Annotated in this window: 55 protein-coding genes and 1 rRNA gene (1 of these 56 only partly in view); 42 read left to right on the plus strand and 14 right to left on the minus strand. The window is 39.1% G+C overall.

Annotation, left to right across the window (positions count from 1 at the left end; genetic code table 11):
• The first annotated feature begins 34 nt into the window (after positions 1-34).
• Positions 35-150: ribosomal RNA gene (rrf, locus tag IGJ53_RS02225) — 5S ribosomal RNA — on the plus strand.
• 52 nt (positions 151-202) lie between these two features.
• Here rrf and IGJ53_RS02230 read toward each other — a convergent pair.
• The 4 genes from IGJ53_RS02230 to IGJ53_RS02245 form a co-directional block, all read right to left on the minus strand.
• Positions 203-673, minus strand: coding sequence for a glutathione peroxidase (locus IGJ53_RS02230; RefSeq protein ID WP_002308095.1), 471 nt, complete (start codon positions 671-673; stop codon positions 203-205).
• Between the two features lie 160 nt (positions 674-833).
• Entirely contained in the window at positions 834-1,292 is a 459-nt protein-coding gene (locus tag IGJ53_RS02235) for an S-ribosylhomocysteine lyase (RefSeq protein WP_259742269.1), read from the minus strand.
• 171 nt (positions 1,293-1,463) lie between these two features.
• On the minus strand, positions 1,464-2,609 hold the full coding sequence (locus IGJ53_RS02240) for a cystathionine gamma-synthase (protein WP_010731933.1): 1,146 nt from the start codon (positions 2,607-2,609) through the stop codon (positions 1,464-1,466).
• Positions 2,610-2,621: 12 nt separating this feature from the next.
• A complete protein-coding gene (locus IGJ53_RS02245; RefSeq protein WP_259742270.1) occupies positions 2,622-3,539 on the minus strand; it encodes a PLP-dependent cysteine synthase family protein in 918 nt (305 codons plus the stop codon).
• A 427-nt stretch (positions 3,540-3,966) separates the two neighbouring features.
• On the opposite strand from IGJ53_RS02245, the gene efp reads away from it, so the two are divergent.
• The 14 genes from efp (at position 3,967) to IGJ53_RS02315 (ending at position 19,523) form a co-directional block, all read left to right on the plus strand.
• Positions 3,967-4,530 carry an elongation factor P gene (gene efp / locus IGJ53_RS02250; RefSeq protein ID WP_002289434.1) on the plus strand — a complete coding sequence of 188 codons (564 nt, stop codon included), beginning with the start codon at positions 3,967-3,969 and terminating at the stop codon, positions 4,528-4,530.
• A gap of 197 nt (positions 4,531-4,727) precedes the next feature.
• Positions 4,728-5,495 carry a J domain-containing protein gene (locus IGJ53_RS02255; RefSeq protein ID WP_010731935.1) on the plus strand — a complete coding sequence of 256 codons (768 nt, stop codon included), beginning with the start codon at positions 4,728-4,730 and terminating at the stop codon, positions 5,493-5,495.
• A 127-nt stretch (positions 5,496-5,622) separates the two neighbouring features.
• The gene (locus IGJ53_RS02260; protein WP_438749441.1) at positions 5,623-7,518 is read left to right on the plus strand and encodes an alkyl/aryl-sulfatase; all 1,896 of its coding nucleotides are present in this window, start codon (positions 5,623-5,625) and stop codon (positions 7,516-7,518) included.
• Between the two features lie 287 nt (positions 7,519-7,805).
• Positions 7,806-9,065 (plus strand): diaminopimelate decarboxylase, encoded by a 1,260-nt coding sequence (gene lysA / locus IGJ53_RS02265; RefSeq protein WP_010731937.1) that lies wholly within the window; start codon positions 7,806-7,808, stop codon positions 9,063-9,065.
• On the plus strand, positions 9,052-9,852 hold the full coding sequence (dapF, locus tag IGJ53_RS02270) for a diaminopimelate epimerase (protein WP_002400458.1): 801 nt from the start codon (positions 9,052-9,054) through the stop codon (positions 9,850-9,852). The genes lysA and dapF overlap by 14 nt, the downstream gene beginning before the upstream one ends.
• Positions 9,853-9,854: 2 nt before the next feature.
• Positions 9,855-10,736 carry a 4-hydroxy-tetrahydrodipicolinate synthase gene (gene dapA, locus IGJ53_RS02275; protein ID WP_010731938.1) on the plus strand — a complete coding sequence of 294 codons (882 nt, stop codon included), beginning with the start codon at positions 9,855-9,857 and terminating at the stop codon, positions 10,734-10,736.
• Complete coding sequence (gene dapB / locus IGJ53_RS02280) at positions 10,733-11,449, plus strand: 4-hydroxy-tetrahydrodipicolinate reductase (RefSeq protein ID WP_010731939.1); 717 nt, start codon at positions 10,733-10,735, stop codon at positions 11,447-11,449. The genes dapA and dapB overlap by 4 nt, the downstream gene beginning before the upstream one ends.
• 5 nt (positions 11,450-11,454) lie before the next feature.
• Positions 11,455-12,150, plus strand: a complete 696-nt coding sequence (gene dapD / locus IGJ53_RS02285) for a 2,3,4,5-tetrahydropyridine-2,6-dicarboxylate N-acetyltransferase (RefSeq protein ID WP_010731940.1) — start codon at positions 11,455-11,457, stop codon at positions 12,148-12,150.
• A gap of 15 nt (positions 12,151-12,165) precedes the next feature.
• On the plus strand, positions 12,166-13,167 hold the full coding sequence (locus tag IGJ53_RS02290) for an aspartate-semialdehyde dehydrogenase (RefSeq protein WP_010731941.1): 1,002 nt from the start codon (positions 12,166-12,168) through the stop codon (positions 13,165-13,167).
• Positions 13,168-13,175: 8 nt separating this feature from the next.
• Complete coding sequence (locus IGJ53_RS02295; protein ID WP_438750512.1) at positions 13,176-14,525, plus strand: aspartate kinase; 1,350 nt, start codon at positions 13,176-13,178, stop codon at positions 14,523-14,525.
• Positions 14,485-15,636 (plus strand): M20 family metallopeptidase, encoded by a 1,152-nt coding sequence (locus tag IGJ53_RS02300; protein ID WP_438749446.1) that lies wholly within the window; start codon positions 14,485-14,487, stop codon positions 15,634-15,636. The genes IGJ53_RS02295 and IGJ53_RS02300 overlap by 41 nt, the downstream gene beginning before the upstream one ends.
• Positions 15,611-16,780, plus strand: a complete 1,170-nt coding sequence (locus IGJ53_RS02305) for a pyridoxal phosphate-dependent aminotransferase (protein ID WP_010731944.1) — start codon at positions 15,611-15,613, stop codon at positions 16,778-16,780. Before IGJ53_RS02300 ends, IGJ53_RS02305 begins: the two co-directional genes overlap by 26 nt.
• Before the next feature lie 173 nt (positions 16,781-16,953).
• A complete protein-coding gene (locus IGJ53_RS02310; protein WP_002291406.1) occupies positions 16,954-18,333 on the plus strand; it encodes an FAD-dependent oxidoreductase in 1,380 nt (459 codons plus the stop codon).
• 521 nt (positions 18,334-18,854) lie between these two features.
• Positions 18,855-19,523, plus strand: coding sequence for a DUF421 domain-containing protein (locus tag IGJ53_RS02315; protein ID WP_010731945.1), 669 nt, complete (start codon positions 18,855-18,857; stop codon positions 19,521-19,523).
• Positions 19,524-19,644: 121 nt separating this feature from the next.
• Here IGJ53_RS02315 and IGJ53_RS02320 read toward each other — a convergent pair whose 3' ends face one another.
• The 5 genes from IGJ53_RS02320 to IGJ53_RS02340 all read right to left on the minus strand — a co-directional run bounded on the left by IGJ53_RS02320 (position 19,645) and on the right by IGJ53_RS02340 (position 25,234).
• On the minus strand, positions 19,645-20,031 hold the full coding sequence (locus tag IGJ53_RS02320) for a hypothetical protein (RefSeq protein WP_010731946.1): 387 nt from the start codon (positions 20,029-20,031) through the stop codon (positions 19,645-19,647).
• Positions 20,003-21,385 (minus strand): Y-family DNA polymerase, encoded by a 1,383-nt coding sequence (locus IGJ53_RS02325; RefSeq protein WP_010731947.1) that lies wholly within the window; start codon positions 21,383-21,385, stop codon positions 20,003-20,005. The genes IGJ53_RS02320 and IGJ53_RS02325 overlap by 29 nt, the downstream gene beginning before the upstream one ends.
• A 153-nt stretch (positions 21,386-21,538) precedes the next feature.
• On the minus strand, positions 21,539-22,726 hold the full coding sequence (locus IGJ53_RS02330) for a galactokinase (protein WP_002314506.1): 1,188 nt from the start codon (positions 22,724-22,726) through the stop codon (positions 21,539-21,541).
• A gap of 6 nt (positions 22,727-22,732) precedes the next feature.
• Entirely contained in the window at positions 22,733-23,764 is a 1,032-nt protein-coding gene (locus tag IGJ53_RS02335) for an aldose epimerase family protein (RefSeq protein WP_259741754.1), read from the minus strand.
• A gap of 15 nt (positions 23,765-23,779) precedes the next feature.
• Positions 23,780-25,234, minus strand: a complete 1,455-nt coding sequence (locus IGJ53_RS02340; RefSeq protein ID WP_002374893.1) for a glycoside-pentoside-hexuronide (GPH):cation symporter — start codon at positions 25,232-25,234, stop codon at positions 23,780-23,782.
• Positions 25,235-25,408: 174 nt separating this feature from the next.
• On the opposite strand from IGJ53_RS02340, the gene IGJ53_RS02345 reads away from it, so the two are divergent.
• The 4 genes from IGJ53_RS02345 to IGJ53_RS02360 all read left to right on the plus strand — a co-directional run bounded on the left by IGJ53_RS02345 (position 25,409) and on the right by IGJ53_RS02360 (position 28,260).
• On the plus strand, positions 25,409-26,314 hold the full coding sequence (locus IGJ53_RS02345) for an AraC family transcriptional regulator (RefSeq protein ID WP_010731949.1): 906 nt from the start codon (positions 25,409-25,411) through the stop codon (positions 26,312-26,314).
• A 91-nt stretch (positions 26,315-26,405) separates the two neighbouring features.
• Positions 26,406-27,083, plus strand: coding sequence for an NAD(P)H-dependent oxidoreductase (locus tag IGJ53_RS02350; RefSeq protein ID WP_259741755.1), 678 nt, complete (start codon positions 26,406-26,408; stop codon positions 27,081-27,083).
• Positions 27,080-27,250 carry a hypothetical protein gene (locus IGJ53_RS02355; RefSeq protein ID WP_002314510.1) on the plus strand — a complete coding sequence of 57 codons (171 nt, stop codon included), beginning with the start codon at positions 27,080-27,082 and terminating at the stop codon, positions 27,248-27,250. The genes IGJ53_RS02350 and IGJ53_RS02355 overlap by 4 nt, the downstream gene beginning before the upstream one ends.
• Before the next feature lie 113 nt (positions 27,251-27,363).
• A complete protein-coding gene (locus IGJ53_RS02360; protein WP_086327905.1) occupies positions 27,364-28,260 on the plus strand; it encodes a LysM peptidoglycan-binding domain-containing protein in 897 nt (298 codons plus the stop codon).
• A gap of 50 nt (positions 28,261-28,310) precedes the next feature.
• Here the strand turns inward: IGJ53_RS02360 and IGJ53_RS02365 are convergent, their stop codons facing one another.
• Positions 28,311-29,681 (minus strand): amino acid permease, encoded by a 1,371-nt coding sequence (locus IGJ53_RS02365; protein WP_002314512.1) that lies wholly within the window; start codon positions 29,679-29,681, stop codon positions 28,311-28,313.
• A gap of 238 nt (positions 29,682-29,919) precedes the next feature.
• Here IGJ53_RS02365 and IGJ53_RS02370 point away from each other — a divergent pair, with 238 nt between their 5' ends.
• The 7 genes from IGJ53_RS02370 (at position 29,920) to IGJ53_RS02400 (ending at position 37,315) form a co-directional block, all read left to right on the plus strand.
• Positions 29,920-30,666, plus strand: coding sequence for a metal ABC transporter ATP-binding protein (locus tag IGJ53_RS02370; RefSeq protein WP_025478537.1), 747 nt, complete (start codon positions 29,920-29,922; stop codon positions 30,664-30,666).
• Positions 30,663-31,502, plus strand: a complete 840-nt coding sequence (locus IGJ53_RS02375) for a metal ABC transporter permease (RefSeq protein ID WP_002308137.1) — start codon at positions 30,663-30,665, stop codon at positions 31,500-31,502. The genes IGJ53_RS02370 and IGJ53_RS02375 overlap by 4 nt, the downstream gene beginning before the upstream one ends.
• On the plus strand, positions 31,503-32,453 hold the full coding sequence (locus IGJ53_RS02380; protein ID WP_259741756.1) for a metal ABC transporter substrate-binding protein: 951 nt from the start codon (positions 31,503-31,505) through the stop codon (positions 32,451-32,453). It begins immediately after the preceding gene.
• A gap of 139 nt (positions 32,454-32,592) precedes the next feature.
• Entirely contained in the window at positions 32,593-33,348 is a 756-nt protein-coding gene (locus IGJ53_RS02385) for a hypothetical protein (protein WP_259741757.1), read from the plus strand.
• 18 nt (positions 33,349-33,366) lie between these two features.
• On the plus strand, positions 33,367-34,518 hold the full coding sequence (queG, locus tag IGJ53_RS02390; protein ID WP_002374907.1) for a tRNA epoxyqueuosine(34) reductase QueG: 1,152 nt from the start codon (positions 33,367-33,369) through the stop codon (positions 34,516-34,518).
• A gap of 384 nt (positions 34,519-34,902) precedes the next feature.
• Entirely contained in the window at positions 34,903-35,511 is a 609-nt protein-coding gene (locus IGJ53_RS02395) for a LysM peptidoglycan-binding domain-containing protein (RefSeq protein ID WP_002314516.1), read from the plus strand.
• Positions 35,512-35,677: 166 nt separating this feature from the next.
• Positions 35,678-37,315, plus strand: coding sequence for a phosphoenolpyruvate carboxykinase (ATP) (locus tag IGJ53_RS02400; protein ID WP_259741758.1), 1,638 nt, complete (start codon positions 35,678-35,680; stop codon positions 37,313-37,315).
• A 71-nt stretch (positions 37,316-37,386) separates the two neighbouring features.
• On the opposite strand, the gene IGJ53_RS02405 is transcribed toward IGJ53_RS02400, so the two are convergent.
• Together IGJ53_RS02405 and IGJ53_RS02410 are read right to left on the minus strand one after the other, a co-directional pair.
• Positions 37,387-38,499: an NAD(P)/FAD-dependent oxidoreductase gene (locus tag IGJ53_RS02405; RefSeq protein ID WP_010731956.1), complete on the minus strand. Its 1,113-nt coding sequence runs from the start codon at positions 38,497-38,499 to the stop codon at positions 37,387-37,389.
• A gap of 74 nt (positions 38,500-38,573) precedes the next feature.
• A complete protein-coding gene (locus tag IGJ53_RS02410) occupies positions 38,574-39,947 on the minus strand; it encodes an MFS transporter (RefSeq protein ID WP_010731957.1) in 1,374 nt (457 codons plus the stop codon).
• A 220-nt stretch (positions 39,948-40,167) separates the two neighbouring features.
• Between IGJ53_RS02410 and IGJ53_RS02415 the strand changes: the two genes are divergently transcribed.
• From IGJ53_RS02415 to IGJ53_RS02455, 9 genes are all read left to right on the plus strand, one after another.
• Positions 40,168-40,788 (plus strand): GyrI-like domain-containing protein, encoded by a 621-nt coding sequence (locus IGJ53_RS02415; protein WP_010731958.1) that lies wholly within the window; start codon positions 40,168-40,170, stop codon positions 40,786-40,788.
• 97 nt (positions 40,789-40,885) lie between these two features.
• Entirely contained in the window at positions 40,886-41,341 is a 456-nt protein-coding gene (locus tag IGJ53_RS02420; protein WP_002374917.1) for an arginine repressor, read from the plus strand.
• A 17-nt stretch (positions 41,342-41,358) separates the two neighbouring features.
• Positions 41,359-42,861, plus strand: a complete 1,503-nt coding sequence (locus tag IGJ53_RS02425) for a phosphoglucomutase/phosphomannomutase (protein WP_010731959.1) — start codon at positions 41,359-41,361, stop codon at positions 42,859-42,861.
• Positions 42,862-42,955: 94 nt separating this feature from the next.
• A complete protein-coding gene (locus tag IGJ53_RS02430; protein WP_002308156.1) occupies positions 42,956-43,162 on the plus strand; it encodes a hypothetical protein in 207 nt (68 codons plus the stop codon).
• Positions 43,163-43,246: 84 nt separating this feature from the next.
• Complete coding sequence (locus tag IGJ53_RS02435; protein ID WP_002286825.1) at positions 43,247-43,648, plus strand: organic hydroperoxide resistance protein; 402 nt, start codon at positions 43,247-43,249, stop codon at positions 43,646-43,648.
• Positions 43,649-43,804: 156 nt separating this feature from the next.
• Positions 43,805-45,133 (plus strand): FAD-containing oxidoreductase, encoded by a 1,329-nt coding sequence (locus IGJ53_RS02440; RefSeq protein WP_010731960.1) that lies wholly within the window; start codon positions 43,805-43,807, stop codon positions 45,131-45,133.
• A 21-nt stretch (positions 45,134-45,154) separates the two neighbouring features.
• A complete protein-coding gene (locus IGJ53_RS02445) occupies positions 45,155-45,781 on the plus strand; it encodes a cysteine hydrolase (RefSeq protein WP_010731961.1) in 627 nt (208 codons plus the stop codon).
• Between the two features lie 182 nt (positions 45,782-45,963).
• Positions 45,964-46,545 (plus strand): TetR/AcrR family transcriptional regulator, encoded by a 582-nt coding sequence (locus tag IGJ53_RS02450; RefSeq protein WP_010731962.1) that lies wholly within the window; start codon positions 45,964-45,966, stop codon positions 46,543-46,545.
• A 482-nt stretch (positions 46,546-47,027) separates the two neighbouring features.
• On the plus strand, positions 47,028-47,603 hold the full coding sequence (locus tag IGJ53_RS02455) for an SOS response-associated peptidase (RefSeq protein WP_010731963.1): 576 nt from the start codon (positions 47,028-47,030) through the stop codon (positions 47,601-47,603).
• A gap of 207 nt (positions 47,604-47,810) precedes the next feature.
• Here the strand turns inward: IGJ53_RS02455 and IGJ53_RS02460 are convergent, their stop codons facing one another.
• Entirely contained in the window at positions 47,811-48,413 is a 603-nt protein-coding gene (locus IGJ53_RS02460) for a flavin reductase family protein (protein ID WP_002374939.1), read from the minus strand.
• A 73-nt stretch (positions 48,414-48,486) separates the two neighbouring features.
• Between IGJ53_RS02460 and IGJ53_RS02465 the strand changes: the two genes are divergently transcribed.
• A complete protein-coding gene (locus IGJ53_RS02465) occupies positions 48,487-49,170 on the plus strand; it encodes an ArsR/SmtB family transcription factor (protein ID WP_010731964.1) in 684 nt (227 codons plus the stop codon).
• Between the two features lie 61 nt (positions 49,171-49,231).
• Here IGJ53_RS02465 and IGJ53_RS02470 read toward each other — a convergent pair whose 3' ends face one another.
• Positions 49,232-50,062, minus strand: coding sequence for a manganese catalase family protein (locus IGJ53_RS02470; protein WP_010731965.1), 831 nt, complete (start codon positions 50,060-50,062; stop codon positions 49,232-49,234).
• A gap of 207 nt (positions 50,063-50,269) precedes the next feature.
• Here IGJ53_RS02470 and IGJ53_RS02475 point away from each other — a divergent pair, with 207 nt between their 5' ends.
• From IGJ53_RS02475 to IGJ53_RS02500, 6 genes are all read left to right on the plus strand, one after another.
• A complete protein-coding gene (locus tag IGJ53_RS02475) occupies positions 50,270-51,604 on the plus strand; it encodes an ABC transporter substrate-binding protein (RefSeq protein ID WP_259741760.1) in 1,335 nt (444 codons plus the stop codon).
• Positions 51,605-51,644: 40 nt separating this feature from the next.
• Complete coding sequence (locus IGJ53_RS02480; protein ID WP_002291248.1) at positions 51,645-52,556, plus strand: carbohydrate ABC transporter permease; 912 nt, start codon at positions 51,645-51,647, stop codon at positions 52,554-52,556.
• Positions 52,553-53,407 (plus strand): carbohydrate ABC transporter permease, encoded by an 855-nt coding sequence (locus IGJ53_RS02485; RefSeq protein ID WP_010731967.1) that lies wholly within the window; start codon positions 52,553-52,555, stop codon positions 53,405-53,407. The genes IGJ53_RS02480 and IGJ53_RS02485 overlap by 4 nt, the downstream gene beginning before the upstream one ends.
• Positions 53,404-54,024: a YesL family protein gene (locus IGJ53_RS02490; protein ID WP_002374945.1), complete on the plus strand. Its 621-nt coding sequence runs from the start codon at positions 53,404-53,406 to the stop codon at positions 54,022-54,024. Before IGJ53_RS02485 ends, IGJ53_RS02490 begins: the two co-directional genes overlap by 4 nt.
• 1 nt (position 54,025) lies before the next feature.
• Positions 54,026-54,544, plus strand: a complete 519-nt coding sequence (locus tag IGJ53_RS02495) for a phosphatase PAP2 family protein (protein ID WP_002374947.1) — start codon at positions 54,026-54,028, stop codon at positions 54,542-54,544.
• Between the two features lie 300 nt (positions 54,545-54,844).
• Positions 54,845-57,671 carry the 5' portion of a VWA domain-containing protein gene (locus IGJ53_RS02500; RefSeq protein WP_259741761.1) on the plus strand. 1,682 nt of this gene lie beyond the right edge of the window, so the window shows 2,827 of its 4,509 coding nt (coding positions 1-2,827); its start codon is at positions 54,845-54,847; the stop codon falls past the right edge of the window.

Here is a 57,671-nt window from a genome sequence, read left to right on the forward strand (position 1 = left end):
AACAAAATTTACTCAATAAAAGATAACACCACAGTGTGGTGGCGATAGCGAGAAGGATACACCTGTAACCATGCCGAACACAGAAGTTAAGCTTCTTAGCGCCGATTGTAGTGAGGGGTTGCCCCTTGTGAGAGTAGGACGTCGCCACGCAAAGGTAAAAAGATGAACTAGAAATAGTTCATCTTTTTTTATTTTTATTAAGTTAAAGAACGGATTCAATTGCAGTGGTCATTTTCAATGGAGAAGTTTGTGGTGCAAATCGTTCAATTACTTTTCCATTTCGATCAATCAAAAATTTAGTGAAATTCCATTTTATGGCTTTAGTGACCGTACCAGGAGCTTCATTTTTAAGATAAGTAAAAAGAGGATCTGTATTTTCTCCATTTACATCAATCAATTGATGCATAGGGAAGGTAACGCCATAAGTGGCTTTACAAGCTTCTGCTGCTTCAGTCGCTGAAGCTAGTTCTTGTTTAAATTGATTCGAAGGAAAGCCTAATATAACCAAACCTTGTGACTGATAAGCTTGATAAAGTTCTTCTAATTGCTCGAATTGCGGTGCTAGGCCGCATTTTGTTGCAGTATTGACGATGATTATTGGTTTGCCGGCATATTTTTCCAATGAATAAACTGTGCCGTCTTCTAAAGCAACTTCAAAATTATAGATAGACATAAAATTTTCTCCTTTCTATTATATGATAAAAAGAGTGCTAAACTGAAAACTAGCTATTTGTTTTCTCGTTTAGTACTCTTTTCAGACAATAAATAGTTAATAAAACGACTACGAAGATAAGATAGCTTTATTGCTTCTCACCTTTACGTTCTTTTAGAAACTATGCTTCTACTTCAGACCATTCATCGCGTTTTGCTAAAAATTCACGAGCTAAGGCTTGTGCACCTTCTAATGTATGACTAGCAGCCCAGCCGCATTGTGTTTCATTGCTTGCTGGCACTTCAGTAGCTTCAAGGACATCTTTCATGGTTGCTTCCAGAACATCTAAAATATCTTCGTAACTTTCATGGTTCAATACAGTCAAGTAAAAGCCTGTTTGGCATCCCATTGGTGACCAGTCTACGATATAATCTGCATGATTACGGATTAGTTCAGCAGTCAAGTGTTCCAGTGAATGCAGACTTGGCATATCCATATGTTCTTTATTTGGTTGTTTAAAGCGGACGTCGTATTTAATAATGACATCGCCATGTGCACCTGTTTTTCGATCGGCTACACGTACATGAGGTGCTTTGACTTTTGTATGGTCAAGATTAAAACTTTCGACATTCATTCTCATTTATAAGACTCCTATCTATTTGTTCATTTGTTTTGATGTTTTCCACTAAAGAATTATTTAGTGAAATTTACAAAAACGTCTTTCTACTTGATTCTAACACTTATCGTTTCCAAGGTGTAGCAATCTGAAATATTTTTTAGATTTTTCTGCTAAACCGTTTATGCGGACTTTCTAGTTTTTGATTGTGTCAAATGCCTGAGCTAAATCGTTTATGAGATCCTGACCATACTCAATTCCTACAGAAAGACGGATCAAGCCGTCCTTTATGCCAACCTCTTCACGTTTTTCTTTTGGAATAGACGCATGAGTCATGACAGAGGGAATTTCTACTAAACTTTCTACGCCACCTAAACTTTCTGCTAAAGTAAATAGTTGGAGAGATTCAACAAAAGGAATAGCAGTTGCTTCATTTTTTAAAGTAAAAGAAACCATTCCGCTAAAGCCGCTCATTTGTTGCTTAGCAATTCCATAAAGTTCATGGTCGGGTAATCCTGGATAGTAGACCTTTTCTACTGCTGGATGAGAAAAAAGAAAATCAGCTACTGCAAAAGCATTTTTTTGATGTTCCTCCATACGAACACTTAGAGTCTTGATTCCACGCTGAAGTAACCAGCTATCTTGAGGACCAAGAACGGCACCGATAGCATTTTGGTAAAATCCGATCTGCTCAGCCAGCTCTTTATGTCTAGTAGTCACTAAACCAGCTACTACATCGCTGTGTCCGCCTAGATATTTGGTGCCGCTGTGGACAACGATATCAGAACCAAGATCTAATGGTCTTTGAAAATAAGGAGTAGCAAATGTATTGTCAGCAATAACTATCAATCCATGTCGATGAGCCAGAGTGGCACTTTTTTCTAAATCAGTAATCTTTAGAAGCGGATTGCTAGGTGTTTCAAGATAAAGTGCTTTTGTATTGGGTTGGATGGATTGTTCTATTTTATCAAGATTGCTCGTATCTATGATCGTGTATTCGAGACCATTTTTAGTAAGAACCTTGTCAAATAGACGGAATGTTCCTCCATAGACATCATCTCCTAATAAGATATGATCGCCAGCTTCAAAAAGAGAAAAAACGGCATGAATCCCAGAAAGACCAGAAGAAAAAGCGAATCCTCGCACACCCCCTTCCAAATCAGCAATCAGTTCTTCCAATGCAAAACGAGTAGGATTACCAGATCTTGAATATTCATATTGTTTAGGATGACCGACTCCATCTTGCCGATAAGTGGATGTTTGATAAATAGGTACACTGACAGCTCCTGTTGTGGGATCTTCACTGATGCCTCCGTGGATCAATTTTGTTTGAATGTGCATGTTTCTTTCCTCCTATAAGTAAATGTTTTTTGATAAATAGCGGTCTGCTACGTCTGGAAAAATCGTAACGACACGATGACCAGGTGGTAAACGACGAATTTCTCTTAATGCTGCTGCAAAAGCCGCACCACTCGAACTCCCGACTAATAGTCCTTGTTCTCGTGCTAATTGCCTAGTATAGTTAAACCCTTCAACATCAGAGATTGTCTCGATCTGATCGATTGAAAGGGGAGAAAGAAACGGCGGAATGAATTCTACACCGATACCCTCAATTTCATGAGGGGCTGGATCTCCGCCATTTAACACAGAGCCCTCTGGTTCTACACCGATTATTCGAATGTCGGGATATTTTTCTTTCAAAAAGGTAGAAGTTCCAGCAAAGGTTCCACCGCTACCGATCCCTGCCACAAAACTATGGATATCTTCTTTGATTTCATGAAAGATTTCCGGTCCTAACGTATGATAGTAAGCAGCGGGATTATCTTTATTTTCAAATTGAAGAGGCAGATAGCTGTTCGATATCTCTTCTGCAAGTTTTTTACTTTTGCTGATGGCACCGACGATTCCTTTCTCACTAGGAGAATGGATGATCTTTGCTCCCAATGCTTTCATCAATTGTTGTTTTTCTAAGCTGAACTTCTCTGGAACAACAAAAATCGTTCTTAACCGATGTGTGAGTGCGGCCAGAGCAATCCCAATCCCTGTGTTTCCGGCAGTCGGTTCGATGATCGTCGTTTTTTCATTGATTTTTCCTTGGGCAAGTCCTTCTTTGATCAAATAACTGCCCAATCGATCTTTGATACTTCCTCCTGGATTTAAATATTCCAGTTTTGCATAAATAGCAGAACCTTTAGGCATAGAATAGTGCTGATTGTCAAAGCGATAAAGCGGTGTAGAACCAATAGCTTCTGTAATTGTCGAGATAATCATATGGACCTCCTAAAAAAGATAATAAAAAAAGGAGCTGACTATTAAATCAGCTCCTTGAAAGACATAGAGAAAAATTGAGTAGACAAAAAGGTAAGTTACCTAGTACTCATTCTATGAAGGGCAATTAATAGACATGACAAATAGTATGCTGCTTTTACGCACCATACAACAGCAACGATTCAATTGTTTTTGATTGCTGACTGTCATGTGTATCCCTCCAAGTAAAATTTTTATTAACGATAGCATGAAAAAAAATAAAAGTCAAAGGCTTGAAAGGAAAAATTTTTCGATAGTATCGTTTACCCGTATTTACTTTTTTTTGTCAAATAGTCATGAAACCTTAAAAGATAGAGAATACTCTAGTTTTCTGACCGGTTGTCTGATACAATAAAGTTGATTATGATAAAGAAAAGAAGGAGCAAAAATAATGATCTCAGCAAGTGATTTAAGAGCCGGTATGACGTTCGTTCAAGACGGTAAATTGATTAAAGTTCTGGATGCAAGCCACCATAAACCTGGTAAAGGAAATACAGTTATGCGTATGAAACTGAAAGATGTCCGTTCAGGCGCAACATACGACACAACGTTCAGACCAGAAGAAAAATTTGAAAAAGCACATATCGACACAAAACCTGTGCAATATTTGTACACGATGGACGATACAGCTTTCTTCATGGATTTGGAAACATATGAACAATATGAAATTCCTGTAGAAACAGTAGAAGAAGAAATGAAATATATCCTAGAAAACATGGAAGTAAAAATCCAATTCTTCGGTAGCGAAGTTATCGGTGTTCAATTACCAACAACTGTCGTGTTGCGTGTCGTGGAAACACAACCTTCAATCAAAGGTGCAACAGTTACTGGTTCAGGTAAACCAGCGACAATGGAAACTGGCTTAGTGGTCAATGTTCCTGACTTCATCGAAACAGATGAATTATTGGAAATCAATACAGCAGAAGGTTCTTATGTAAAACGTGCGTCAAAATAATGAGCTGACGAATTGATAAGAAGTTGAAAAACATAGCTTGACCTCTTGAAAAGTGGATCATCCGATCTGCCTTTCAAGAGGTTTTTTGTAGAACCAGCCGATTGAAAAATAAAAAAGTATTTGTTTTATTTACACTTTGAAATACAATTTAATTGAAAGATGTGATCTGTCGAATATTTTGAAAGAGAGGAATCTTTATGGGATTCATCCTATTACTGTTTTTTTATCTTTTGATTTTTTTGTTATGGGCAATAATTGTAACGCTTGCATTTCCAGAAGTGGCTTTGTACATAATTGTTGTTTTGTTTTCGATGTTCCTTCCGAATGAAATAGGTGGGCGATATATTGAATTATTGGAATTTTTTCAGCCTATCATCCATTATTTTCAACGATTTACAGAAGCGCATCTGTCTGTAAAATTATTTATTCTTTTAAGCATTCCACTGAGTTACCTGCTGTTGTCTAGTCTATTACAATTTTTTGGTATTTATCCATTGCAGATCATAGGATCATGTATGACGATAATTACTGTTTTTTATTTATTAAATGTTATTTTTCAATTAGCTTTGATTTGGAATATTTTGCTGACAGTTCCGATCTCTCTTGTAGCAATTGGTATCCGTTTAGTTGTTTATCATTCTTTGAATAAGTATTTTCATAAGTGTACGTATTTATTCACTTTTTTACTCAAAGAAAAAAATGAAAAGAAAGATACTTCTGAACATACGCAACAATCATCTAATCAAAATAGGAACAACGAAAAAACTTCTTTAGTAATCAACGAGCCTTTTGAACTGGAAGCTTATTTTAGGCTGATCTTAGGTGTAGATGAACAGGCAACAAAAGAAGAGATCAAACATGCCTATCGACAAAAAGTCATGAAGTATCATCCAGATAAATCCGTAGAAGAAAATGCGAAAGAAAAGTACGAAGAGATTATCGAAGCCTATAAATATTTGAAATAGTTTCAAATTGCTATGTTTCCTTTTATTTTCCTACTGCTTGTATAACCAAGACAGCGTTTTCTTTCTCTTTATATTAAAATAATATTATAATTAAATTAGTTTAAAAAGAGAAAACGGAGGCTGAATAATGGAGAAGCATACGACGAAAGAGACACAGAAAGAAAATAACAACGTAAAAAAACAATTGAACTTTGCGGATAATCATGAATTTATGTTAGCTAGCCAGAATTGTGTCGCTCCCTTTAACCATTTAGAGATTATTCAAGACGGAAAAGTTATATGGAGCCAGAAAGCTTATGCATTTTTAGAAGAGGAATGTCCAAACTGTGCGAATCCAAGTCTTTGGGAAAATGCGCGATGTAACCATCAAACGGGTCTCTTTCGTGTCACTGAGCAAATCTTTCAGTTACGGGGATTTGATATGGCCAACCTCACACTGGTTCTTACTCCAAACAATAAATGGATTGTCTTTGATACATTGATGAGTATCGAATGTTCAAGAGCAGCGATTGAGTTTGCAAATCGCTGGTTTAATGAAAACGGGTATCCAGAAGTGGAGGGGAATCTTGCAGGAATCATTATCAGTCATTCCCATGTTGATCATTTTGGTGGCATACGCGGTTTGTTTAAAGACTTCGAAGTAGATCCTTCTGTTCCGATTTATGTACCTGAAGGATTTACGGAATCTGCTATTTCTGAGAACCTTATGGTAGGGAAGGCCATGGGAAGAAGAGCAGTCTTTCAATATGGCTCTTCCTTAGAAAAAAGTCCATTTGGTTCCTTATCTGTTGGGATTGGACAAGGACAATCTACAGGCACGATCAGTTTTGAGCTTCCTACTTGTGAGATCACTGAAAATAAAATAATCGCTATCGATGGATTAGATCTGGAGTTCCAATTGATCCCTGGCACAGAAGCCCCTGCCGAAATGAATACGTATATTCCAGCATATCAAGCGCTTTGGATGGCAGAAAACTGCACTTGTACGATGCATAATCTTTATACTCTCCGAGGGGCACAGATACGAGATGGAAAAAGCTGGTCGAGATACCTTATCGAGGCACAACGGCGCTATGGACCAAAAGCAAAAGTATTGTTCCATGCGCATACTTGGCCGCGGTACGCCACTGAGGAGGAACCAGATGCTATTAACAGGTATTTACTAGACCAAGCACGGTTATATAAAGGAATTCATGATGAATCACTTAAAGCTGTCAATGCCGGGTATACCATAAACGAATTAGCAGAACAAGTCGCTTTGCCAGAAGAGCTGACAAAACAGTGGTATCTAAGACCATATTACGGAACGATTGCTCATAATAGCAAGGCGGTTTATCAAAAGTATATCGGTTGGTATGATTCAAATCCGGTGAATTTAAATCCGCTTCCTCCTGAACGGGAAGCGAAACAAATGGTAAAGTACATGGGTGGAGCAGAGGCTATCTTAGAAAAAGCGCATGAAGATTATGAAAAAGGAAATTATCAATGGGCGGCAAAAGTTACGAATTTTGTCATTTACGCAGATCCTGAAAATAAAGAAGCAAGAGCGCTTTGCCGGCGATCGTTGACACAACTAGGGTATCAAACGGAATCTGGGGCTTGGCGAAATGAGTACTTGACTGGGGCACTGGAATTAAAGGAAGATGTGGACTTGTTTTCAATTGAATCGGCTGATTCGTCAGAGCTATCGGCACAGATGAATGGAGAAATGTTGCTGGATTATTTAAGCATCCATACTATTTCGACCAAAAAACAACAGACGGGCATGGTAAAGTTCACAGATGACTGGCAACTTTCAAATGGTCAAATCCATTCATTGCCAACGACTTATTTCATTGATTATTGGCAAGGAATTTTGACTTATTATCCTATTTCTTCAGACAAAGAGGAGGTCACGCTTATTTATGAAGGAAAAAGATTAGCATTCCTCCAGCAAATGCTTGATTCCTCAGGTGAACCACGAAACTGGTCCATGCTTTTTAAAGCAGATACAAACAACTATTTCAATATCATGGAACCGTGAAAATAGTTGAAATAACTCATAAATTTAAAATATCCGAACGATATGGAAGTAAGAAGGGTTTATCATCGCTAAACAGCGATAAACCTCTGCTGGTATGCAGGAATATTCTTCTGATGGTTCGGATATTTTATTTTTTGTACCCATTTTTATTTTTGTTTTAAAAAAATGTTTCGAAATATACTAGACAATTCAGAAAATTTTGTATAATATTATTCCAATAAAATTCAAATCTTTATCAAATGAAATTCCAATAAAAACGGAAAAAATGTGAAAAGAGGAATGAAAAAATGACAGAATTGATAATTGGCGGAGTCACAGCAAGCACATTAGCAGAAAAGTATAAGACACCTCTGTATGTGTATGACGAAGAAAAGATGAGACAAACGATGCTGTCATTCAAGCGAGGCTTTGTATCGAAGCATTTTGATACAAAAGTGCTTTACGCCTCTAAAGCATTCCAAACGATTGAGATGCTGCGTTTAGTCCATGAATATGGATTTGGGCTGGATGTTGTCAGCGGTGGGGAAATCTATACCGCTTTGCAAGCTGATTTTCCTAGAGATGCTATTTATTTCCATGGTAATAACAAGACCCCAGAAGAACTGATCTATGCACTTGAAAATGAGTTGTTGCATGTTGTTGCCGATAACTTGATGGAAGTCGAGTTATTAGAAGAATTAAGCCAACGCTATTCTAAAAAAGTCGATGTCATGCTTCGGTTGAATGTCGGTGTAGAAGCCCATACTCATGAATATATCGTCACTGCACATATTGATTCAAAATTCGGCATGAGCTATGAAAGTAAAGAGTGTCAGCAAGCTCTCCAATTGATAAAAGAAAGCAGTTATCTAGAGTTAGAAGGTTTTCATGCCCATATTGGGTCACAAATTTTTGATGTTACTGCTTGGCTAGCTGAAATCGACAAATTGACGAGTTACTTAACCGATTTTGACCAACCACTTTCCTTGAATCTCGGGGGAGGATTCGGTATTCGTTATACACAAAATGATCAGCCAATCCCAATCGAAGAGGCACTAAAAAAGCTGATTGAATATACGGAAGAAGCTTTGGACAAACGAAAACTGACGATTCGTCAACTACTGATCGAACCAGGAAGAAGTATTGTTGGGGAAGCTGGTACAACACTATACACGATTGGCTTCATCAAAAAGACACCACATAAAAAATATTACTTTGTAGATGGCGGGATGACAGATAATATCCGCCCAGCTCTGTATCAGGCAGCATACGATTGTGATTTAGCAGAAAAACTGTCGGAAGAAAAAACAGAAAAAGTGACGATTGCAGGAAAAATGTGTGAATCAGGTGATGTGGTAATCAAAGAAACTTATTTGCCGAAAGCAAAATCGGGTGATCTTTTAGCTGTTTATTCCACGGGGGCTTACGGATATTCGATGAGCAGCAACTACAATCGAGCGACACGACCAGCAGTTGTTTTTGTCAATAATGGTCAATCAAGACTGGTTGTTCGCAGACAAGCATTTTCTGATCTACTAAGGGGGGAAGTTTCTTATGATCCTTCATAAATATAATGGCTGTGGAAATGATTTTATCTTATTAGATTACACAGAGGATACGGATTATAGTCAATTAGCCGCTTCTTTATGCGCAAAAGAAAAATATGACACAGACGGATTGATCGCCGTAAAAACCGATCCGTTGGAAATGATCTATTACAACAAAGATGGTAGCCGTGCCCCTATGTGCGGAAATGGTATTCGCTGTTTTGCTCGATATGTGAATGATCAAAATAGGGTGGATGAACAGGAATTCAACGTAGAGACGTTAGCAGGCACAAGAAAAATTACGGTGTTGGATCCCTCACCTTTTTATTGCAGCGTAGATATGGGAGTGCCAGATGATTCTCCAGAAAAAATCAAAGCTGCACAATCTTATCCAATAAAAAACCAGGAAATAGAGATTGGTGGCGAAAAAGTAACGATCACTAGTTTATTTTTAGGGACGATCCATACCGTTGTTTTTGTTGAAAATGCGCGTGAGGAAGTCTGGAAAAAAAGAGGCGAACTGATCTGTCATCATCCTTTATTCAAAGAAAAAACCAATGTCAACTTTGTAGAAGTAGTCAATGAACAAGAATTGACCGTCCGTACCTATGAAAGAGGAGTAGGTTGGACACTTGCTTGCGGTACAGGTTGCTGTGCCTCTTATGCGGTTGCGAAGGAAACTGGGAAGATTTCAGCAGATCAGGTAGTCGTTCACTTGGAACAAGGAGACTTGATGATCTCTGGTGAGGATACGATACAAATGGCTGGTCCAGCAGTTCATGAATGGACAAGAATATTGGAGGAATGAAGATGATAAAAGGTTCGATCGTGGCGCTGATCACGCCGATGAATGAAGAGGGATCAGTAGATTATGCTGGTTTGGAAAAATTGATCCAATTCCATTTAGATGAACAAACAGACGGATTATTAGTTTTGGGTACAACAGGAGAATCTTCTACACTCACACAATCTGAGGAGGAGAAGATCCTTCAACTGACAGTAAAGAAAGTGGCTGGCCGTGTGCCGGTGATTGCAGGAGCTGGAACGAATAATACGAAAGAAACGATTGAAAAAGCGAAGCATTTTGCTTCTTTGGGCGCAGATGCACTTTTGGTCATCACTCCTTACTACAACAAAACAAGTGATGCAGGATTAGCTGCTCATTTCACAGCAATTGCAGAAGCCTCGCCAATCCCGCTTATTTTATATAATGTCCCTTCTAGAACAGGCATGTCGATTCCAATCCATGTACTAGTAAATTTAGCAGAACATCCTAATATCATTGGTTTGAAAGAAGCCTCAGGAGATATGGCTTATGTGATGGATGCCGCTCGATTGATTAGCGAAAGATTCAGCCTTTACAGCGGAAATGATGATTTGATCCTGCCAGTAATGAGTGTAGGAGGGAGCGGTGTAATCAGTGTATGGGCAAATATCCAGCCTAAAATAGTCCATAAGTTAGTAAAAGATACGATGGACGGAAGATGGCAGCAAGCAAAAGAAAAACAATTAAATGCACTTGAACTGATCCATGCCTTGTTCAGTGAGACCAATCCTATTCCTGTCAAAGCAGCTATGTCATTATTAAATTTACCTTCAGGACCTCTACGCCTGCCTTTAGTGTCCCTTTCGGAAGAGAAAAAGAAACAATTAGCTCAGCTTTTGCTAAAGGAAAGGACGGTTGAAAAATGAAAATCGGACTGATTGGCACTGGACAGATGGGAAATAGAGTCGAAGAAGTTGCACAAGAAAGAGGAGATACGGTCCTTCTTTTACGGACGGCACCTAAAGAAGCAACTACGCTTGCTTTTACGGAACTGCCAGAACTGCTTATTGATTTTTCTCATCCAGATAATTTAGAGATGATCCTTTCGTATAGCTTGTCTTATCAACTTCCGTTAGTCATTGGCACGACAGGTTATACACAATCACAGTTCCAAGAAATGGAAGAACATGCCAAGCAGATACCTGTGATGTATAGTGCTAATTTTTCGTTAGGCATCATGGTGATGAACCAACTGATCAAGCAAGCAGCTGCAATGTTGCAAGGCTGGCAGATCGAACTGATTGAAAAACATCATAGTCGTAAAAAAGATGCACCATCTGGTACCGCGAATATGCTGCTTCAAACAATCCAAGAAGTACAAAAGCTTCAGCCTATATACAACTGGCAAGGACAAAAAAGAGAAGAAAATCAAATTGGTGTACACAGTATTCGTGCAGGTTCTTTACCTGGTGAACATGAGGTAATGTTTGCAGCTCCCGATGAAGTATTTACGGTCAAACATGAATCTTTTTCTAATCGAATCTTTGCTGCAGGTGCAGTAGAAGCAGCGGACTGGTTGAAAAATCAGCCACCAGGTTATTACAAATTAGAAGATTTATTAATGGATAAAGGGGTGTAAGAAACGTGGAAGCTCAAGAAATCATCCGCTACATTCAAACGGCATCTAAAAAGACGCCTGTGAAAGTCTATCTGAATGTAACCGAGCCAATCGAATTTAAAGACAGCAAAGTTTTTGGTGAAGGAAACAGCTTCGTTGTTTTTGGTGACTATGAGTCGATTGCTCCGGTTTTAGAAGCTGAAGCGGAAAAAATCATTGAAATCGAAATCGAAACTGCTGCAAGATACAGTGCAGTTCCTTTGCTGGATATCAAAAAAATCAATGCCCGTATCGAACCAGGTGCTATTATCAGAGATCAAGTGTCCATCGGCAACAATGCCGTGATCATGATGGGAGCGATTATCAATATCGGTGCAGTAATCGGTGAAAACACGATGATTGATATGGGTGCTGTCTTAGGTGGACGAGCGACAGTGGGCAAAAACTGCCATATTGGTGCAGGAGCTGTCTTAGCAGGTGTAATCGAACCCGCATCGGCTAAACCGGTTATCGTAGAAGACGGCGTACTGGTAGGTGCGAATGCAGTGATTGTTGAAGGTGTCCATATCGGAAAAGATGCAGTCGTGGCAGCAGGAGCAGTGGTTTTAGAAGATGTGGCAGCAGGTACTGTTGTCGGTGGAATACCTGCACGTGTCTTGAAAATAAGTGATGATCAGACAAAAGAAAATACAGCATTGATTGCTGCGTTACGCGAATTATAGAGGAGATGGAGAAAAATGCGCGAAATAGATACCTGTATTGTGGGGGCAACCGGATTAGTCGGACAAACGATGCTTAAAGTGTTAGAAGAATATGATTTTCCAGTAGGACGATTGAAATTATTAGCGTCAAAACGTTCAGCTGGAAAAGTTTGTGTATTCAAGGGGAAGAAACACACTGTACAGGAATTGACAGAAACTTCATTTGAAGGATATGATTTAGCGCTATTTTCTGCAGGTGCTTCTGTATCCAAAGAGTTTGCGCCAATCGCAAGAAGCCAAGGATTATTTGTTATAGATAATTCCTCGGCATGGCGAGAAGATTCGGATATTCCATTGATCGTTCCAGAGGTCAATCTCGAAGACTATACATTGAATCGGCTGATTGCGAATCCAAATTGTTCAACCATTCAAGCGGTACTACCACTTAAAGCTTTACAAGAAGCCTTTGGAATCCAACGAGTCAACTATTCGACCTATCAAGCAGTTTCTGGTTCTGGACAGAAAGGTATCCAAGATCTTTACCGCACGCAAAATGACGAGGAACCAGCTTTGTATCCTTATAATATTAGTCAAACGGTGATTCCAGAAATCGATCAGCCTTTGGAAAATGGCTATACCAAAGAAGAACAGAAAATGATAAATGAGACCCGTAAGATTCTGCATCAGCCTGATTTGCCAGTATCAGCAACCTGTGTACGTGTGCCAATCGAGAATGGACACGGAGTCTCGGTGGCCGTTCAGTTGCAAAAAGAGTTTACGATTGAAGAAGTTAGAGAGTGTCTCAGTCAGTTTCCAGGGATCCAATTAGAAGATGATCTAGCAGCACATAAATATCCGACGAGCATTCTTGCTAGAGGAACAGATACGGTTTATGCTGGGAGGATCAGAAAAGACACCTCTTTAGAGAACGGACTGTTGTTCTATACAACTGCCGATAACATACGCAAAGGAGCCGCTGCGAATGCCGTACAGATTGCTGCAGCTTTAATGCAGAAAATAGCGGAGGTGGCAAGATGAGTAATACGCTGAAAATAGCAAAATTCGGCGGAACATCGATGTCTCATGAAGAACAATTCAAAAAAGTCCGTACAATTGTTCTTTCAGATCCCAATCGTCAAGTGATCGTTGTTTCTGCTTTAGGCAAACGTACGTCAGATGATGACAAAGTAACAGACTTACTTTATTTGATTTATGCCTACCTTCAGCATCATGTTGATTGGACCCCCCTTTGGGAAAGGATCTGTGAACGTTTCATTCAAGTAAGAGATCTTCTTGACCTGCAGTTACCTGTGGAAGAGGAACTGGCACGCATACAAAAACAACTGGAAGATGAAAAGATAACTGAAGATTATTTAGTAAGCAGAGGTGAATATCTGACTGCTCGACTGATGGCTGAGTATCTTGGTTACCAGTTCATTGATGCAAAGGACCTGCTGTTCTTTGACTATGATGGAAAAATCGATGAGGAAAAAACAGCACAGGAAATCACAAAAGCATTTAAAAGATATCCGAAAATGGTTGTTCCAGGATTTTACGGGGCAAACCCTGCAGGCAAAGAAAAATTATTGGGACGTGGGGGAAGGGACATTACTGGCGCGATACTGGCGAAGATGCTACAAGCGGCGAGTTATGAGAATTGGACAGATGTTTCAGGAATCATGATGGCTGATCCGCGAATCATCGATCATCCTAAAATCATCGAGGAAATCTCTTTTAGAGAGCTGAGAGAGATGGCTTATATGGGGGCTAATGTTCTTCATGAAGCAGCTGTTTTCCCAGTTCAAGAGGCGGATATCCCCATCCAAATAAAAAATACCAATGATCCTTTCGCTCAAGGAACAAAAATATCGAATCACGAAGTGGAAAAGAAAAATGGACTGACAGGAATAGCTGGACGCAAGGATTTTCTTTCGATCACTTTATTCAAACGTCATATGTCCGATGAAATCGGGTTTATCTGGAAAGCAATGAGCATTTTTGCTAAACATGAGATATCAATCGAACATATTCCTTCAGGGATCGACAATATCGGAGTGATCGTTTCAGCAGAAGCGATTGCCGATAAATTATTTCTCATCACGAAAGAATTAAAAGAAACACTTGGTGTGGAAGAAATCGTCGTTATCGAAGACTTAGCTTTGATCTCTGTCGTTGGCGGACCGCATAAAGAATTGATCGGTTTATCTGGAAAAGTGTTATCGATATTGAACAAATTAGAAATTCGCACATCGATTTTATCACAAGGAGCACAGGAGTTGAATCTAATCATCGGTGTACCGAATGATCAGTATGAAACCGTAGTGAAGGGTATCTATGAAGGGATGGTGAATACGGATGCTGAAAGAATATCGAATGGCACTCCATCAAATTCCTGAAATCGGGTTTCATGAATTCAAGACAAAAAAATATTTATATGAACAAGTAAAAAATAGTGGAGCCGTTATCCATGAAATCGGCGAAACAGGACTGCTTCTTTATTTTGATAATCAACAAGAAGAAACGATTGCTTTTCGAACAGATATCGATGCACTGCCAGTCAAAGAAGAAACGAATCTCTCTTTTGCTTCTAAGCATGAAGGGTATATGCATGCATGTGGTCATGACGGACATATGGCGATGCTTTTAGGGTTGACCGACTTTATAACTGAACACATCGAGGAGCTTATTTATAATGTAGTACTGATCTATCAGCCATCAGAAGAAATTTCCGGCGGCGCACAAAGTGTTATTCAGTCAGGATTGTTAGATAAATATGAAGTACAAGCAATATTTGGCTTTCATCTATGGCCTGGACTAGCGAAAGGAGAAGTTTTTTCTCGACCAGGACCTTTGATGGCACAAAGCAGTGAAACAGACATTATCATCAAGGGCCAGTCCGCGCATATTGCTTCTAGTGAAAAAGGAATCGATAGTCTGGAGGCAGCTGTACGATTTTTGAAGAATGTTTATGATTTTGATCGGCAATTACCGGCAGAGTGGAATCATCTAATGAAATTTGGTCAAATCCAAGGTGGAACGATCCGGAATGTTTTAGCTGGAGAAGTTATTGTATCCGGAAGTATCCGTTCTTACAGTTCAGATATGCAAAATTATTTGAAGAGGGGATTAGTTCATTTAGCAGAACAGTTTCACTCTGCAGCTACTATTTCTTTCCGCTATAATGACGGCTATCCAGCCGTGATCAATCATAGAGGCTTATATGCAGCATTGTCGGATTCAAACAAACTACATGAATTAGAGGATCCAGTTCTTCAAGCCGAAGATTTTGGCATATATACGCAACAATATCCATGTGCATTTTTCTTTTTAGGTGTCGGTGATACCCCTGCTTTACATGATCCGACGTTCGATTTTGATATGGATGTTTTAGAAAATGGTGTAGAATGGTATAAAACGATTCTTTTTACAGAAAATCTTCTTGAAAAAATCGATAGCAGTTCAAAAGAGGAGCGAGTAAATAATGATGAATTTATCCAATCGATTTAATCCCAGACTTTCTAGAATAGAAGTATCTAAAATACGGCAATTCGATCAGCAAATATCGTCGATACCAGATGTGATCAAGCTCACCTTGGGAGAACCGGATTTTCCGACTCCCGAACATGTCAAACAAGCCGGAATAGCAGCGATTGAAGAAGACTTTTCTCACTATACCGGAATGAGAGGTCTGGAGGAACTGCGGGAAGCTGCTTGTATGTTTCAGCAGCAGCGTTATGGATTAACTTATGATCCGCAAACGGAAGTTTTGACGACGGTTGGTGCAACGGAAGCGATTGCCTCTGCATTGTTATCTGTTTTAGAAGAAGGAGACAAGGTTCTTATTCCAGCGCCTGCTTATTCAGGATATCAGCCATTAGTGGAACTAGCTGGTGCTGAATTGATCCCGATAGATACTTCTGACACAGGGTTTGTCTGTCAGCCGGAACAATTTGAACGAGCATTTGAACAATATGGATCAGCTATCAAAGCAGTCATTTTAAATTATCCTAACAATCCAACTGGGACGACATTGTCTGCAAGCCAGTTGGAGGCAATCGCTGAAGTTTTAAAAAAATATCCGGTATTTGTTATAAGTGATGAAGTATATGCTGAATTGACTTACACTGGAACGCATATGTCCATAGCTTCTTATCTTCCGGAACAAACAATCGTGATAAGCGGGTTATCCAAGTCACATGCGATGACTGGTTGGCGAGTGGGGTTTATTTTTGCTCAAAAAGCCCTTATTGACGAACTAATTAAAGTCCATCAATATCTGGTGACTGCGGCTACAACGATGTCGCAAAAAGCTGCGGCTGAAGCGCTAATAAATGGAGTAAAAGATAGCGAGAATATGAAAGAGCAATATCAAACACGAAGAGACTATCTGGTCCAGCAATTGGCGCCTTTAGGATTTGAAGTGACTCAGCCAAACGGTGCATTTTATTTATTTTGCAAACTCCCAGCTGTCATTCAAACCGACTCTTGGCAGTTTTGTGTAGACTTAGCGGAACAGGCAAAAGTTGCGTGTATCCCTGGCATTGCATTTGGCCCAGAAGGAGAAGGCTATATACGGATTTCTTATGCTAGCAGCATGGAAAACTTACATGAAGCTTGCAAAAGAATCAAAGACTTTTTAACAGAACAGTGATTCATGAATTTTCTCAAAAAACAATCGGCATCTTTGCGGTATATTCTGCAAGCTGCCGATTGTTTTTTAAATTTGGTTCAAATGAACGCGTTTCTTTTGATTCATAACTGATGTAATGTTAAGTTTAAATTGTTTAGAATGATTTTAAAAGAATATTCAAGGAGGTTTCATCAATGGAAAAAATCAAAGTTGTCATTGTAGGTGCATCTCATGGAGGGCATCAATCGATCTTGGAACTATTGACACGATACGGTGAAAATGTAGATATCACGCTATTTGAAGCAGGAGACTATGTTTCCTTCATGTCATGCGGTATGGAGCTGTATCTAGAAGACAAGGTAACAGATGTAAATGATGTACGTAATTTCAGACCAGAAAACTTTCCGCAATCCAATGTTCATATTTTAAATAATCACGAAGTAAAAACGATCGATGCAGATAAAAAAACAGTAACGGTTACTAGCGCATCAGATAACGAAACAAAAGAATATCCTTATGATAAATTGATCTTGAGTTCTGGTGTCAAACCAAACAATTTGCCAGTACCAGGGGCAGATTTAGAAAATGTCTACTTGATGCGTGGATACAATTGGGCAACCAAAATCAAAGAAAAATTAAATGATCCGGCTATTAAAAAAATCGCTGTCGTAGGTGCTGGTTACATTGGGATCGAAGCAGCAGAAGCAAGCCGAAAAGCTGGGAAAGAAGTCGTCTTGCTTGATGTGATCGACAGACCCTTAGGCACTTATTTAGATGCTGAGATGACAGACATTTTAGAACAACACCTAAATGAAAACGGTATTGAAGTTTTGACAAACGCCAAAATCGAAGCCTTTACCGGAAACGGAAAAGTGGAAGCAATCAAAACAAGTGAAAAAGAAATCCCAGCAGATCTAGTCATCCAAGCTGCTGGTGTGAAGGCAAATACTGAATGGTTAAAAGGGATCGTCGACTTAGATGAACGTGGCTGGATCCAAACGAATGAATACTTGCAAACAAATCTTCCAGATGTGTATGCAGTAGGAGATGCTACACTTGCTTATTCTATCCCTGCACGCAAAAAAATGCCGATTGCTTTAGCGACTGTTGCACGTAGAGAAGCACGTTATGTAGTAAAACATCTTTTTGAAGAAGTACCAAATAAACCGTTCGGCGGAGTCGTAGGTTCCTCCGCATTAAGTGTCTTCGACTACCATTTTGCAGCAAGCGGATTGAATAGCTTCACTGCAGCAAAAGCAGGAGTAGATGTACGAGTGTCTTATTATGAAGATACGTTACGACCAAAATATGTACCAGAAGAACAAGGAAATCCAAAAGTGTCCATCCAATTATTCTCAGATCCAATGACCCATCAATTGCTAGGAGGAGCAGTATTATCTACCTATGATGTTACAGGTCAAGGAAATGTGTTGGCACTAGCGATCCAAAATAAACTGACTTTAGAAGAACTGGCAGAAGCCGACTTCTTCTTCCAACCAGGTTTTGACCGACAATGGAGCATGTTGAATCTAGCCGCTCAACAAGCATTAGGAGAAGAACCATTTGTAGAATAAGAAAACGAAATATTTGAAAAGAGGTTGTGACAGAAGTGGTCAGCTTCAAGAAATAAGAAGAAATTTACGAAAATTGTTTCTCAAATTTTTGTGAAATTTCGGCTTATTTCCGAAGAAGCTACTTCTGGAACACCGTGTATCAGAGGTTGTGAAAAAGCTGCCCTGCATCAAGTAATAAGAACAGTCAAGTAAAAACAGCTTCTTATGTTTTTAACTTGGTTGGACTTATTACCGCAGATGCAAGCTTTTGAACACCGTTTACCAAGAGGTTGTGAAATCAGTGTTTTGAACTGAGTATTAGAGAAAAAAACGGCAAAATAGTTCCTCATATTTTGCCGTTTTTTGAGCGAATATCGAGGGTCAGCTGATTGAACACCCTTTGTTCGGAATAAGGAACTGTGACACGACTCGTGTCACAGTCCTTTTTTTAGTGAAAGGATACATTTCTTCCTTGTATATTCCATGCGTGTTTGAGAGAAAGCATATATAATTTAATTAACAGATAGTTAGGGGGAGAAAGAATGGTTTTTTCAATCACAATGAAACTGGTATTCGGGTTGATCGGCTTGTTATTAGTGGTGCGTTTGCTTGGGAAGAAATCCATGTCGGAAATCACACCATTTGATTTAGTCTATACGCTTGTTTTAGGGGGGATCTTAGAAGAATCAACCTATGATGACAATGTCCATGTAGGTCATGTCCTATTTGCCATTGCGCTTTGGGCAGTAATGATTTATGGCATCGAACGTATCGTCCAAAAAAATGAAAAAGTCAATCGCTGGGTTAAAGGCGAGCCCTCTGTTTTAATCAAAGACGGCGTCATCAACATGACAGAGTTGGCAAATAACCATATCGAGATGGAGCAATTGCGAGCAATCTTAAGACAGCAGGAATGCTTTTCTCTTGAAAATGCCAAACATGTTATCCTAGAGAATGCCGGTCAAATGAGTGTATTGAAAAAATCAGATGATGACAAAGCTTTGTCGATCCTGCTAGTGGACGAAGGACAAATCCAGCATAAAGTACTTCAATCCAATCAAGTAGATGAATCGTGGCTTCTGGAGAATTTGAAGAAAGAAGGCTATGCAGACGTAAAACAGCTGATTTATGTCGAATGGTCAGAAGAAAAAGGGTTCTACGTACTAAACAAAGAAGACGTGATGCATGAATCTTACCGGATAGATGGATAGAGAGAGGTTGTGAAATCAGCTCTTTGACTTGATACTCAAAACTAAGCGACTTTTTCGCAACCTCCACTAAACGCTGTTCAATCAGCTAATAATAAGATCAAAACGCTGATTGAGCAGCCTCTCATGTCATAAACCATTTTTTTGTTTCTTTTAACTCAATATGCCGTACGTCTTCCCAAACTATCGGCTGATGGTCGATCATAAAATAATCTTCATAGGCTTCACCAATGAAATGACCTTCAACCTCATCTAAGAGTCTTCCAAATTCATCTGTTAAATTGAGCTGGATGATTACTGCTTTACGAGATAAAAAAGCTTCTGTCAGTATACTATCGATTTCTTGTAATGTCATTTGTTGTTTAGGGAGAGGTTGTTTGCGTGCTTCTTCTTCATTTTTTTTGATACCGTTGACTAGTTCTTCCATCGCAAAAGCGGTTCCCCATTTTAATCCAAATGGACGATCTCGATACTCGTTATAGTCAATGAATTTTTTTGCTGTTCGTCTCATCTTTTCCACCTTCTAATCCACTCATACCACCTGCATGCCCACCAACGAGAGAGCTACGTGCAATGGCGCGTCCTCCTTGCAAGAGACTATGCGCATGGATGATTGATTTAAAGCCGTATTTTTTTCTGATCGTATCGACTACAAAATCAACTTTCGCTTCATTTATCTGCTTCTCAGGATCTTCAAAAAGGTTAAGCTGTAAACCTGTCGCGTATACGAGGTTGGAACAGTTCACGCCTATACGTCGAATATCCTGACGGCGGTAATGCTGGTGGAAAATGGTCAATAAAGCATCTGCTAGATCTCTGCTAGCATTTGTCGCTTCGATTTTTATTTGCTGGTGAAAACCGGTCTTACCATTTGGATCAAGATAACCTAAGGAGTATCCTATCCATAAGCTGACTACTTGTGCTTTTGCTGCAGATCTTCTCAAGCGGGTGCCGACTTGATCAGCCATTTCTTTGATAACAATCTCGATTTCTTCTTGCCTCGTATAATCTCTATCTAGAATTTGACTATTTCCGATACTTTTTGATTTCGGTATATATTCTTGCCCTAAAAAACTTCGATCGATTCCCCAAGCATGGGCATAAAGCTGAGTACCGATGATCCCTAACGTGCTTTTCAAGTGATAATAATCCGCGTGAGCTAAATCATAAACCGAATGTATACCCATTTGTTTCAGTCGTTTTGCTGTTCGTTTGCCGATTCCCCAAAAGTCAGTGATATCTGAGATTGTCCATAACTTTTCTGGGACATCTTCATAACGCCATTCAGCAATCATTTGTTTTCCGTCTTTTGAGCCATTATCTAAGGCTAGTTTAGCAAGTAGTGGGTTATCGCCGATTCCTATAGTCGTGTAGATTCCGGTCTGTTCAAATACATCTTTATGGATCAGCTTAGCCATGTCGTACGCATTCGTTTTACCAAAGAGTGCCATGCTATTTGTTACATCAAGGAAGCTTTCATCAACGGAATAGACATGATGGTTCGCTTCATCTGCATATTTTTTATAGATAGTATTGATTTCTCTGTTTTTTTCCATATAATAGGCCATCCTTGGAGCAACAATATATAAATCACTTGGATAGGGAAAGGGTAAATCTCTGGCACGGCTGATATTGGTGATGCCGTATGCTTTTTTTGCTGCAGGACTGGAAGCCAAGATTAATCCGCTACCCCGTGTTTCTGTCGAATCAGACGGATAGGACATTACTACTAATTTAGTTGTAAGGGGATCAAGATCCATTTCCACGCACTCTACGGAGGCGTAAAAAGATTTGCAGTCAATACATAAAATATCTCGTGAAGGTTCTTTTTCATAAACAAATACTGGATTTTGATTCGCCCACATAACAATCACCTCTTCTATATAATTAGAACATACGTTCCCTTTTTATGTCAATAAAAAACAGCAATTTTCAAATGTGAGCCTTTTGCTCATGTTTGAAAATTGCTGAGAGGTTATTTGTACCTATTTATTTAGCTGTGTGCATTGATTTTTCTATCAAACATGAACGGCTTCTGGATCAATCTTTGTTGTCCCATTTCCAATGTGTGCAACATAAAATTCTGGAGCATAGCCGACAACTTTCATATATTCATCATAGACATTGTTTTTGAAGGCAGGTATATTTTCTTCTTTGACAAGAGCAATCGCACAGCCACCAAATCCAGCTCCTGTCATTCGTGCACCTAAGACACCTTCTTGTTTTTGAGCAGCGTCCACTAGTGTATCTAACTCGATCCCAGTCACTTCATAATCATAGCGAAGAGAGTGGTGAGAATCATTTAGCAGTTGTCCAAATGCTTCCAAGTTTCCAGCTTCTAATTCAGCTTTTGCTTTCAAAGTACGTTGATTTTCATAAACAGCATGACGAGCTCTGCGTATCAATGTATCATCACCGATTTGGTCAATAGTTGATTCAAATTCTTCTTCATCTAAGTCTCCTAAAGAAGAGATAGGCAAAGTTTTTTGCAGACGTGCCAAGGCTTCTTCGCATTCGCTGCGGCGTTCATTGTATTTTGAATCTGCCAATTCCCGACGTTTATTCGTATTCATGATGACGATTGCATAACCATCTAGTTTCACTGGGACCATTTCATATTTCAGCGTATTTGTATCTAACAAAATCGCATGATCTAGCTCACCGAAGCCGATGGCAAACTGATCCATGATACCTGAATTGACACCGATGAATTCATTTTCTACTTTTTTACCCGTTTGGACTAGTTCCAAACGATCCGTTTTTAAATCAAACAGATCTTCTAATACAACACCCACTAATAATTCTAATGAAGCACTACTGGAAAGTCCTGCACCGTTAGGAATTGTTCCTTCCACCAACAACTCAAATCCATGATCAATTGGGTGTCCAGCTTCTTTTAATTTAAGGACCATTCCTTTTACGTAGTTTGCCCAATTTGCTTTTTTATCATATTCTAGCTCGTCTAAAGTAAAACTGATGACACCGATATCATCAAAGTTTGTGGAATAAACTAATATTTTATTATCGTCTCTAGGTGCGGCGACACCTTGCGTTCCATAAGTGATAGAAGCAGGGAAGACATGACCGCCATTGTAATCTGTGTGTTCACCAATCAAATTGATGCGACCTGGCGAGAAGTATTGTGTAGTTTTTTTAGGGCCGAATGTTTCGGCAAATTTTGTGTTTAAGCTTCTTTTGATTTCCATGATGAGTTATTCCTCTCTTGTTTTGATTTTGAATTCTGTCACTGTTTCAAATGCTGTTCCGGCTTTTAAATGAATCGAACCAAATGCTGAGAAGCGCTCTGCCCCTGGAGCTGTTTGAGTCTCAAATGTGATGCCGCCGTGATGTGCCAGTTTTCGACCACGCATTTCTGGTGTTTCTGGACCGAAATTTGCAGTGAAAATAACCATACTAGAAGCATCTGTAGCGATATCTACTTGGATTTTTTTATCCGGACTAGTCAAGCGAGCAGCTTCTTTATCCAAGCCAGCTTCTTTTAAGAAAAATGGATGATCGATTCCGTCAACGAGTTCTTTTTGATCCAAATCACTAGCAAAAACGGACGCTAGTTTTTTAGGCGTTTGAAAATCGAAAGCATTCCCTGCAGTATTTTCTTTTACTCCTATAGGAATACTGTCTGCTCGTAAAGGAGCGTAAGCTTCACTATTGAGCCAAAGCTCATGTTGATCGATCGTTTGAGAAGCATCTCCCGTCAAGTTGAAGTAGACATGATTTGTCGGATTGAATAAAGTATCTTGATCGCTGATGCCGCGAGTGGTCACCCGCCAGATATTATCTTGTGTCAAAGTATAACGGACTTCCACATCCAATGTACCTGGAAAACCATGTTCTCCGTCGGGACTTGTAGTAGTAAAAATGACAGAAGCTTCATTTTCGCCATTCAAAATGACATAAGACCATTTTTTTAATTCAAATCCAGGAGAACCACCATGCAGATTATGCCCAGTTTTTGGATCTATAGCTAATTGGTAAGTTTTTCCATTGAGAGAAAAGCGGCCGTTTTCGATCCTCCCTGCGGTGCGACCGATAGACGCGCCGATATACGGGTCTTTTTCGATATATTCTTCAGCGGTGTCAAATCCCAAAACTAATTCTTGATCATTTGTTTTTAAACGAACGATCCTAGCACCTAAATCAGAGACAGAAAGTACTAGCTTGTTTTTATTCTCCAAGGTTATCAAATGATAACCTTGGCCGAAATCTTTTTCTGTAATCTTCATTTTCAAGATCCTTTCTTAATGTGAAGGAACTACTGCATCGTGAAGTTCATCTTCCATTGTATCAGCTGGAGCCAATTTGTTTTCTAATTCCTCAACGATTTGTGCATGTTTTTTCTCTGTCAATGTAATCTTCCAAGCAAAAATAATAGCGGAGAAAATCATCAAAGCAGCAGGAGCATAGAATGCATAAGCTTTGAAAGTCGTTACACCATGAGCAGTGATATCAGCAGCAGTAGCATTACCAGTCATCCCAGAAGCGATAGCGACAAAACCTACGATCCCGTTAGACAAAGCACCAGCGATTTTATCTAGTAAAGGACGAATAGAGAGAGTAACAGCTTCATTACGGATACCATTTTTCCATTGACCATATTCAACAGAGTCTGTGATTGTCATCAAAGCGGATAAGAAAATCAATTGTTGAGGGAAGTAGAACAATACTAACCCGATGATAACGATTGGCAAACTTGAACCTGCGATCGTAAAGAAAAAGTAGGAAGAAATCATCATTGTGATTCCGCCAAGGTAAACGTAGCGACGAGAGATGACGCGTGTAAGCATTGGGAATAGTGGAACAGCTACTAAACCAAGTAAGGCAGCAACTAGCCCAACGATCCAAAATTCAGTTGGTTGGCCAAGTACATATTTGAAGAAGTAGAACAATACAGCAGTCGTTGCTACATTAGCAATTGCATAAGCGATATAAGCAAGGGCAAGCCACATCAATTGATCATTTTGCGCAACTGCTTTGAACACATCTTTGATTCCGGCTTTTTCATTTTGTTGACGGATCGCAGTATCGACTTCTTTTGTTCCCAAGGCAGTGATAATCGCAGTACCGCCTGAAATAACAGCAGCAATCACACCGAACCAGAACCAACCTGAAGCGCCTTCAATATGTTTATGAGTAACAAGATAGGTAAAGAAAGTAACGATAGGGACAACGACTAGTGTAGTACCATTTGCACCTAGAGAAGAGCCGAAACGAGCAAACGTAGCAAATTTTTCACGTTCCTTTGTTTCCGTGCTCAAAGCAGGAATCATTGACCAAAAAGCGATATCCTTGAATGAATAAAAACTATCCAGCAAGATGAAAACGATTGCAAATAATATGATAAATAAAGTTGTATTATGAGTAGCTAAGCCAAAGAAATTGGTAAATATTGCTACCAAGAGTACAGAACTAACAATACCACCGATAACTAACCATGGTTTGAATTTACCATATTTTGTACGGGTATTATCAATAACGCCACCAATCAAAGGATCAAAAATAATTTCAACTAAGCGGATACCTACAACTAAGCTTGTAACTGTAGCAATCATTTTTGCATTCGTTGCCTTATCTGTTCCTGCAAACATCTGGCTTGTCACGAATACCATAAAATAAGTGCTTAATGTAACATAGAATGTGTCGTGTCCAAAAGCGCCTAAAGCGTAGGACACACGTTGGATCATTTTGCTTTTCATAATCTGTATTCCTCTCCTGTTCAATATATAATACTAAGTAAACCGGTTACAACGAATAACAAAGATCTTTTAATGACTTAAACTTAACAAGAAATCGCTTCCTTTTTAATATATTTCTGTGACTTTTATTTAACTTTTTGTTGCATTATACTAAAGAAGTAAGGAGGGGAAGAAATGGAGCAATCGATTTTTTTAAAAAAGGAACATCAACAAGTAGAAAAAGAATTGTATTTTGATTTTTGCGGCTTCTCTAAAACGATGCCGTTTCATTCTTTTGGTCCTGCTATTCGCAATGATTACATCTTACACGTCGTGATGGAAGGCAAAGGATCTTATCATGTGAAAAATCAACAGTTTCAATTGAAAAAAGGAGATTTATTCTTGATTCGTCCAGGAGACTCGACATTTTACTTATCAGATGGAGAAGATCCATGGATGTATTGTTGGCTTTCTTTCGGTGGACATGCGGCAGAAGAAATCATCCGGCAGTCGCTTTTCAGAGAAGACCAGTACACGATGGTCTCTTCCGATATACAAAAATATATCGACATTATTTTAGAATGCATGAAAGATACGGAAGAAACTTTGGAAAATGAATTACAGTTAACAGCACTAACCTACCGTTTTTTATCAGTCCTTTTAAAAGACGGCGGAAAGATCAGCGGTGGCGTACAAAAAGTTCATTCCTCTTTAGCTGTTGAGACAGTCAAATATATCGAGGCACATTATGCGGAAAATTTATCTGTTGAGGAAATCGCTCAGCATTTAGCTGTCAACCGGAGTCACTTGTCACGAGTATTCAAAAATCATATGGGTACTAGTATCAAGGAATATTTGATCGGGGTACGGATCAATCGAGGGGCGTTTCTTCTTTCCCTGACGGATGAATCCGTGGAAAGCATTGCCTATCAAGTAGGGTTCAATAGTCTAGTCGTATTTAGCCGAATGTTCAAAAAGAGTACCGGAGAAACGGCTACGAACTATCGTAAACGGATGAAAAACGAAAATTTCAAGAATATTGCTTTGGATACTTTGAAAAAACAGTTGGAAAAACAAATTGCAGTCTCTTGGACGACCTAATTTGCTTGGACAAAAGGACAAGCGTCGGCAAAAGAAACTTGTGGCGGTTATGCTACACTGTAAAATGAAGACTAAAAAAGGAGGAGAAGGGATGCGTACACTTATCATCATCAGCCATCCAACGATGGAGGAATCTCTGAATCAGCAATTTTTCAAAGAAGCTTCTTCCGGTTTATCCGTTACTTGGCATCATTTAGAATCAAGTTATCCAGATGGAAAGATAGATGTAAAGGCTGAGCTACAGCTCCTGGCACAGCATGATCGAATCATTTTCCAGTTTCCATTTTACTGGTATAGTTCCCCTGCTCATTTAAAAATTTGGCAAGATAATGTTTTGGAACAAGCAGCACATGTATTAGAAGGAAAAGAATTAGGGATCGTATTGACAACAGGTGTGGCGGAAAAGGAATATCAAGCTGGAGGGAAAGAAGAATATACGATCTCCGAATTTTTGAGACCATATCAGCGAATCGCAAACAAATTCCATATGACCTATCTTCCGCCATTCGTTTTAGCACAATTTATGTATTTATCCCAAGAAAAACGTTGGGAGAAGCTAATTGCTTATCAGCAGTATCTCTCATTGGAAGGGAAGCCATCGCTTACTCAACGGATTGACTGGTTTATTCAAAGAGTACAGGAAAATCAGAAAATGCAGGAAGAAGATTCGGAAAAACAAACATATATCATAGAAGCACTGACTGACGCAAAAGAGCAGATCGAAGACTTGTCCTTTATACTGCAAGAAATGAAAGGAACTTCATTATGACAAATGAATGGTTGATCCAACAATTAGATGAATTAAGTGAAAAATCAGAATATCAAGACCGTGCACTCTTATATGAGATAAAGAAACTGATGGCTGAGATAGATGAACGAACAACACAGTTGCAAGGAGAAATCGACGGACAATCTTGGAATCATCTCAACTGGTGAAATTTTCTTATAAATAACAAGGATAAAAATGTGCACAATGACAATTATTTGCTACAATAAGAATATGAAGCGTTTGATAACGCTGTTATACATAAAAATTGGTGGTGAAAAAAATGTATGATGAAAATGAGTGGGGAGAAAATGTTCGGATGACCCGAAGAAGACAGCAAAAACAGGCAGCACGTAAGCGGATGATCATGATTGGGGCAGCAGTTGCCGTTTTTTTGATCATAGCAGGAGGAGTAGCAGGGCTGTATTTTCACGGGAAAAATTCGTCAGATGCGAAAAGCACGACTGTAACGGAAACAACGACAAAGAAAACAGATGCGAAACAAACAAGTGAGGCATCGACTGAAACAAAAGAAACACAAACTTCTGAAGAAAAAACAGCAGATGATTTGCCAGAGCAACTCCAAGCAATCGTCAATGATTATTCGAAAAAGATGGAAGAAAAGACACCTGTGTTGATTGAAGAATACCAAACAGAAATCCAGGGAAATCAAGAGGGCATAGCTGGTTTATCCGCAGTTGCTAACCAAAAAGCACGTGAGCTCCAAGCAATCTCCGACGAAGGAATCGGAAAATTACGTGCAGCGTATCAGTCAGCAGATAATAAAGATGGTGTAGCCTTAGATACCTTGATCAATCAGCTATCGGCTAACTATACGAATCATGTCGCTAAGATTTCCGACATATATTTGCAGACGAGCGCTTCTGTTCAAGCAGAGTCAACAAGCACACAAGAAACAGCATCTTCTGAGTCTGAGACGATAGAATCAACAGAAGCTTCTGGAATGCAAGCTCGAACAACGCAAGACACAACAGAAAACACTGAAACGACTACTAGCAGTACGACGTCACAGGCTGCGACAACTGTTGTTTTGGAAGGAGAAGGTCCAAATCAAATAGCTGAGCGAACTGGCGTACCAGTAGAAACGATTTTGTCACTGAATGGGATGAGTATGGACGATTATTTCCTGACTCCCGGTGAGACACTAAAATTGAATTGATAAAAGCAATAAAAAGAACGAAGACTTCCTTGATGGAAGCTTCGTTCTTTTTATTTGGCGGTTCTTTTTTCACGTATAAAGTAATGGATCGTCATGTAAAGCAAGAAAACGAGACCAATGATCAAAGAAATCCTTGTTTCAGGATTGATAAACATGAAAATCAACACGATAGCTAAAAAAGCAAGTGTCGCATAATTCGTGTAGGGAGACAGCGGCATTTTAAAAGGATGATCATGCATTTTATCTGCGTGAGTCTTTTTGAAGCGAATCTCACTGATCAAAATCACCACCCAAGGAACCATACCAGGTAAAATACTTGAGCTGTATACGAAGACAAAAATATTTTCTGACTGGTTGATGAACATTGGCAGAAGATAATTTAAGATCAAACCAATCAAGATTCCGCCTGAGATGGCTACGACAGGGTAAAAAGGCGCACCATGACGAGATAATTTCAGAAACTTTTTAGACATCTTTCCATTCATCGCAAGTGTATAGACCATACGGCTTGCACTGAAAATACCTGAATTGCAACCTGATAATGCCGCTGTAATCACGACAAAATTGATCAACCCTGCAGCAAATGTAATGCCGATTTTAGAAAAAGTTTGGACAAAAGGCGAGCCAATCTCACTCAATTGATTCCACGGATAAATACTCACAATGATAAAAATGGCACCAATATAAAAAATCAAGATTCGACCGATAGTGGATTGAACAGCTTCAATGATCGTCTTTTTAGGATTCTCTGCTTCGCCAGCAGTCATTCCGATCAGTTCGATCCCTTGATAGGAAGCAACGACGATCGATAATGCAAAGAAAAAGCCCTTGACACCGCCAGTGAAGAATCCACCGTTTTTCCAAAGATTTGAAATTCCTACCGCCTGGCCATGATTACCAAATCCAAATAAAATCACCCCAAGACCTGCAATGATCATCAAAATGATTGTTATGACTTTGATGATCGAAAACCAAAATTCTAATTCGCCAAACGCCTTGACAGAAATAAGATTTGCCAACATAAGAAATAAGACGACAATGATGCCTGGAATAATTGCTGGCAGATTGGGCCACCAATAATTCATATAAGATCCTACAGCGATTACTTCACTTATCCCTACGACAATATATTGAAAAATATTACTCCAAGCGGTCAAGTAGCCAGCCACAGGATGGATGTACTCGCTCGCGTAATTTGCAAAAGAACCAGTCGAAGGATCGACGTAAAGCATTTCGCCTAAAGCACGCATAATCAAATACAAAAAGAATCCTGCAATCGCATAAGCTCCCATCACTGAGGGCCCTGTCCAGCGTATGGTTGAGGAGGCACCCATAAACAGACCGACACCGATCGTTCCACCTAGTGCGATCATTTGGATATGACGGGCACTAAGACTTCGAGTTAACTTTTCTTCTTCCATACAAAAACTCCTTTCGTTGTTGAGTCAACAGGAAAAATAATTAAACGTTTCAATAGATAGTTGTATTATTTTTAGGTTAGCCTTATTGAACTCTTGATGTGATTCTACAGAAAATTTTCATAAAATGCGAGGAAAATTCGAAAAAAACTTTTTCATCTTTCTACTTGTAAATGCTTTCCTTTTTAGTTAAACTATATTTAAATAAAAAGTTAGGGAAACCTAAAAAGGAGTGTAGGATTTGGAACGAACGGCCATTGCAATTCAAGACCTTTCAGCCGCTTATCAAGGGAAAACTGTTTTGAAAACCATCAATTTAACAATAAAGCCACAAAAAATCACTGGTATCATCGGACCAAATGGCGCAGGAAAATCAACATTCATGAAAGCATTGCTAGAGTTGATACCAGCTTCTACTGGTAAAGTCGCTTTTTCCGGACAGCCAGTAAAATCAGTCCGTAAAAAAATAGCCTATGTGGAGCAGCGAAGCGAATTGGATCTTTCTTTTCCAATCGATGTGTTAGGCGTTGTACTTTTAGGGACGTATCCATCTTTACGAATCGGACAGCGGCCCGGGAAAAAAGAAAAAGAACGAGCAAGACAAGCATTAAAAAAAGTAGGGATGGAAGACTATGCCAAAAGACAGATCAGCGAACTATCGGGTGGTCAGCTTCAGAGAGTTTTTATTGCACGAGCTCTAGCTCAAGGCGCAGAGTGGATCTTTTTAGATGAACCATTCGTAGGAATCGATGCATTGAGTGAACGAAAAATCTTTGACATCTTGCAAGAATTGAAGAATTCAGGAAAAACGATTCTGATCGTCCATCATGATCTTCATAAAGTAGAAGAATATTTCGATGAAGTTGTTCTTTTAAATAAACAGCTGATCGCTTCTGGTCCAGTACAAGAAGTCTTTACATCAAAGAATCTTCAACTGGCCTATGGTGAGATCATCGGACATTTAGTAAAAGGAGGAGAGAAAAAATGATCCAATCTTTTATTGATGGATTGATGAATTATCAATTTCTACAATATGCTTTGGTCACTTCCATGCTTGTAGGACTTGCTTCTGGAGTCATCGGTTCCTTTATTATTTTACGTGGGATGTCTTTGATGGGAGATGCTATCTCTCACGCTGTTCTTCCAGGTGTAGCCATTTCTTATATGTTTGGTTTTAGTTACATTTTTGGAGCCACTGCTTTTGGGATGTTGACAGCAGCGGTGATTGGTTTCGTGACACAGCGGAGCCGATTGAAAAATGATACAGCAATCGGGATTGTCTTTAGTTCGTTTTTTGCATTAGGGATCATCTTGATTTCATATGCTCAAAGTGCGACAGACCTGTATCATATTTTATTTGGGAATGTCTTAGCTGTTAGGGAGAGCGATCTGCTGCTGACAGCACTAGTCAGCGGAATCGTCTTGATATTTGTTTTTTTCTTTTATAAAGAATTGAAGATCACATCATTCGATCCAACAATGGCAAAAGCTTATGGGCTGAATACGTCGCTGATCCATTATCTTTTGATGTTCTTTTTGACATTAGTCGCTGTAGTTAGTTTGCAGACGGTAGGAACGATCTTGGTGATTGCCATGTTGATCACACCAGCTGCCACAGCTTACTTGTTGACGAACCATTTATTAAAAATGATTATCACGGCTGCAGGGATCGGTATGTTCAGTGCCGTTGTCGGCGTATTTTTCAGTTATAGTTACAATTGGCCATCAGGAGCCACGATTGTTTTAGCATGTACCGCATTTTTTATCCTTGCTTTTTTATTCTCACCAACAAAAGGAATTTTATTTCAGAAAGGAAGCAGATAGATGAAAACAAAGAAATCACTCTTTTTGATCCTGGCAATTAGTTTATTAGCGTTAGTTGGTTGCGGAAAGCAAACTTCAGATCAAGCAGACGAAGTAAGTAAAGAAAAGCTGTCAGTCGTAGCAACCAATTCGATTTTGGCGGATATGGCAAAAGAGGTTGGAACAGATAAAATAGATATCCACAGTATCGTACCAGTCGGAACAGATCCGCATGAATATGAAGTACTACCAGAAGACATCAAAAAGGCAAGCGACGCAGCTGTCATTTTATACAACGGATTGAATCTTGAAACAGGTAACAGCTGGTTCAATAACTTGATGGAAACAGCTAAGAAAGAAGAAGGAAAAGATTATTTTGCAGTTAGCAAAAATGTAGAACCTCTTTATTTAACTAGCGGTGAAGAAAATACAAAAGCGGATCCTCATGCTTGGCTAGACCTGTCTAACGGAATAAAATATGTGCAGGAAATCGCACGTATATTCTCTGAAAAAGATGCAGAAAATGCGACACATTATAAGAAAAATGCAGAAACATATGTGGAAAAACTAAAAGAATTAGATACACAAGCGAAGGAAAGTTTTGCTTCTATCGAAGAGAACAAAAAATTATTAGTAACAAGTGAAGGAGCATTCAAATATTTTTCAAGGGCTTATGATTTGCCAGCAGCATATATATGGGAAATCAATACAGAAAGCCAAGGCACGCCTGACCAAATGAAAGCAATTATTGATCAGGTAAGAGCAAAAGAAGTGCCAGTTTTATTCGTGGAAACCAGTGTAGATCCAAGAAGTATGGAGCGAGTAGCAAAAGAAACGGGTTTGGAGATTTATGATAAATTGTTCACTGATTCTATAGCCAAAGAAGGAGAACAAGGAGATTCTTACTATCAGATGATGAAATGGAACATCGAAACAATCCATGAAGGTTTATCCCAAACAAAAGAGAGCTGAAAAACGCAAGGTCTGGCTTAAGGAGCGGACCTTGCGTTTTTTTACAAGAAACCGGAAAAAATTATGATGTTTTTCGGCGTACAGATACCCTTTTTGAGAAAATTCCGTTATAGTTAGAGTAAGGAAGGAAGGTGTGGCTATGAATTTTACACGTAAAGATAAATATACGATTAAAGAAGAAGTATTTCGATTGATCAGCCAGCAAGAAAATACCGACAAGGATCAAGACCTTCAATTTCTTGAAGCAGAATTAGCTAAATTATTCATAGCAAATCAAAACGAGACAACAGAACCAGATGAAGAGCAGCTGTACATAGGCAAATGGTTGTTTGATGAATTTCAGCCTTTAGATGAAAATACCGGTATCGGTTATTTTGTGTTCCTTTCTCCAGTCGGCTTCACACCTGGCGTATTAGTTAAACAAAACGACGAAATAACCGTCAAAGCATGGCCTGCTTTGTTTTCAGTAATCAAAGCAGAAGGAGTAATCAAAAAGATCCAGTCGGCCTATTATAAAAGTCAATTTATTGCCAACAGCAAATTAATGAATATGTTTTATAACCGTCTAGTAGAAATTGCCAGACCCGGAAAGATCCCACAAACATTCACGTATACGCAGCAAAAAAATCTCTATGAAGAAGTACTGTATTCCCGCGATCTGTCTGAGTTTTCACCATGGGAAGAGTTAAGGCTCCATGAATTGTTAAGTACAAAACCAGTTTCTTTGAATTTTTTCAACGCATTGGATAACAAAAGAAAATTGATTTCGACAAATTATTGGGAAGTATTTGCTGCAAGAAAAAAATGGATGGAAGAAAAGAAGATTGCTGATCAGCAGATCCAGTTTGTCCAACTGAAAAAAGAAAAACTATATTATGGATTATACAGCCGTTAACAGCAAGCGAGGAAGACCATGACATTAAAAGAAGAAATCATACTAGAAAGCAAACGATTAGGAATTGACAAGATCGGGTTTACGACGGCGGAGCCTTTTGATTCATTAAAAGAATCGTTGGAAGAGCAAAAAGCAGCCGGCCACACTTCTGGTTTCGAACACCCAAATATCGATGAGCGTCTTTATCCAGAAATGACATTTGATCAGCCAAAATCAATCATTTCCATTGCTCTTGCGTATCCTACTAGGATCCATGAAGAAGTACCTAGGGATGAAAAACGTGGGCAATTTGCTCGTGCCTCATGGGGAATCGACTATCATGATATACTGAGAGACCGATTGAATCGATTGATCGAATTCATCCAAACAAGAGCAGAAAAATGGCAAAAAGAAGAGGAATGGCGTCTAGCTCCGCAAGTAGACACTGGGGAACTGATCGATGTCGCTGTAGCACAGCGAGCTGGATTAGGATTTATCGGCCGAAATGGATTGTTGATCACCGAAGAGTTCGGTTCATTTGTCTATCTTGGTGAGATCGTCACTAATATCGTATTTGAGCCGGATAAACCAGGAGAGTTTGGTTGCGGTGACTGTATGCGCTGTGTGACTGCTTGTCCGACGAAAGCATTGCTTGGTGATGGCAGAATGAATGCACAGCGATGTTTATCTTATCAAACGCAGACAAAAGGGATGATGCCCGAAGAATATCGGAAAAAAATGCGAAATGTCATTTATGGATGCGATATCTGCCAGTTAGTCTGCCCTTACAATCAAGGAAAAGATTTTCATTTTCATGAAGAGATGGAACCAAAAGTAGATGAAGTATATCCAAAATTAAAGCCGATGCTGTCGATGTCGAATAAAGACTTCAAGCAGCAATTTGGGCATTTAGCCGGTTCGTGGCGTGGAAAAAAACCTTTGCAGAGAAACGCATTGATCGCTTTAGCTAATCTAGGAGATCGAACGGCATTGCCTGAGATTTCAGAATGTTTAACGGATGTCCGCCCTGTCATCAGAGGAACAGCAGCTTGGGCTATTGGACGTCTCGGAACAAAAGAGCCAGAAAAATGGCTTGATGTATTAGATGAAACGTTAGCTAAAGAATCGGAAGAAGTCGTCATAAATGAACTAGAACATGCACAAAAATTGTTGCGGAGAAAGTTAAAATAAAAAAATAGCAAGCATTATTCATTGTTTTTGTCCAGTAATTGTTGTAACAATTACTGGATTTTTTTTATTTTTTACACTTTTTTAATAAATTATGAGAGATACAAATAAAAAAATTCTAGTTTTTTTACAAGAAATGAGGAGAAATGTTACAAAAACATGTGTTTTTCATGGAATATAAAAAAACATGAAAAATCGTTTCCTTTGTTGATTTCATTAGGTTCTACGACTTTAGTCTGATTTTTTATTTGCTCCAAATGTTACAAATATTAAATAATCCGTCATTTTGTCATTAAATGTCATGATTCTTTTACCTATGAAATATTTCTAAATGATAAAGTTAATAGCGTCGAAAGAATAAAAAACGGAGAAAAAAAGGAGTTTAATATGAATTCATTTAAGAAAATTGTTTTAGGTACAACTTTTGCTGCTGGTGCTACTGCAATGTTTGTAGGAACTACAAATGCTCACGCTGATGAAGTTTACACAGTAAAATCAGGTGATTCATTATCTAAGATTTCACAAAAATTTGCAGGAGACAACTCAATGATCGATGCAATTGCTGAAAAGAATTCAATTGCAGACATCAACCGCATTTATGTTGGTGAACAATTAACAATCCCAACTTCAAATGATTCTTCAGCAACAACAGAAAGCAACACAACAGAAAATACAGCATCTACAACTGAAACAGCAACGCAAGAACATACATACGTTGCACCTGTTGAAACAGTTGAAGTAGCTCCTGCTGCCCCAGCTGCTGCAACGGCGCCAACTTCAAGCTCTGCAAAAGAATGGATCGCACAAAAAGAATCAGGCGGTTCATACACAGCTACTAACGGACGTTACATTGGCCGTTACCAATTAGATGCTTCATACTTAAACGGCGACTATTCAGCTGCCAATCAAGAACGTGTAGCAGAACAATACGTAACATCTCGTTATGGTTCATGGGATGCTGCTAAAACATTCTGGTTAGCAAACGGTTGGTACTAAGCCGATAAAAGAAAAATGATGAAACCGAGAGTCTTGTTTATTCAAGTTCTCGGTTTTTTTTATGAAAAATAAATGATTTGTTTTCCCCTGCACAGCAGTACAAATAAAAACTCGGATAATGTATAATAAAGAAAACGCTTTTTTGTTTAGGGGATGAGGAGGAGCCATGAGTACAAAAGAGAGTCTCGAATTAGAGAAAATCACAAGTGAAAATCCACTGTTATCCAGTATTCGATCCATTGTTGAAACGGCATTCTACGGTAATAATGTTCAAGAAGTTTTTGACAGGAAGACAGCTTATCAACTAGCAAAAGGGAGTCCAGGAACGATCATCACAGATATAACAGTCTCACATGCTGAAGAACTAGATTTACCAGCTGATGCTAGGACACTAGTATTCAATGATGGAAGTATTGTAGGAAGAACAGCAAGTGCTCGGCGTATCTTTGAGGACTTGGACAAGGAGCAAAGTAAATACGAGAAGATTTTGAGAGAAGCCGTGTATCAAAGTCGAAAGCGACAATTTTATCATACAAAAGTAATCGTTGGTCTATCTGAAGAATTTTCTGTACAAAGTCATTTGTTGATTCCAGAAGGATTTGAGAACAATTTGTATTCTTATATACTGAATTTTCAGCCAGCGAATGCGAAGACCTTGGCTACTTATCAAAAATCTGCGTCCTTTGACGAGGGGGATCTTTATATCTTTTGTGATCCCGGATGGACGCATGAAGCCTTTCCCAATGGACTCGTTTTATTTGATTCTCTCCATAATACAGCTGCTGTGCTAGGATTACGTTACTTTGGGGAATTAAAAAAAGCGACTTTGACGCTTGCTTGGGCATTGGGGAATCGCAATGGTTTTATTGCCTGCCATGGCGGGATGAAACAATATACTAGTAATGATCAGACTTATACGATGGCTGTATTTGGGTTGTCCGGTTCTGGAAAATCAACGATCACCTTAGCAAAACATTCGGAAGGGCACTCTGTTACGATCCTACATGACGATGCTTTTGTTATTTCTAGAAAAAATGGTTTTTCTACTGCCTTGGAACCTTCTTACTTTGATAAAACACAAGACTATCCGTCTGATGATCCGGCCATTTCTTCTTTCCTTACTTGTCAGAATGTGGGCGTGACATGTACAAGTAAAGGAGAAAAAGTCCTAGTGACAGGAGATATACGAAACGGAAATGGGCGGACAGTCAAATCACGTTATGCGACACCAGACCGAGCCGATCATCTTAGCGAAAAGATCGATGCTGTTTTTTGGATCATGAAAGATGATTCACTTCCGCCAATTATCAAGATCAATGACCCGGTTTTAGCAGCGTCTTTTGGTGCAACATTAGCAACAAAACGATCAGACGCGGAAAATATCACTACAAAAAGACAGCTAGATGAGCTAGTCATTGAACCATTTGCTAATCCTTTCCGTGTCTATCCTCTTAGGGAAGACTATCAAGCTTTTCGAGAGTTGTTTTTGAAACAGCAAACAGCCTGCTATGTCCTGAATACTGGATATTTCGATGATAAAAAAATCAAACCTGAAACGACATTGTCAATCGTTGAAAGAATCGTGCAACAAACGGCAGAATTCAAGTCGTTTGGTCCATTTGAAGACATCCAGTATTTACCTATACCTGATTTTCCTGTTTCTTTTGAGGATAAGTCCTATAAAAATCTGGTGAAACAACGACTTGATAGTCGTTTACGATTCATTGAAGCTCAGATAGGAAAAGATCTCTTGCCAGAGGAAGCAAAAGAAAGTTTGGAGAATTTGATTCAGAAATTGAACTAAAATAACAGCTTTTTCAAGAAGTAATCCATGCGCTATATCGCTCGGGATCCTTACTTGAAAAAGCTGTTTTTCTATAATGGATTTTTCGTAATATAGGTGGAGATGTCCTTTTGATAATCTTCCGTAGGCCAATGACCAGTATTTAAGAAGTTGGCTAATAGATAGCCGATATAAGGGCCTGTCGTCAAACCAGAAGAGCCTAGACCGCTAGCAGCCAGTAAACTTGGGTCATCTGGCAATACGCCGAAAAATGGGGAAAAATCTGACGTATAAGCACGGGTACCTACACGGAACTCGTATGGCCAGTTTTTTATCTGATTTGGATCGGCCAAGAACTGTTCTGTACTCTTAGTCAATCCCTTATAAGCTTCGCTAGTAGGAGCCAAATCCCAGCCTTGATCGTTCTCATGGGTAGCACCTAAAAGGATCTTTCCATCCATGAAAGGAATGAAATCAGCTTCTCCGTCAAGCATAGCAACAGGCCAGTCTTGACTCATCTTATAAGATGTCTGAAATGCTAAGAGCTGCCCTTTTTGCGGACGTATATCTGCAGAATAGCCTAATTTTTTCAATAGAGGCTTAAGTGCAGGACCAGGTGTCAAGATTACGCGGTCAGCTGTGTATTCTCCAAATGATCCCTTGATGAGCCAAGAATCGTTCTTCTTGTGCAAGGTGACTTTTGCCTGGATCTGCTCGATTTGTTTTTGTACTAAACGCTGACCGAGATGTTCTAAATATGCTTTTCCATCCAGACGACCACCACCACTGATACGCAGTGAAACTGCTGGCTTCAATAACGGAAGAGCTTGGGACGTCTGTTCAGGTGAAAGCCATTCGATGTTTCCAATTTCTGGCGCTTCTTCTTTTCGTTTCTCCGCAAGAACAGCTAATTCAGCTAAATCTTGTTCAGGCCGCAGCAAAAGTGTCCCTGATTGTGCATAAATCGTTTGATCAAGTTGGAAATCTTTTATAAGTTTAGGGAAAAAAGCAGCGCCGTCTTTAGCCAGACGATACCATTGTTTGTTTCTGCGTTTTGACAACCAGGGGGAGATGATCCCAGCGCTTGCTTTAGTTGCCTGTCCTGTCCCTTCATCAAACAAAGCAACATCGAATGTTGATGTATCCAAGTAATTGGCTAGGGTCATACCAATGATCCCACCACCGATAATGGCAATTTTTTCCATAAAAAAGCCTCCTTTTACAAACAACCATTTTCACACAAAAAAACGGCAGATGCAACACCTGCCGTATATGGAAACTACGCTTTTTTAGCAAAAAACAGAGAATAGACGAATCGAGCAAAGCTGATAAGAAGTAACAGCAATAAGACGCCCAATGCCGCTTTTGATCCTAGTGTAGTAGACACTTCGTAATTATGGGAAGTATGATGCTGAACATAATTGATAATAACCGCTACTAATGAAGTAGCCACAGCACCAGAAAACTGTTGCAAGGTATTGAACATTGCATTCCCGTCTCCTTGCAGTTCTTCATTCAGCGCATTCATTCCAGTCGTCATCATATTGCTGTAAGACAATCCGATACCGACCATATAAAAAACATGACAGGCAATCAATACACCCAATGAAGCGTGTCCGATAAATAGGAATAATGCTAGCCAACCAATCAAAGAAAGGATCAATCCAGCAAAAATTGGCTTCTTCGGACCATATTGATCCAACATTTTACCAGAAAAAGGAGAAAGCAACGCACCAACCGCTGCACCGGGAAGCATGGCTAATCCAGCGACAAAAGGACTGCTTCCTTGAACGATCTGAAGGAAATTCGGTAAGACAAAAGACACACCAAGTAATAAAAACTGATAAACCAAGAAGCCAAACAAAAACAAACGGAATGTTTTATTTGAAAGAATGGACAGCCGAATCAGCGGATGTTCCACTTTTTTACTTCGATAGTAAAATAGGAACCAGCCAATCCCGCCGATGATCAAAGCAATCCAACTAGAAAGTGTTCCCAACGTACTCAAAAATGTCAGACTTCCACTAAACAAAAGACAGATTCCTAAAACGCTCCACCAATCCAAATAACTATTTTTTTGTACTGCCATCTCGGGAATAGCAAACCAGCCGATAATCAAAGAAAGGATCAAAATGGGCACAAGAAACAGGAAAATATGATTCCATGTAAAATGTGAAGTCATAATGCCTCCGTAAGTGGGTCCAATCGCTGGAGCAATGGCCGTTGTCAAAGTACCGACACCCATCATCGCGCCTCGTCGATTGAGGGGGGCAAATGTCAAGATAATATGGAACATCAACGGAAGAGCGATACCTGTCGCTGCCCCCTGGAGCAATCGACCAAACAATAGGACCATGAAGGTAGGAGAGAAGAAATCGATCATTATACCTGCCAAGAAAAGCAGATTTGAAGCTAAAAAGAGTTTTTTGAGACTAAAATTGCGATTCAAATAAGTAGACAGCGGAACAATGATCGAAATCATCAAAAGATAAATCGTTGTTACCCATTGGACTTGTGCGGTCGTTAAATCAAACTGTCTGATAAGAGTGGGGAAAGTTACATTCATGGCCGTCTCGATCAATACGCCCGCAAAAGACATCATCCCTGTTGCAATTACTGCAGGTACTAAAAGCAGCTGTTTTTGTTTTGTCATTTACATCACCTCTAAAAAATTTCGTAAAAAAAGAGAGTGATTTCTATTATAAAAATAGAAACCGCCTCTCTCTCGACACGCCGAAACGTGTTATCTGTACGATTTATTTACTTAACTTATTCTAGCACAAACTGAAAAATAGTGTCAACACGATTAGCCAAGTCACTCAAAAAGAGGTATGATAATAAATAACTAAATGGAATTTCGCGGAGGAAGAAAAATGGAAAAAATCGAATGGCGTAAAGACAAGAGCTATAGTATGAAAAAAAGCCCGCAAATACTAGAGGTTCCTAAAAAACCATTCTTTAGCATCAGAGGGATCGGCGATCCGAATCAGGAAGACTTTAAACGAAGAGTAGCCTGTCTATATGCAGTCAGCTATGCAATACGCATGGCGCCTAAAAAAAATTGGCTGATTCCTGATTATCAGCTGTATACTGTCTATCCATTGGAAGGACAATGGGGACTACAAGAAAAGTATTTGCATGAACCAGTGATGAAAAAAGAACATTTTTCTTATCAATTGATGATCCGACAGCCTGACTTTGTTACAGAAGCGATAGCACAAGAAGCCATTCAGCGTTCTTTGAGCAAACTTCCGGAAGACTTGAGAGAACAAGTAGCATTCGGAAAGATGGAAGAAGGTCTTTGTGCCCAAATCTTACACATCGGTTCCTATGATGAAGAACCAGAATCCTTTGAGAAATTAGAAGCATTCATTGCAGAAGAAGGCTATCAAAGAACTTCTAAAGAACATAAAGAAATCTATATCAGCGATCCACGAAAATCTGCACCTGAAAAAATGAAGACGATTTTGCGTGTCAAAATAGAAAAAAGATAGCAACCTGAATAAAGCCAAAAAATAAAAGTAAAAAATACCAAAATAAGAAGAAATATTACTTGTCTTTTGCTATAATCAATATTGAGAGGTGTCTAATATGAAAAAGAAACAGCGACAAGCATTGATCCGCCAAATGATTACAGAACAACCGATTGGGACACAGGAAGAGCTGCTTACACGGTTGCATGAAGCAGGTGCCGATGTGACTCAAGCTACGATTTCTCGAGACATCAGAGAAATGAAGTTAGTAAAAAGCCAAAATGAAAATAAAATAGTACGCTATACATTATTTAACCAACCATCTGTTTCTTTAAATGAAGAACGTTTGCGTACGGCAATTAGGCGTGAGGTTTTACGTATACAGTCTGTTCAATTCATGGTTATCGTATTGACTGAACGAAATGGCGCTGATGTGGTAACGAATTGGTTAGACGAAGTTGCTTATCCCGAAGTTGTTGGAACGATGGCAGGTGTAGATACATTCATTATTATTTGCCGCTCAGAAGAAGAAGCACAGCGATTTGCGGAAAAATTAGAAAAAATGAGGGAATAACTGAGGAGGACTTTTATATGGAAAATATGAAAGCGCTACAAAATGGATCGGATATTCGAGGGATTGCATTACCAGTTGAAGGTCATGAAGTCAATTTGACGACAGACAGGGTAGAAAAGATCGGCTGGGGACTAGCAAACTGGCTAAAGAAAAAGAAGAAGTCAACTAACCCAACTAGAAAATGGACGATTGGGATTGGTCATGACAGCAGGATCAGCGGACCAGCACTAAAAGAGGCGTTGATCCAAAGTCTGAAAGAACAAGGGATACATGTCATTGATTTCGAATTAGCTACTACGCCAGCTATGTTTATGTCCACTCAATTTGAACAATTCTCATGCGACGCTGCGGTCATGCTGACTGCTAGCCATCTTCCCTATTATTACAACGGAATAAAATTTTTCACCTCAGAAGGTGGGGCAGAAAAAGAAGATATTGCTTATATCCTGTCACAACAGCAAAAAGTAAAAAGTGAACAAGCGGGAAGTGTGGAAAAAGCAGACCTTTTGACACCTTATGCGCAAGACCTAGTCACAAAAATCAAAAAAGGGATGGGAACACAAGATGACAAACCACTAAAAGGGTGGAAAATCATCGTGGATGCTGGAAATGGTGCTGGAGGATTCTTTGCTGAAAAAGTATTGAATAGCTTAGGCGCTGATACAACAGGATCTCAATTTTTGGAACCAGATGGTCGATTTCCTAATCACATCCCCAATCCTGATAACAAAGAAGCGATGGAAAGTATCAAGCAGGCTGTTTTAGCAAATGAAGCAGATCTTGGGATCATTTTTGATACAGATGTGGATCGTTCAGCTGTGGTCAGTGCTTCTGGAACAGTCATCAATCGAAATAATTTGATCGCAGTATTAAGTACGATCGTATTAAAAGAGCATCCAGAAACAAGGATCGTAACGAATTCTCCTACTTCTTCTCATCTACAAAAATTCATTGAAGAAAAAGGAGGCACCCAAATTCGTTATATTTCCGGTTATCGAAATGTGATCAATAAAGCATTAGAACTTAATCGTCTTGGGAAAGATACACAGTTAGCCATCGAAACAAGCGGCCACGCTGCATTCAAGGAAAATTATTTTCTGGATGATGGAGCATACGTCATCGCAAAGATCCTGATGCTTTTGCCAGAATTAAAAAGAAAAGGTATCACATTGGATGAACAAATCAAAGAGTTGAAACAGCCTGTAGAAGTACAAGAAATCCGACTAAAATTGTTCAGCGATGAACCAAGCGAACAAGGAAACAAGATATTAGAAGAAATGCAGCGACTGTTGGAAGAAGAAAAAGGGATGAACTTCGACCCGGCAAATGAAGAAGGTATTCGGTATAATCTGCAAGAACCTTATGGAAGCGGTTGGTTTTTGATTCGTTTAAGCTTACATGAGCCGTTGTTAGTATTGCAGGTAGAAAATGACGAGAGCGGAAAGAACCAGCTAGTATTAGAAAAACTAGCAAAGTTATTCGGGCATTTTTCTGATATTGAATCATTATCAGCAGAATAAACCAAACTTCTTGAAAGGTAGTTGCTTGGACAACAAAAAAAGTGGTAAGGTTAAACCGAGTGCTGGTAGGGTGTCCAGCAAAAGGAGGAAAAAAATGGTAACGAATATGGTTATTTTTTTAACAGTATTGGTCTATGGGGTCAACTTTCTGGTATATATGTATCTTAAAATCAATCATATAAAAGATTATTTAGAAAAGATTGCTATTTATTTTGGAACGAATATGACTCTGTTATTCACGAGTGGCATCTTTTTGTTTTTTGGAAAAATAGTAGAAGACGGTATTCTGGTATTTGAATAAGCAGAATTTTTGTAGAAAGCGCCTTACCTGTCATACACTATAACTATAGCAAGTAGCAAATGGTCAATCGAAAGGAGCAGTACAATGAAAAAAGCATACGAAACAGCAATGATCAACCATGGCGGGCGCAATGGAGAGGTCGAGGCACCCAATGGCTCGATGCATATGAAAATCACTCCTCCGGGAATCCATGCAGAAGGAACAAATCCGGAACAATTATTTGCAGCAGGATATGCTTCTTGTTTCAATGGGGCGGTACAACATATGATCAAAGAAGCAGGAATGACCGCAGAGTCCACAGTAAAAGCACGTGTCTCTCTTTATAATTTAGATGATGGCGGCTATCAGATCGGTGTAGTATTAGAAGTGCATATCGATGGCATCAGCGAAGAAGAAGCTCAAAAAATTGCAGAAGATGCGCATGAATTCTGCCCTTACTCCAAAGCAACTAGAGGAAATATCGATGTAGAAGTAACGATTGTTTAGAAGAATAAAGGAAATCGAACCAGACTAAAAACGTGAAAGGACCGCTTTTTGTCTGGTTTTTTTGACAAATAAAGCAGATGATTTGGAAAATAGACGATTATCGGTTATCATATTTTTGTACCAATCGGTAGGTAAAAAAGAAGCGAGGGAAAAAGGATGGAAAAATATCAAAATATTGTGATCGGTTTTGGAAAGGGCGGTAAGACTTTAGCGAAGGCGTTAGCCTCAAAAGGCGAATCGGTTTTAGTCGTTGAAAAGTCAACACGTATGTATGGCGGAACATGTATCAACATCGGCTGTATTCCTTCTAAATCATTGATTTTCAATGGAGAAAGAGGAATCGACTTTACAGAGGCTGTTGCTCGGAAAGAAAAATTGACGGGCATGCTTCGCGCCAAAAATTATCATATGATCAGCGATGAGGCGACTGGGACAGTGATGGACGGTACAGCACGTTTTCTTTCTAACCATCAAATCGAAGTGACGAATAATGGTGAAAAAGTGATTGTTGAAGGCGAACGGATTTTCATCAATACTGGTTCTGAACCAATCATTTTACCAATCAAAGGATTGAATACAAGTCGCTACTTGATTGATTCTACGCAAGCAATGGATCAGGAACAATTACCGGAAAAATTAGTGATCATTGGGGCTGGATATATTGGTCTGGAATTTGCATCAATGTTCAATGAATACGGATCTAAAGTTGTCGTTCTTGATGCCCATCCTGAATTTCTTCCTCGTGAAGATGAAGACATCGCACAAATGATTTTAGAAGATTTGACGAATGCAGGGATCGAGTTCCACTTAGGTGTGACTGTCGATGAAGTAGCAGACCAAGAATCAACAGCTGCCGTTACCTTTACAGAAGATGGACAAGAAATAACAATCCAAGCGTCAAAAGTTTTGGCTGCAACTGGTCGAAAAGCTAATACAGCTTCTCTTGGATTAGAAAATACAGATGTCAAACTGACCGATCGCGGAGCAATTGCTGTGGATGAATACCTTCGTACAGATGCGGAAAACATTTGGGCGATTGGAGACGTCAAAGGCGGACTACAGTTTACTTATATCTCTCTAGATGATTATCGAATTATCATGGATCAGTTGAAAGGCGAGAATACACGAACAACGAATAACCGGAAAGCTGTGCCTTACAGTGTGTTTATCACTCCAACTTTATCCAATGTAGGATTAACAGAAAAACAAGCTAAAGCACAAGGCATCAATTATAAATTATTCAAGTATATGACAAGCGGTGTTCCTAAAGCACAAGTATTAGAAGATCCTAAAGGGGTATTCAAAGTTTTAGTTGATCCTGAAACTGACTTGATTCTAGGTGCAAGTATCTATGCGGAAGATTCTCATGAAGTCATCAACTTGATTTCGCTAGCTATGAATGGAAAACTTCCTTATACGTTATTGAGAGATCAAATCTATTCTCATCCAACAATGAGTGAAGCTCTAAATGATGTATTAAAATAAATAACGAATGGAGAATTTATCATGTTCAACAACAAAAATACAGCAGTAGTTCTAACTGACCCGCAAGTCGAGTTCTTGAAACCAGCAGGCGGTGGCTTTGGTTTGACAAAAGATATCTTAGAAAAATACAATACGATCGAAAATATGATCGAAATGGTGAAACAAGCAAAAGAAAAAGGATACAAACTCTTTATTTCTCCTCATTATTTTTATCCACATGACCATAAATGGCAATTTGGCGGTGCAGGAGAACATATGATGCTTGAGCAGCAGATGTTTGCTAGAAAAAGTCAATATGATCCAGTGGAAGAAGGTTCAGGAGCCGATTTTATCGAAGAATTGAAACCATATTTGGATGAAAATACGATCATCAGCTCTCCTCATAAAATCTTTGGACCAGAAAGCAACGACTTAGCGCTTCAATTGAGAAAAAATGGAATCGACACAGTAATTCTCGGTGGAATGAACGGAAACTTGTGTAGCGATTCCCATATGCGTGAATTGGTAGAGAGTGGATTCAATGTTGTTGTAGCGACAGATGCAATTGGTGCTCCTGGCCAAGAAGCAATGGATGCAGCGTTGACGAACTTTGGTTTTATTGCAGACCAAGTGATGACAACAGAGGAAGTATTAGAGCAACTATCATAAGATAGGAACTGCTTTTGTCCTCGCAGTTCTTGAATCAATGAACATCTAGCTACAAGAGAACAGTTTTATAGTGAGGGCTGTGTCAGATAATTTGGCACAGTCTTTTTTAAACGATTAGGAAGATAAAATGATGAATTTATTGTATAATATAGGACTATGAGAGATGAAAAAGGAGAATATCATTGAAAACAAAGGAAAAGATCTTGGAAGCGACCAAAGATCTTATTTATAAAAAAGGCTATCATGAAACGTCGATCCGGGATATTCTAGCAGCTTCTGATACGGGAAAAGGTCAATTTTATTATTACTTTTCTTCAAAAAAAGAAGTTTGTCTAGCGGTGATCCATGCGCATATGGACGTGTGGCAGACAGAATTGTTTGAAGACATCTTAAATGCTGGAAAACAGCCAGAAGAAGCACTAGAAGAAATGTTGGATTGGATTTTCGCTGATCATGAGGCACAAATCACTTATCATGGCTGTCCTGTGGGGAATTTGATTATTGAGTTGAGTACAGTGGATGAAGAATTCCGTCTATTGCTACTAGAATTAGTCAATCAATGGGTCAAGTATACGAAACAAAATATCTTGGCACTTTCTGAAGAAAAACTGTCCGATGCAGAGGCAGACCGTCAAGCCAAAGCGTTGATTGCTGAAATCCAGGGCAGTATCTTATTGTTGAAAGTCACACAAGATCTATCACTACTTAGACAGAATTTCCAATTGATCAAAGAAAGATTGTTAACTTCGCAAAAGGTTTTTTAATAGTTAGAGGTTGTGAAAAAGCTGCCCTGCATCAAGTAATAAGAACAGCCAAATAAAAATAGCTCCTCATATTTTTCGTTTGGTTGGGCTTATTACCGCAGATGTAAGCTGATTGAACACCGTTTAAGGAAGAGGTTGTAAAAAAGTCGCTTAGTTTCGAGTATTAAGAAAATTTTTGTGAAAATGGCTTTCTACATTTTTGCATAAATTTGGCTTAATACCGAGAAACTGGCTTTTGAACACCGTTTACCCAGAGGTCGTGAACCTGCCGTTTCACTCTGAGTCACAAGGAGCAATTTCAAAAAAACAGCTTCTCATGTTTGATGGATATTGTGACTTGTGACCGAGGCGTTGGTAGGAGAAAACGTTTACTGGAGAGTTTGTCACAACTTTTTTTAATTCTCCATCCATTGAAAGCGTTTTGTTGGTGTGAACTTCTTGTTGCAGTGTATGATAGATAAAAAGAGGGGGGAGGTATTAGGATGTGTGGTCGTTATTTTTTTGATCTAGAGTCGGAGCTCCTTCAGAATTATTATCGAGAAGCCCAGAAGAAACAACCGGAACAGGCAGCAAAATTAGCAGCTGGAGAAATCTTTCCGTCAAATCTTGTTGTGACATTAAGAAAAGAGGAAGAAAACAATCTCACTCCGGAAATCATGAAGTGGGGATTTACCGGATTTAAAAAAGGACAATTGATGATCAATGCCCGAGCAGAGACAGTAGAAGAAAAAAAGACCTTTCATCAACCATTTTTGCAAAATCGTTGTGTTTTCCCAATGAGCGGCTTTTATGAGTGGAATGAAGAAAAAGACAAATTTATGTTTTCAAATAAGGAAAAAATAGTGTATATTGGCGGCTTTTATCGTAGCCATCACGATGAAAAAACGGCAGAATCGATCATAATGACTACTGAACCTAATCGCACAGTTGCACCAATCCATGACCGAATGCCGCTTGTCTTGACTGAAGAACAAATCGAACCTTGGATAACAGATATTTCTTTTGCGCGAAAAATCATTACTCAGCAGATACCTGAATTAGTAATGGAGAAGGTATAACATAATCGATTTTTCAAAGAAAGAGCGGCAAAAAACAAAAAAAGACTTCAGCACAGATCCCAAAAACAAAGAGAACAGAAGAAATGCTCATAAGCTGCATATACTGCATATACTGCATCTATAGAGTCACATTCGACCTTATAGCTTCTATTTGTTTTTTACTCGTGCTGCGAGTCTTTTTTTGTTTATACCTAACGATGTTTATCATTATGACTCTTTGAATTCTTGGAATCTAAAATTCAAACTTAACGACTGGTTGGCAGTTGTATATTCTCTGAATTTATAGATAAGAGGTTGCCATTTATCCACATTGATATGAGTTGGATCATGTAAAATCCCTTCTTCTACAAAAATAGCTACGATCTCACATTCTACAATAGCAAAGTCTTCTCTAGTTGAAATTCGTTGAACCAACGTTTCTATTTGAATCGGGCATTCTTTGATCCGAACAGTTGCAACTTCTTCACCTGCTAGTTTTGTGAACTTTCCCAATTGAAATTTGTCAGAGCAAAAGGAATAGCCAGCTTTTTGTTTATAATCGGGCATGATAGGATGGCCTGTCGTCTTTGCGATTTTCTCGATTTTTTCCCAAAGCGTTTTATCTGCAAGATTGAAGGTAGCGGCATGTCCCACTTTTAAATTTGTATACCCTTTACTGTGCATACTGATCCCAATGACAATCGTTTTGCCAAGTGTCCAAGTGGAGCTGATTGGCGTAAGGTTGTCATTACCAGTCATTTCATCCTTAGTCGTCATCAGCACGACGGGAAATCCGTAATAGAAACTTTCTTTTTCCATTTTTTTAAACATAATCCTCACCTCTGAATATAGTATACTAAGCTTATTCCTCGATGCTCATCGATGTGTGAAAGGAGAGAAAAAAATGGCTGGATTTCCTGATCTTCAGCAAACGACTAAACTCTTAGCAGATCATTCGCGACTTGAGATCCTTACTTTATTGATGGATGGAAGGTTCCATACCGTGCATGAACTAGCAAAGAAAGCAAAAATAAAAGATCACACGGCATCTTATCATATAAAAAAACTTCATTCTCTTGATTGGGTGATGTCTTATAAACAGGGAAGAAATGTCTATTATCGATTATCATCTCTGGAAATCGCTGATTTGTTAGAAAATCTTATGGTAGTTAGTCCGGTTAAACCGATCAAATCATTTAATGAAAACAAAGAATATAGTGAATTAAAAGCAGGAAGATCTTGTTATCGGCATTTAGCCGGTGTGATAGGTGTATTTTTTTTCAACTTTCTCCTTCGAAACAACTATCTTGTGATGGAAAACCATCATGTGGAACTTACAGAAGAAGGCGTTTGTTATTTCAAAGACTTAGGAATAGATATTGACGCACTGAAAAAACAATCTGGAGCACTTGTGAAGCCTTGCTTAGATTGGACAGAACGAACATTTCATTTAGGAGGAAATCTCGGGAACGCGTTTTTCCGATGGTGTAAAGAGAAAGAATATATCACATTGAATCCAGAAAACAGAGGTGTTCGCTTAACTGCTGAAGGAAATTTATTTTTCAAGAAATTTGAATCGAGCCAATAGGAAAGTCGTTTCTAATACAATAAAAAGGTTGTGACAAAAATCTTGTCACAACCTTTTTTTCTTATTTCTTGAATGGAGGTGTCCCATACATTTTTGGTGTTACTGGTTCTAATTTTGGTGCAGCGCCTTCGATCTTAGGTTCTTTCAACCATTGATATTCGCCTTCGCCATCCAATGCTTTGCCGCTAGCCCAAGAACCTTCACTACTTTGGTCTCCCTCTGAGAAGTTATAGAAGTCATAAGCAATGTCTTTTCGTTCTTTGTCACGTGGGAAAGTACTTGGGACTAAGATCGAACCTTCTTTTTCTTCTAATTCTTTCACTGCACATGCCCATTGGTTTTGATGATAGCTATCTCTTGCAAGGAGAACAGACAGCATATCTTTTACGCCACGATCATCGATCATTTCGTAAATACGTGCTACTTGAAGTCTTCCTTGTGATTCGGCATTTAAATTAGCTCTAAAGTCTGCTAACAAGTTGCCACTCGCAATGATATAGGCACCGCTCCATGGATTGCCCACGCTGTCAGCAGGACGAGGTCCTAAGCCAGCTACGATCGCGTGCTGTGGATTCATTCCAGAGATAATGGCACCGATTGTTGGATCTTTTTGCATCGCTGCTTCTTGATCTTCAACAGGCGCACCCTCTAATAAACGAGCAACCATTGTCGCCAACATTTCCACGTGGCCGATTTCTTCTGTTGCAATGTCCATCAGCATATCTTTATATTTTTCTTCTCCTCGGCAGCTCCAACCTTGGAACAGGTACTGCATAGCTACACTCATCTCGCCATATTGGCCGCCGATCAGCTCCTGCAGATATTTCGCGATTAATGGATTCGGACGATCTGGTTTTGCTTCAAACTGCAATTCTTTCTGGTGTCTAAACATCAAAATTCCTCCTAATCTATTTTTAATACATTCTCATTCTGCTACGAAAGATTAAAAAATTCAAAGAAAACGCTCGCTAATTATATGAAGTGTTGGTATAATTAATAATTTTTCGAGAATCATACCTTATAAATTGTTATTTTCAGAACAAAATGATATCGTTATATTAAAACCGACATCGGTTACATTAAAATTTGGAGGTAAAATATGAAAAAATTATTGTTTACAGGATTGCTGGCAAGTTCAGCATTGTTTTTATTAGGAGGATGCGGATCAAGTAATACAAGCGATGCTAGCTCAAGTGCAGCAAATTCTTCTGAAAAAACAAGTGATGGAAGAAAAAATATTGATTTCTGGTCCTTTTGGGGGTCGGGCGCACGAAAAGAAGCCATCGAAGAAATCATTGAGGATTTCAACCAATCACAAGACGAGATCCATGTAAATTATAAGTATCAGCCATGGGGGGATATTTGGACCAAATCTTTATCTGCAATAACGGCTGGAAATGCACCTGATGTTATTGTACAGGATATAAATTCCGTTGCCCAAAGAGCAGAAGCACAGCAAGCAACTAATCTCTCCGAGTATGTAGATAAAGACACTTCTAAGGATTTTTATCCCCAGCTTTGGGACACAGTAGAATATAAAGGTGATCCTTACGCCATCCCATTCAATACAGATACACAAGTCATTTTTTATAATAAAAAGTTATTTAAAGAAGCTGGGATCAGCGAACAAAATCTACCGACAACTTGGGATGAATTAGAAGAAACAGCACGTAAACTAGATAAAAAAGAAGGAAAAGAGTTTACGCGTATCGGTTTTTATCCATTATGGAATTTAGGTGCTGATGTATGGGCATTAAACGCAGACAACGGGACTAGTTGGTTTGATAAGGACGAAAAGGTCAAGATTGATACTAAAAACAAAGTGGAAGCCTTGGAATGGATCCAAGACTGGCAAGATTATTATGGAAAAAATACAATCAACAAATTAGAAGCAGAATTTGGTTCTGGTGTGTCTGATCCATTTATTTCTGGATTAGTAGCCATGCGCGCCCAAAATATCAATTATTACTCTAGCTTGATGGAAAACGCACCGGATGATTTTGATTTTGGCGTGATGCAGCTTCCAGAAAAAGAGGAAGGTTCAGGTCATTGGTCATGGGGTGGCGGATTCGTCTTGGAAGTACCATACGGAGCAAAAGATCCTGAAGCCTCTTATGAATTCATCAAATATCTTTCTTCTCCAGAAGTACAAGAAAAATTCGGCGAAAAAAGTTTTGATATCATGGCAAGCAAGACAGCTAATGAGAAATTAGTGAATAATGACAACCTAACGGACAAAGGGAAAATGATCTATCAAATGGCGGACGAAAATTTTGAAAATACGGTGATCACACCAGTTCCTTTAGATGCACCGGATTATACGACATTAGTGAATGAACAGATCGACCAGATTCTTTTAGGAACAAAATCAGCAAAAGAAGGATTGGCAGATGCACAAAAAGCAGTAGAGAACTTAGTCAAGCAAAATCAATAATCCGTTTTTGACTGTCTAGGTACAGAGGAGGCAAGAAAATTTGAAGCGTTTATCTATCCGAAAGAAAAAAGAAGCAAGATGGGCCTATTTATTTATCTCGCCTTTTATTATCGGTTTTTTAATCTTTATGCTAGGGCCTATGCTTTTTTCAGTTATTGGTAGTTTCACCGATTATAATTTGACATCCAAGATGAATTTCATTGGTCTAGCAAATTTCAAAAGAATGTTCGTTCATGATGATTTATTTTGGAAATCGTTATACAACACCGTTTATTTCGTCATCTTCAATGTACCGCTGACGACGATTTTCAGTGTGTTTTTAGCCACAGTACTCAATCAAAAAATCAAAGGAATCAGTGTATTCCGTACAGTTTTCTATTTACCGGCAGTCTTATCAGGAGTAGCAGTCTACATCTTATGGATGCAGCTGCTTTCTCCATCTGCAGGATTGATCAACACATTTCTGGGCTGGTTCCATATCCCTGGACCAGCTTGGTTGTTTGATCCACAATGGACGAAACCTGCGTTGATTTTGATGAAAATATGGAGCTCTGGAGGAGCAATGCTACTTTACTTAGCTACATTACAAAATGTTCCTAGATCTTTATATGAATCAGCAGAAATCGATGGAGCAGGCGTTTGGGGAAAGTTCAAAAGTATTACTTTGCCATTAATCACTCCTATTATTTTTTATGATGTGATCACCTCTACGATCGGTTCTTTCCAAATTTTTCAAGAAGCTTATGTCATGACGAAAAATGGAACAGGTGGACCTGCAAATTCCTTGCTTTTTTATAATCTGCATATGTGGAATAAGGCGTTCGTCGCTTTTGATATGGGATATGCGATGGCTATGTCGATGATCCTATTTCTGATCGTTTTGGTTCTGACCTTCGTCAATTTGAAGCTTGCACCTAAATGGGTCTATTATTCTGGAGGTGACGGCAAATGATGGATTATTTTAAAAAGACCAGTGTGAATCGGCAATCAAAAAAGATGCTAAGCTATGTGCTTATGACGATAATAGGAATTATTTTGCTCATTCCATTGCTTTGGATGGTATTTACTTCATTGAAACCAATGGAAGAAATCGTTCGTTATCCTCCGACCTTTTTCCCAGAAAAAATCGTATGGGAAAACTATCTGGATACGATTGCCGCATTTCCTTTTTGGCGATATGCAAGAAATACATTATTCATCACTGTGTTGGTAGTGATCGGTAATGTCCTTTCGAATTCTTTTATTGCTTATGGATTTGCGAAGCTTGAATTTCCTGGGAAAAAGCTGATGTTTGCTTTGGTTCTTTCTACGATGATGATCCCGGGGTTTGTAACGATGATTCCTCAATATGTATTATTCTCCAAGATCGGCTGGGTAGGTACTTATTTGCCTCTGATCGTTCCATCGTTCTTCGGCAATGCGTTCAATATATTTCTGATGCGTCAATTTTACTTATCGATCAATAATGAATTGATCGAAGCTGCTGAAATCGACGGAGCGAATCATTTGTATATTTGGAGTCATTTGATGCTTCCATTGACGAAACCTGCTTTGATCACGATTGCAATCAATTCCTTCAACGCGGCTTGGAATGATTTCTTAGGTCCTCTTTTATATATCCAAGATCAAGAAAAATACACGTTGCAGATTGGCTTGCAAGTTTTTCAGAACCAAGCGACGACACAATGGAATTATCTGATGGCAGGAGCAACACTTGTCTTGATCCCGACCATCTTGCTGTTCTTTTTTGCACAACGTTATTTCATTGAAGGAATGGATTTGACAGGAGGTTCAAAAGGATGATGAATCGGTCGATTGGTAAAAGAGCCAATGATTATTTCTTAGAAATCATTGAATGGATTCCACGTCTTATCCAGTTACAGCTACTGTGGTTCCTGTGCGTCTTGCCTGTTTTCACATTAGGAACAGCAAGTCGAACAGTTCTGTATATGATTTATTATCACAAAAAAAATGAAGAGAAAAAGCTCAGTTCATTATTCTGGAAGAAGTTTCGTGAGAATATTTCTCTTTATGGAAAGCAAGATAGTTTAGCAAGTAGTTATTTTCTTCTTTTATTCATCGATTATCGGATTTTCCATTATTTGGGTGGGGGAATTGGCTATACATTGATGTATACTACGTTGTTTTTGCTTCTATTAAGTGCTGTTCTTTTTAGTTACAAAATCTTGCTTCAACTGGAAAATCAAAAAGAAGTCTCTTGGATTGCAGCATTTTTCTTGTTTTTTAATGATTTTAAAAGTGCACTTTTCTATTTAGCAGGTACGTCGATACTTCTGGTTGCATTATGGTTTGCAGGACCAATCTACCTTGCTTTATTAGGTTTCAGCTTCTTGTTTTATTTTCAAGTCCTGCTTTTTATCCATCGTACGCAAGAAAAGGGTCTTAAAAAGGAGGAATAACATGCTGCGTTTGATTGCTAAAATCGATGATAGTATTATCAATAAGTTTGCTAAACAACGAGAAACGGACAATCGGAAAATCAATTTTTTGAAGTTTATCAGTAATATCTCTAATGGCGGTTTTATTTGGCTGCTCCTTGCTACAGTTTTAGTTTTGGTACCTGATACAAGAGAATATGGTCTAGCTATTCTTATAGGCAGTCTAATCTATTTTTTTGTTGGTCTACTTCTCATTAAAAAAACGACAAGGCGGAAACGACCCTATGAAAAAAATCGTCGGCTTGTCCTTTACACAAGTAAACCGAAGACTTCTTCTTTTCCTTCAGGGCATACGGCACTTGCTTTTTTATCTGTAGCAGCGTTGTTCGAGTTAAGTCGTATTGCAGGAATACTAGCTTTTCTATTTGCTTGTTTGATCGCTTATTCAAGAATTTTTTTACTTTTACATTATCCTACTGATGTTTTAGGAGGAGCTATTTTAGGTAGTGTTATCGGCATCTTGTGTGCTGCCGTTATCTGAATCAATTGCATGAATAAAGCATGAATGCGTAAATACGCATTCGTGCTTTGTTTTTTTGTTTTTCAGGGAAACAGTCGGGGATTATTTACCTGTCTTAATAACTTAAGTTTTGCTAAATGAGAACGTTATAAAACTTTATAATCTAATTTTAATAATAAGTGTTGTATAATTGGTGTTTTTTAACTAAAATGGATATCGTTTGATTTAAAGTTAAAATTAAATTAGATTATAATTAGATAGATGCTGTTTTTGGTGTTTGTTGTGAACGAAGGCACATGTTTTAGAAAGGAGTATAAGAATGTGAAAGGGGTAAAATTGAAGCTTTTGCAGTTAGCAGCTGTCAGCCTGCTATTTGGACCGTATTTCCAGTCTGTCTATCATATGACAGCATTGGATGTAGCTGCTGAGTCAACAGAAGTGAAGGAGGATGAGGTATTTCTAGATGAGGACTATGCAAAAATCGAAGGGAGGTATATCGAAAAAGAAGAAACGTTTGAATGGCATCTGGCTTTTGAAAAGAAAGAGAGTGCGAACGAAGGTAGAATACGTTTAGCAATCGATACAGCTGCTGCCGGAATTGGTACTGTAAAAAACGCTCGGGGAACAGGTCTCTCCTCTTACGATGAAGATGGAGAAGACTTAAAAGTCGAGACAATCGATGGTCAAGAATGGTATGTCGGAAAATTTTATTCAAAAGAAGCTGAGACCGGCACATTGGTTTTTGAAACAGAAAAGACTCCAGATGTAAATGAAGGGGAACTACCTCTTCAAGTGGTGGTCGATGAAAGAATAGCTAATCAAGAATTACAAGAAAATGAAACAGATACAGAGGATTCCGCTGAAAATCAACGTAGCGAAGAAAATGAAACGGAAGAGCTGGACGCACCAATCGTGCCCAGCGGTCAAGCACTCCAACGCATTCAACGCCGGTTATTCAACGGTATTTTAGAGCGTCTTGGACCAACAGCTACGCAAGATCCGTATGAATATATCTATCCTAGCGGAATAGATGAAAACGATCAGCACCGCTATCCACGATTTACAACGAATGACTATACGAAAGTATTAGGAAATTGGTCACAAAGCAATGAACGCTATCAGGGAGAAAAAGGCTCACCATATGATGGAGAGAACTTAATCGATGATAGTGATTACACAATCGGGGGAGCGAACTGGCGAAATTACGACTATGCGGCTGATAATGGATCAACTGCAAGCGAAGAAGATGTAAATGTTCCAGCGCAAACTGTTCAGCTTTGGGGAGATGAACGGAATTTTGAAAACAGTTACTTGGATTATAACGGGGCATATATCAAAAAATGGGTAGAACCAGTTCCCTCTAACAATCCAACGGCTGACTTACATCCTGAAGATGCAACGACACTTTATAACGTTTATCTAGATGTGATTGGAAGTGAGAAACAAGAAATCAGTCCAATCGATATCGTTTTTGTTCTAGATAAATCAGCCAGTATGAATGAAGGGACACTGGAAGGCGGAGGACAAAGTAAAAATGCGGCACTGATAGAAGCGGTAAATGAAATTAGTGAAAATCTGCTATCCGACCCAAATATGGATATTCGGATCGGTATGGTGAATTTTTATCATAATAGTACAGTCATCAATAACCAGGAACAAATCAGTTCGGACATCTTTCCGTTGACAAATGACATCGATCGTCTAATAGGTAGTGAGAATACAGCACTGAATCGTACACCCATCGGAGGAACGCCGCTTACACTAGGACTTAAAAATGGTTATGAAACATTGTATGCGGATAACGGCGGAGAAAATAGAAATCCAGAAAAGATCCTGATCGTCGTAGGAGACGGAACACCCACCTTCAGTTATGCACCTATCCAAACAAGATCTCGTACAAGTATTTGGGGAGCTTGGAGCAGTTGGAGTGTCATGGGGGATAAGATTGCCGTAGATCGTGGTGATTTGTTCAAAAACTTTGAAACCTTTTCTGGGAATACTTCTAATGCTGGATTTGCTTATCCACTTACCTACGCATCTGACTTTGATCGTCCTGTTAATGGGACAAATGTGGAATACCGTTACGGAGAAGTAAAAGAAGGTGATGATAAAGCGATTCACTGGGTTGGTACAGGAAGCGCAAGCAATGATACTAACGGTAGTCCAACTTCACAAGAAAAGTCGTCAGCCATCAATACTGTTGCATATCATCATTGGCTGAAAAACAAGTACCAAGAGAACCCACCTAGTATTTTCTCCATTGGGTTAGGAATCGACGGAAGTATTGCCGGCAGACAGAGACTCGATGCAATCGGACGAAATGTATTAAAAAACATTGCTGATTTAAATGATGATGGCACAACACCGCGTTATTACGATGCGAACAACAAGAATGACATCATTACAGCCTTAGAGGATATCTCCTCTACCTTCAAGAAAACGATCCAGCAAGCCACACTTTATGATGAAACTGGATTTAATGTTTCACCGTTTGGAGCTGGCAGATCGGCGGATATCCAGTTTTACCATCTAGATCCAGGAGAAAACGGCATGAAGTACCAAGAGCCAGAAATATGGGATGAAGCGCGTCATGGACAAGCACCACCAGAAGTAGTAGCGACACCAACAACGTACGTTGGGCGAGAAAACCAAGCCTATAAATTTTCTCCAATCTCGTTAGGTGAAGGGGAAATGGTCAGGATCAATTATCAAGTAAAACTGGATGCAGGAGCACAAGACGGGAATTTCTATGCAGTGAACAATATGGCCTATATCCAAAACTTGGAGGATTATGAAAACGATGTTATGAACGGGCGAATGTATTTTCCAACGTCATCTATACGTTATGAGCATAAGGACCGGAATTTCCAAATAAGCAAGACGGGGCAAAATGGGGAACCTTTAGCAGGAATCGAATTTGCATTATACGACCAAAATCCGGATGCTGGAGAGGTCGAACCAATCGAAACAAGTAGAACTACAGCGGATGGAATGGCAATCTTCGAAACGAAGATCCCTGTTCTAGGGGATGAAACAGGTGCTGTCAGTGATATTTTCTGGATCAGAGAGATCGCTGGACCGCCACGTTATCAGTTGGTAGATGAGACATATCAATTCCAGATCAAAAAATATGCAGCCTCCGAAGATG

It is taken from the genome of Enterococcus sp. DIV1283b, from assembly GCF_051710965.1.
GTDB lineage: Bacteria > Bacillota > Bacilli > Lactobacillales > Enterococcaceae > Enterococcus_B > Enterococcus_B lactis.

Excerpts from the sequence above, each read along its gene's own strand:
- IGJ53_RS02350 (WP_259741755.1), top strand. The coding sequence starts at position 26,406 with ATGCGTACACTTATCATCATCAGCCATCCAACGATGGAGGAATCTCTG.
- IGJ53_RS02320 (WP_010731946.1), bottom strand. The coding sequence starts at position 20,031 with ATGAGACGAACAGCAAAAAAATTCATTGACTATAACGAGTATCGAGAT.
- IGJ53_RS02475 (WP_259741760.1), top strand. The coding sequence starts at position 50,270 with ATGAAAAAATTATTGTTTACAGGATTGCTGGCAAGTTCAGCATTGTTT.
- IGJ53_RS02425 (WP_010731959.1), top strand. The coding sequence starts at position 41,359 with ATGGAAAATATGAAAGCGCTACAAAATGGATCGGATATTCGAGGGATT.
- IGJ53_RS02380 (WP_259741756.1), top strand. The coding sequence starts at position 31,503 with ATGAAAACAAAGAAATCACTCTTTTTGATCCTGGCAATTAGTTTATTA.
- efp (WP_002289434.1), top strand. The coding sequence starts at position 3,967 with ATGATCTCAGCAAGTGATTTAAGAGCCGGTATGACGTTCGTTCAAGAC.
- IGJ53_RS02330 (WP_002314506.1), bottom strand. The coding sequence starts at position 22,726 with ATGGAAATCAAAAGAAGCTTAAACACAAAATTTGCCGAAACATTCGGC.
- IGJ53_RS02435 (WP_002286825.1), top strand. The coding sequence starts at position 43,247 with ATGAAAAAAGCATACGAAACAGCAATGATCAACCATGGCGGGCGCAAT.
- IGJ53_RS02310 (WP_002291406.1), top strand. The coding sequence starts at position 16,954 with ATGGAAAAAATCAAAGTTGTCATTGTAGGTGCATCTCATGGAGGGCAT.
- IGJ53_RS02465 (WP_010731964.1), top strand. The coding sequence starts at position 48,487 with ATGGCTGGATTTCCTGATCTTCAGCAAACGACTAAACTCTTAGCAGAT.
- dapA (WP_010731938.1), top strand. The coding sequence starts at position 9,855 with ATGATAAAAGGTTCGATCGTGGCGCTGATCACGCCGATGAATGAAGAG.
- IGJ53_RS02260 (WP_438749441.1), top strand. The coding sequence starts at position 5,623 with ATGGAGAAGCATACGACGAAAGAGACACAGAAAGAAAATAACAACGTA.
- IGJ53_RS02325 (WP_010731947.1), bottom strand. The coding sequence starts at position 21,385 with ATGTGGGCGAATCAAAATCCAGTATTTGTTTATGAAAAAGAACCTTCA.
- IGJ53_RS02245 (WP_259742270.1), bottom strand. The coding sequence starts at position 3,539 with ATGATTATCTCGACAATTACAGAAGCTATTGGTTCTACACCGCTTTAT.
- IGJ53_RS02490 (WP_002374945.1), top strand. The coding sequence starts at position 53,404 with ATGATGAATCGGTCGATTGGTAAAAGAGCCAATGATTATTTCTTAGAA.
- IGJ53_RS02485 (WP_010731967.1), top strand. The coding sequence starts at position 52,553 with ATGATGGATTATTTTAAAAAGACCAGTGTGAATCGGCAATCAAAAAAG.
- IGJ53_RS02355 (WP_002314510.1), top strand. The coding sequence starts at position 27,080 with ATGACAAATGAATGGTTGATCCAACAATTAGATGAATTAAGTGAAAAA.
- IGJ53_RS02290 (WP_010731941.1), top strand. The coding sequence starts at position 12,166 with ATGCGCGAAATAGATACCTGTATTGTGGGGGCAACCGGATTAGTCGGA.
- IGJ53_RS02415 (WP_010731958.1), top strand. The coding sequence starts at position 40,168 with ATGGAAAAAATCGAATGGCGTAAAGACAAGAGCTATAGTATGAAAAAA.
- IGJ53_RS02335 (WP_259741754.1), bottom strand. The coding sequence starts at position 23,764 with ATGAAGATTACAGAAAAAGATTTCGGCCAAGGTTATCATTTGATAACC.
- IGJ53_RS02430 (WP_002308156.1), top strand. The coding sequence starts at position 42,956 with ATGGTAACGAATATGGTTATTTTTTTAACAGTATTGGTCTATGGGGTC.
- IGJ53_RS02365 (WP_002314512.1), bottom strand. The coding sequence starts at position 29,681 with ATGGAAGAAGAAAAGTTAACTCGAAGTCTTAGTGCCCGTCATATCCAA.
- IGJ53_RS02455 (WP_010731963.1), top strand. The coding sequence starts at position 47,028 with ATGTGTGGTCGTTATTTTTTTGATCTAGAGTCGGAGCTCCTTCAGAAT.
- lysA (WP_010731937.1), top strand. The coding sequence starts at position 7,806 with ATGACAGAATTGATAATTGGCGGAGTCACAGCAAGCACATTAGCAGAA.
- IGJ53_RS02385 (WP_259741757.1), top strand. The coding sequence starts at position 32,593 with ATGAATTTTACACGTAAAGATAAATATACGATTAAAGAAGAAGTATTT.
- IGJ53_RS02230 (WP_002308095.1), bottom strand. The coding sequence starts at position 673 with ATGTCTATCTATAATTTTGAAGTTGCTTTAGAAGACGGCACAGTTTAT.
- queG (WP_002374907.1), top strand. The coding sequence starts at position 33,367 with ATGACATTAAAAGAAGAAATCATACTAGAAAGCAAACGATTAGGAATT.
- IGJ53_RS02460 (WP_002374939.1), bottom strand. The coding sequence starts at position 48,413 with ATGTTTAAAAAAATGGAAAAAGAAAGTTTCTATTACGGATTTCCCGTC.
- IGJ53_RS02410 (WP_010731957.1), bottom strand. The coding sequence starts at position 39,947 with ATGACAAAACAAAAACAGCTGCTTTTAGTACCTGCAGTAATTGCAACA.
- IGJ53_RS02495 (WP_002374947.1), top strand. The coding sequence starts at position 54,026 with ATGCTGCGTTTGATTGCTAAAATCGATGATAGTATTATCAATAAGTTT.
- IGJ53_RS02420 (WP_002374917.1), top strand. The coding sequence starts at position 40,886 with ATGAAAAAGAAACAGCGACAAGCATTGATCCGCCAAATGATTACAGAA.
- dapF (WP_002400458.1), top strand. The coding sequence starts at position 9,052 with ATGATCCTTCATAAATATAATGGCTGTGGAAATGATTTTATCTTATTA.
- IGJ53_RS02240 (WP_010731933.1), bottom strand. The coding sequence starts at position 2,609 with ATGCACATTCAAACAAAATTGATCCACGGAGGCATCAGTGAAGATCCC.
- IGJ53_RS02255 (WP_010731935.1), top strand. The coding sequence starts at position 4,728 with ATGGGATTCATCCTATTACTGTTTTTTTATCTTTTGATTTTTTTGTTA.
- IGJ53_RS02375 (WP_002308137.1), top strand. The coding sequence starts at position 30,663 with ATGATCCAATCTTTTATTGATGGATTGATGAATTATCAATTTCTACAA.
- IGJ53_RS02315 (WP_010731945.1), top strand. The coding sequence starts at position 18,855 with ATGGTTTTTTCAATCACAATGAAACTGGTATTCGGGTTGATCGGCTTG.
- IGJ53_RS02395 (WP_002314516.1), top strand. The coding sequence starts at position 34,903 with ATGAATTCATTTAAGAAAATTGTTTTAGGTACAACTTTTGCTGCTGGT.
- IGJ53_RS02470 (WP_010731965.1), bottom strand. The coding sequence starts at position 50,062 with ATGTTTAGACACCAGAAAGAATTGCAGTTTGAAGCAAAACCAGATCGT.
- IGJ53_RS02360 (WP_086327905.1), top strand. The coding sequence starts at position 27,364 with ATGTATGATGAAAATGAGTGGGGAGAAAATGTTCGGATGACCCGAAGA.
- IGJ53_RS02400 (WP_259741758.1), top strand. The coding sequence starts at position 35,678 with ATGAGTACAAAAGAGAGTCTCGAATTAGAGAAAATCACAAGTGAAAAT.
- IGJ53_RS02405 (WP_010731956.1), bottom strand. The coding sequence starts at position 38,499 with ATGGAAAAAATTGCCATTATCGGTGGTGGGATCATTGGTATGACCCTA.
- IGJ53_RS02235 (WP_259742269.1), bottom strand. The coding sequence starts at position 1,292 with ATGAGAATGAATGTCGAAAGTTTTAATCTTGACCATACAAAAGTCAAA.
- IGJ53_RS02305 (WP_010731944.1), top strand. The coding sequence starts at position 15,611 with ATGATGAATTTATCCAATCGATTTAATCCCAGACTTTCTAGAATAGAA.
- IGJ53_RS02340 (WP_002374893.1), bottom strand. The coding sequence starts at position 25,234 with ATGAAAAGCAAAATGATCCAACGTGTGTCCTACGCTTTAGGCGCTTTT.
- dapB (WP_010731939.1), top strand. The coding sequence starts at position 10,733 with ATGAAAATCGGACTGATTGGCACTGGACAGATGGGAAATAGAGTCGAA.
- IGJ53_RS02345 (WP_010731949.1), top strand. The coding sequence starts at position 25,409 with ATGGAGCAATCGATTTTTTTAAAAAAGGAACATCAACAAGTAGAAAAA.
- IGJ53_RS02445 (WP_010731961.1), top strand. The coding sequence starts at position 45,155 with ATGTTCAACAACAAAAATACAGCAGTAGTTCTAACTGACCCGCAAGTC.
- IGJ53_RS02300 (WP_438749446.1), top strand. The coding sequence starts at position 14,485 with ATGCTGAAAGAATATCGAATGGCACTCCATCAAATTCCTGAAATCGGG.
- IGJ53_RS02440 (WP_010731960.1), top strand. The coding sequence starts at position 43,805 with ATGGAAAAATATCAAAATATTGTGATCGGTTTTGGAAAGGGCGGTAAG.